Origin of the sequence: Ruminococcus bromii (assembly GCF_928721825.1) — a bacterium.
Lineage (GTDB): Bacteria > Bacillota > Clostridia > Oscillospirales > Acutalibacteraceae > Ruminococcoides > Ruminococcoides bromii.
This window is the reverse complement of the sequence record NZ_CAKMVP010000003.1, coordinates 1,903,158-1,960,828: the sequence shown is the minus strand read 5'-3', so window position 1 is coordinate 1,960,828 and position 57,671 is coordinate 1,903,158. Positions and strand designations below refer to the sequence as shown.

Annotated in this window: 48 protein-coding genes and 1 tRNA gene (1 of these 49 only partly in view); 10 read left to right on the top strand and 39 right to left on the bottom strand. The window is 43.6% G+C overall.

The features are described 5' to 3' along the window. From carB to QDI94_RS09540, 17 genes are all read right to left on the bottom strand, one after another. A protein-coding gene (carB, locus tag QDI94_RS09620) for a carbamoyl-phosphate synthase large subunit (RefSeq protein ID WP_278868617.1) crosses the window boundary here: on the bottom strand, positions 1 to 2,056 show its 5' portion. 1,997 nt of this gene lie to the left of the window's left edge; only the first 2,056 of its 4,053 coding nucleotides appear in the window; the start codon lies at positions 2,054 to 2,056; its stop codon lies beyond the left edge, outside the window. Positions 2,057 to 2,126: 70 nt separating this feature from the next. Next, positions 2,127 to 3,209 (bottom strand): carbamoyl phosphate synthase small subunit, encoded by a 1,083-nt coding sequence (locus tag QDI94_RS09615; protein ID WP_278868616.1) that lies wholly within the window; start codon positions 3,207 to 3,209, stop codon positions 2,127 to 2,129. Between the two features lie 37 nt (positions 3,210 to 3,246). After that, positions 3,247 to 3,816, bottom strand: a complete 570-nt coding sequence (locus tag QDI94_RS09610) for an ANTAR domain-containing response regulator (RefSeq protein WP_169923252.1) — start codon at positions 3,814 to 3,816, stop codon at positions 3,247 to 3,249. A gap of 281 nt (positions 3,817 to 4,097) precedes the next feature. Beyond that, positions 4,098 to 4,559 (bottom strand): ATP synthase subunit B family protein, encoded by a 462-nt coding sequence (locus tag QDI94_RS09605; protein ID WP_101028922.1) that lies wholly within the window; start codon positions 4,557 to 4,559, stop codon positions 4,098 to 4,100. A gap of 59 nt (positions 4,560 to 4,618) precedes the next feature. Then, positions 4,619 to 5,104, bottom strand: coding sequence for a pantetheine-phosphate adenylyltransferase (gene coaD, locus QDI94_RS09600; RefSeq protein WP_278418376.1), 486 nt, complete (start codon positions 5,102 to 5,104; stop codon positions 4,619 to 4,621). Continuing rightward, the gene (gene rsmD, locus QDI94_RS09595; protein ID WP_278474421.1) at positions 5,101 to 5,649 is read right to left on the bottom strand and encodes a 16S rRNA (guanine(966)-N(2))-methyltransferase RsmD; all 549 of its coding nucleotides are present in this window, start codon (positions 5,647 to 5,649) and stop codon (positions 5,101 to 5,103) included. The genes coaD and rsmD overlap by 4 nt, the downstream gene beginning before the upstream one ends. Before the next feature lie 148 nt (positions 5,650 to 5,797). Then, positions 5,798 to 7,642, bottom strand: a complete 1,845-nt coding sequence (uvrC, locus tag QDI94_RS09590; RefSeq protein ID WP_278868614.1) for an excinuclease ABC subunit UvrC — start codon at positions 7,640 to 7,642, stop codon at positions 5,798 to 5,800. A 93-nt stretch (positions 7,643 to 7,735) separates the two neighbouring features. Next, positions 7,736 to 7,999, bottom strand: a complete 264-nt coding sequence (locus tag QDI94_RS09585; RefSeq protein WP_015523358.1) for an HPr family phosphocarrier protein — start codon at positions 7,997 to 7,999, stop codon at positions 7,736 to 7,738. Between the two features lie 263 nt (positions 8,000 to 8,262). Continuing rightward, positions 8,263 to 8,955, bottom strand: a complete 693-nt coding sequence (gene trmD, locus QDI94_RS09580; RefSeq protein ID WP_176790923.1) for a tRNA (guanosine(37)-N1)-methyltransferase TrmD — start codon at positions 8,953 to 8,955, stop codon at positions 8,263 to 8,265. Next, on the bottom strand, positions 8,945 to 9,460 hold the full coding sequence (gene rimM / locus QDI94_RS09575; RefSeq protein ID WP_278418370.1) for a ribosome maturation factor RimM: 516 nt from the start codon (positions 9,458 to 9,460) through the stop codon (positions 8,945 to 8,947). Before rimM ends, trmD begins: the two co-directional genes overlap by 11 nt. A 38-nt stretch (positions 9,461 to 9,498) precedes the next feature. Next, positions 9,499 to 11,862: an endonuclease MutS2 gene (locus QDI94_RS09570; protein WP_278868608.1), complete on the bottom strand. Its 2,364-nt coding sequence runs from the start codon at positions 11,860 to 11,862 to the stop codon at positions 9,499 to 9,501. Between the two features lie 123 nt (positions 11,863 to 11,985). Continuing rightward, a complete protein-coding gene (gene recO / locus QDI94_RS09565) occupies positions 11,986 to 12,732 on the bottom strand; it encodes a DNA repair protein RecO (RefSeq protein WP_278868605.1) in 747 nt (248 codons plus the stop codon). Beyond that, positions 12,683 to 12,856 carry a hypothetical protein gene (locus QDI94_RS09560; protein WP_021882932.1) on the bottom strand — a complete coding sequence of 58 codons (174 nt, stop codon included), beginning with the start codon at positions 12,854 to 12,856 and terminating at the stop codon, positions 12,683 to 12,685. Before QDI94_RS09560 ends, recO begins: the two co-directional genes overlap by 50 nt. 103 nt (positions 12,857 to 12,959) lie before the next feature. Then, a complete protein-coding gene (era, locus tag QDI94_RS09555; RefSeq protein ID WP_021882931.1) occupies positions 12,960 to 13,877 on the bottom strand; it encodes a GTPase Era in 918 nt (305 codons plus the stop codon). Between the two features lie 50 nt (positions 13,878 to 13,927). Beyond that, complete coding sequence (locus tag QDI94_RS09550) at positions 13,928 to 14,422, bottom strand: diacylglycerol kinase family protein (protein ID WP_278868600.1); 495 nt, start codon at positions 14,420 to 14,422, stop codon at positions 13,928 to 13,930. A 28-nt stretch (positions 14,423 to 14,450) separates the two neighbouring features. Further along, on the bottom strand, positions 14,451 to 14,966 hold the full coding sequence (gene ybeY / locus QDI94_RS09545) for an rRNA maturation RNase YbeY (RefSeq protein WP_101028915.1): 516 nt from the start codon (positions 14,964 to 14,966) through the stop codon (positions 14,451 to 14,453). Between the two features lie 55 nt (positions 14,967 to 15,021). Next, on the bottom strand, positions 15,022 to 15,978 hold the full coding sequence (locus QDI94_RS09540; protein WP_101028938.1) for a PhoH family protein: 957 nt from the start codon (positions 15,976 to 15,978) through the stop codon (positions 15,022 to 15,024). Between the two features lie 477 nt (positions 15,979 to 16,455). On the opposite strand from QDI94_RS09540, the gene ylxM reads away from it, so the two are divergent. The 4 genes from ylxM to QDI94_RS09520 all read left to right on the top strand — a co-directional run bounded on the left by ylxM (position 16,456) and on the right by QDI94_RS09520 (position 18,811). Then, a complete protein-coding gene (gene ylxM, locus QDI94_RS09535) occupies positions 16,456 to 16,806 on the top strand; it encodes a YlxM family DNA-binding protein (protein ID WP_101028914.1) in 351 nt (116 codons plus the stop codon). A 10-nt stretch (positions 16,807 to 16,816) separates the two neighbouring features. Next, positions 16,817 to 18,217 carry a signal recognition particle protein gene (gene ffh, locus QDI94_RS09530; RefSeq protein WP_101028913.1) on the top strand — a complete coding sequence of 467 codons (1,401 nt, stop codon included), beginning with the start codon at positions 16,817 to 16,819 and terminating at the stop codon, positions 18,215 to 18,217. Between the two features lie 91 nt (positions 18,218 to 18,308). Beyond that, complete coding sequence (gene rpsP, locus QDI94_RS09525; protein ID WP_178778926.1) at positions 18,309 to 18,554, top strand: 30S ribosomal protein S16; 246 nt, start codon at positions 18,309 to 18,311, stop codon at positions 18,552 to 18,554. A 23-nt stretch (positions 18,555 to 18,577) separates the two neighbouring features. Next, positions 18,578 to 18,811 carry a KH domain-containing protein gene (locus QDI94_RS09520; protein WP_015523346.1) on the top strand — a complete coding sequence of 78 codons (234 nt, stop codon included), beginning with the start codon at positions 18,578 to 18,580 and terminating at the stop codon, positions 18,809 to 18,811. Positions 18,812 to 18,961: 150 nt separating this feature from the next. Here QDI94_RS09520 and QDI94_RS09515 read toward each other — a convergent pair whose 3' ends face one another. Continuing rightward, positions 18,962 to 19,912, bottom strand: a complete 951-nt coding sequence (locus QDI94_RS09515; RefSeq protein ID WP_278418359.1) for a transketolase family protein — start codon at positions 19,910 to 19,912, stop codon at positions 18,962 to 18,964. Beyond that, a complete protein-coding gene (locus QDI94_RS09510; RefSeq protein WP_278474402.1) occupies positions 19,912 to 20,760 on the bottom strand; it encodes a transketolase in 849 nt (282 codons plus the stop codon). The genes QDI94_RS09515 and QDI94_RS09510 overlap by 1 nt, the downstream gene beginning before the upstream one ends. Before the next feature lie 241 nt (positions 20,761 to 21,001). Here QDI94_RS09510 and QDI94_RS09505 point away from each other — a divergent pair, with 241 nt between their 5' ends. The 3 genes from QDI94_RS09505 (at position 21,002) to QDI94_RS09495 (ending at position 23,555) form a co-directional block, all read left to right on the top strand. Next, the gene (locus QDI94_RS09505; RefSeq protein WP_278868593.1) at positions 21,002 to 21,769 is read left to right on the top strand and encodes a type III pantothenate kinase; all 768 of its coding nucleotides are present in this window, start codon (positions 21,002 to 21,004) and stop codon (positions 21,767 to 21,769) included. A gap of 124 nt (positions 21,770 to 21,893) precedes the next feature. Further along, positions 21,894 to 22,511: an ECF transporter S component gene (locus QDI94_RS09500; RefSeq protein WP_015522805.1), complete on the top strand. Its 618-nt coding sequence runs from the start codon at positions 21,894 to 21,896 to the stop codon at positions 22,509 to 22,511. Positions 22,512 to 22,586: 75 nt separating this feature from the next. Beyond that, positions 22,587 to 23,555, top strand: coding sequence for a biotin--[acetyl-CoA-carboxylase] ligase (locus QDI94_RS09495; RefSeq protein WP_278868589.1), 969 nt, complete (start codon positions 22,587 to 22,589; stop codon positions 23,553 to 23,555). A 337-nt stretch (positions 23,556 to 23,892) separates the two neighbouring features. Here the strand turns inward: QDI94_RS09495 and QDI94_RS09490 are convergent, their stop codons facing one another. Then, positions 23,893 to 27,660 carry a phosphoribosylformylglycinamidine synthase gene (locus QDI94_RS09490; protein WP_278868587.1) on the bottom strand — a complete coding sequence of 1,256 codons (3,768 nt, stop codon included), beginning with the start codon at positions 27,658 to 27,660 and terminating at the stop codon, positions 23,893 to 23,895. A gap of 203 nt (positions 27,661 to 27,863) precedes the next feature. Next, positions 27,864 to 28,574: an HAD family hydrolase gene (locus QDI94_RS09485; RefSeq protein WP_169923250.1), complete on the bottom strand. Its 711-nt coding sequence runs from the start codon at positions 28,572 to 28,574 to the stop codon at positions 27,864 to 27,866. Between the two features lie 112 nt (positions 28,575 to 28,686). On the opposite strand from QDI94_RS09485, the gene QDI94_RS09480 reads away from it, so the two are divergent. Continuing rightward, positions 28,687 to 29,634: a D-2-hydroxyacid dehydrogenase gene (locus QDI94_RS09480; protein ID WP_278868583.1), complete on the top strand. Its 948-nt coding sequence runs from the start codon at positions 28,687 to 28,689 to the stop codon at positions 29,632 to 29,634. Positions 29,635 to 29,756: 122 nt separating this feature from the next. On the opposite strand, the gene QDI94_RS09475 is transcribed toward QDI94_RS09480, so the two are convergent. Beyond that, on the bottom strand, positions 29,757 to 30,260 hold the full coding sequence (locus tag QDI94_RS09475) for a hypothetical protein (RefSeq protein ID WP_117949912.1): 504 nt from the start codon (positions 30,258 to 30,260) through the stop codon (positions 29,757 to 29,759). Between the two features lie 249 nt (positions 30,261 to 30,509). Between QDI94_RS09475 and QDI94_RS09470 the strand changes: the two genes are divergently transcribed. After that, a complete protein-coding gene (locus QDI94_RS09470; RefSeq protein WP_278418350.1) occupies positions 30,510 to 31,241 on the top strand; it encodes a LytR/AlgR family response regulator transcription factor in 732 nt (243 codons plus the stop codon). 2 nt (positions 31,242 to 31,243) lie between these two features. Beyond that, positions 31,244 to 32,557 (top strand): ATP-binding protein, encoded by a 1,314-nt coding sequence (locus QDI94_RS09465; RefSeq protein WP_101028894.1) that lies wholly within the window; start codon positions 31,244 to 31,246, stop codon positions 32,555 to 32,557. A gap of 98 nt (positions 32,558 to 32,655) precedes the next feature. Here QDI94_RS09465 and QDI94_RS09460 read toward each other — a convergent pair whose 3' ends face one another. The 17 genes from QDI94_RS09460 to QDI94_RS09380 all read right to left on the bottom strand — a co-directional run bounded on the left by QDI94_RS09460 (position 32,656) and on the right by QDI94_RS09380 (position 57,606). Next, a complete protein-coding gene (locus QDI94_RS09460; RefSeq protein ID WP_278868579.1) occupies positions 32,656 to 33,885 on the bottom strand; it encodes a CHAP domain-containing protein in 1,230 nt (409 codons plus the stop codon). A gap of 221 nt (positions 33,886 to 34,106) precedes the next feature. Beyond that, positions 34,107 to 34,183: transfer RNA gene (locus QDI94_RS09455), tRNA-Pro, on the bottom strand. Between the two features lie 172 nt (positions 34,184 to 34,355). Beyond that, positions 34,356 to 35,522, bottom strand: coding sequence for an LPXTG cell wall anchor domain-containing protein (locus QDI94_RS09450; RefSeq protein ID WP_278868577.1), 1,167 nt, complete (start codon positions 35,520 to 35,522; stop codon positions 34,356 to 34,358). 202 nt (positions 35,523 to 35,724) lie between these two features. Next, positions 35,725 to 38,358, bottom strand: coding sequence for an alanine--tRNA ligase (gene alaS, locus QDI94_RS09445; protein ID WP_278868576.1), 2,634 nt, complete (start codon positions 38,356 to 38,358; stop codon positions 35,725 to 35,727). A 391-nt stretch (positions 38,359 to 38,749) separates the two neighbouring features. Then, positions 38,750 to 39,979, bottom strand: a complete 1,230-nt coding sequence (locus QDI94_RS09440) for a peptidase U32 family protein (RefSeq protein WP_278868573.1) — start codon at positions 39,977 to 39,979, stop codon at positions 38,750 to 38,752. Beyond that, the gene (gene mltG, locus QDI94_RS09435) at positions 39,969 to 41,327 is read right to left on the bottom strand and encodes an endolytic transglycosylase MltG (protein WP_278868570.1); all 1,359 of its coding nucleotides are present in this window, start codon (positions 41,325 to 41,327) and stop codon (positions 39,969 to 39,971) included. Before mltG ends, QDI94_RS09440 begins: the two co-directional genes overlap by 11 nt. Positions 41,328 to 41,333: 6 nt before the next feature. Beyond that, entirely contained in the window at positions 41,334 to 41,936 is a 603-nt protein-coding gene (locus QDI94_RS09430) for a 5-formyltetrahydrofolate cyclo-ligase (RefSeq protein ID WP_278868567.1), read from the bottom strand. Continuing rightward, positions 41,927 to 42,466, bottom strand: coding sequence for a DJ-1 family glyoxalase III (locus QDI94_RS09425; RefSeq protein WP_278868564.1), 540 nt, complete (start codon positions 42,464 to 42,466; stop codon positions 41,927 to 41,929). Before QDI94_RS09425 ends, QDI94_RS09430 begins: the two co-directional genes overlap by 10 nt. A gap of 13 nt (positions 42,467 to 42,479) precedes the next feature. Next, complete coding sequence (locus QDI94_RS09420; protein ID WP_278868562.1) at positions 42,480 to 43,268, bottom strand: GNAT family N-acetyltransferase; 789 nt, start codon at positions 43,266 to 43,268, stop codon at positions 42,480 to 42,482. Continuing rightward, positions 43,265 to 44,155, bottom strand: coding sequence for a DUF2156 domain-containing protein (locus tag QDI94_RS09415; RefSeq protein ID WP_278868560.1), 891 nt, complete (start codon positions 44,153 to 44,155; stop codon positions 43,265 to 43,267). The genes QDI94_RS09420 and QDI94_RS09415 overlap by 4 nt, the downstream gene beginning before the upstream one ends. Beyond that, positions 44,142 to 44,816, bottom strand: a complete 675-nt coding sequence (locus tag QDI94_RS09410) for a dTMP kinase (protein ID WP_278868558.1) — start codon at positions 44,814 to 44,816, stop codon at positions 44,142 to 44,144. Before QDI94_RS09410 ends, QDI94_RS09415 begins: the two co-directional genes overlap by 14 nt. Before the next feature lie 9 nt (positions 44,817 to 44,825). Continuing rightward, on the bottom strand, positions 44,826 to 45,626 hold the full coding sequence (gene thyX / locus QDI94_RS09405; RefSeq protein ID WP_101028904.1) for an FAD-dependent thymidylate synthase: 801 nt from the start codon (positions 45,624 to 45,626) through the stop codon (positions 44,826 to 44,828). Positions 45,627 to 45,780: 154 nt separating this feature from the next. Continuing rightward, positions 45,781 to 47,274: a fibronectin type III domain-containing protein gene (locus tag QDI94_RS09400; protein ID WP_278868556.1), complete on the bottom strand. Its 1,494-nt coding sequence runs from the start codon at positions 47,272 to 47,274 to the stop codon at positions 45,781 to 45,783. Between the two features lie 234 nt (positions 47,275 to 47,508). Beyond that, positions 47,509 to 51,105: a DNA-directed RNA polymerase subunit beta' gene (gene rpoC, locus QDI94_RS09395; RefSeq protein WP_278868554.1), complete on the bottom strand. Its 3,597-nt coding sequence runs from the start codon at positions 51,103 to 51,105 to the stop codon at positions 47,509 to 47,511. Between the two features lie 12 nt (positions 51,106 to 51,117). Next, on the bottom strand, positions 51,118 to 54,843 hold the full coding sequence (rpoB, locus tag QDI94_RS09390; protein WP_101028403.1) for a DNA-directed RNA polymerase subunit beta: 3,726 nt from the start codon (positions 54,841 to 54,843) through the stop codon (positions 51,118 to 51,120). A gap of 523 nt (positions 54,844 to 55,366) precedes the next feature. Beyond that, the gene (gene gltA / locus QDI94_RS09385; protein ID WP_015522882.1) at positions 55,367 to 56,761 is read right to left on the bottom strand and encodes an NADPH-dependent glutamate synthase; all 1,395 of its coding nucleotides are present in this window, start codon (positions 56,759 to 56,761) and stop codon (positions 55,367 to 55,369) included. A 2-nt stretch (positions 56,762 to 56,763) separates the two neighbouring features. Then, the gene (locus QDI94_RS09380; RefSeq protein WP_021883219.1) at positions 56,764 to 57,606 is read right to left on the bottom strand and encodes a sulfide/dihydroorotate dehydrogenase-like FAD/NAD-binding protein; all 843 of its coding nucleotides are present in this window, start codon (positions 57,604 to 57,606) and stop codon (positions 56,764 to 56,766) included. Between the last annotated feature and the right edge of the window lie 65 nt (positions 57,607 to 57,671).

Below are 57,671 nucleotides of genomic sequence, written 5' to 3'. Positions count from 1 at the left end.
TAACCGTTACGCCACGGGGACGCTTGATGTGATACTTTTCAAGAAGCTCATCAAAACGCTCTCTGTCCTCTGCCATATCAATGGCATCGTATGATGTACCGAGAATATTTACACCGTTGTCGCTGAGGAACTTTGTAAGCTTAATTGCTGTCTGTCCGCCGAATGCAACAACTACACCGAACGGATTTTCTGTCTTTATTATGCCCATAACATCTTCGGTTGTGAGCGGTTCAAAATAAAGTCTGTCGGCTGTGTCAAAGTCTGTTGATACTGTTTCAGGGTTGTTGTTTACGATAACAACATCGTAGCCTGCCTTTTTGAGCGCCCATACGCAGTGAACGGAAGCATAGTCAAATTCGATACCCTGACCGATTCTGATAGGACCCGAACCGAATACGATAACTGTTTTCTTATCGCTCTTCTGCTCTCTGATGAATTCCTCAGCTTCATTTTCCTTATCAAATGTTGAATAGAAGTAAGGAGTTTCAGCCTCAAATTCTGCGGCGCAGGTATCAACCATTTTATAAACAGGAACAAGCGGATTTTCAACCTTCCTGCCTGTGATTTTTTCAATTGTTCTGTCAAGGAATCCCTTGTTCTTGGCACGAACATAGAGCTCCTCCGTAAGCTCGCCGTTCTTGAGTTCGTTTTCAACGGCAATAAGATTTTTGAGCTTTTCAAGGAACCACTCGTCAATGAGAGTGATGTTGTGAATCTGTTCTACTGTAATGCCTCTCTTGAGAGCCTCATATACGCAGAAGATTCTTCTGTCATCGCAAACGCTGAGTCTGTCATAAACCGATGCGTTTGAAAGCTCTGCAAATTCCTTGTCGTTGAGAGTATCGTGAGAAATCTCGGCACCTCTTACAGCTTTCATAATAGCCTGTTCAAATGTCGGAGCAATAGCCATAACCTCGCCTGTTGCCTTCATCTGAGTACCGAGTGTTCTCTTTGCATATACAAATTTATCGAAAGGCCATTTTGGGAATTTTACAACAACATAGTCGAGCGCCGGCTCAAAGCAAGCGTATGTTGTACCTGTAACGGCATTTTTGATTTCATTAAGTGTGTAACCGATAGCAATTTTAGCGGCAACCTTTGCAATAGGATAACCTGTTGCCTTTGACGCAAGTGCCGATGAACGGGATACACGGGGATTAACCTCGATAACCGCATATTCAAATGTTTCGGGGTTGAGTGCGAACTGGCAGTTACAACCGCCCTCTACTTTAAGCGCAGAGATAATGTTGAGAGCCGCACTTCTGAGCATCTGATATTCCTTGTCGGCAAGTGTTACCGTAGGAGCGATAACGATTGAGTCGCCTGTGTGAACGCCTACAGGATCGAAGTTTTCCATTGAGCAGACAGTAATAACATTTCCGTCGCTGTCACGCATAACCTCAAACTCGATTTCCTTCCAACCTGAGATACATTTTTCAACAAGCACCTGTGTGATAGGAGAAAGTTCAAGACCGTTTGATGTGATTTCACGAAGCTCTTCCTCGTTATCGACAATACCGCCGCCTGTACCGCCGAGTGTGAATGCAGGACGGATAATTACAGGATAACCGATTTCATCGGCAAACTTAACAGCTGATTCAACATCTGTAACAACAAGTGACGGAATAACAGGCTGACCTATTTCAATCATTGTGTCCTTAAAAAGCTGTCTGTCCTCTGCCTTGTCGATTGTTTCGGGGTTTGCACCGAGAAGCTGAACATTGTATTTATCAAGGAAGCCCTCTTTTGCAAGCTGCATTGAAAGGGTAAGACCCGTCTGACCGCCGAGGGTTGAAAGAAGGCTGTCAGGGCGTTCCTTTTTGATGATTCTCTTAACTGTTTCAAGCGTCAACGGTTCAATATAGATTTTATCAGCCATTGCGTTATCAGTCATAATTGTAGCAGGGTTTGAGTTTACGAGAATAACCTCAAGTCCTTCTTCTTTAAGCGCACGGCAAGCCTGTGTGCCTGCATAGTCAAATTCGGCAGCCTGACCGATTACGATAGGGCCCGAACCGATTACCATAACTCGTTTGATATTCTTTTTGAGTGGCATATAATCATTCCTCGTTCAAGTAATTATTGTATCTGTTCTTATGCTGAATAGTAATCCGAATTTCGGACTCTTATTTTCTGTTGTTCTTCATCAATTCAATAAAACGGTCAAACAAAAATGCTGTATCGTGAGGACCGCCGCAAGCTTCCGGATGGAACTGAACCGAGAAAGCAGGCATATTTGTGTAGTTTACGCCCTCGCAGGTGTTATCATTGCCGTTTACAAAGCTTACTTTGCCGTTCTCGGGCATACTGTCGCTTACAACAGCGTAGCCGTGGTTCTGTGATGTGATGTAAACTCTGCCTGTTTCAACTTCCTTTGCAGGCTGGTTTGCACCTCTGTGACCGTACTTTAGCTTTTCTGTTTTTGCACCCTGTGAAAGCGCAAGGAGCTGGTGACCGAGACAGATACCGAAGATCGGAATCCCGAAGTCACAAAGCTTTTTAAGCTCCGCAATAATCTCTGTGTTGTCCGAAGGATCTCCCGGTCCGTTTGAAAGCATTACGCCGTCGGGATTCATAGCCTTAATTTCATCCGCTGTTGTGTGGGCGGGAACAACTGTAAGGTTACAACCTCTCTTAACAAGCTCTCTGCCAATGTTATGCTTTGCGCCAAAATCCATAAGCACAACATTGAGGTCGCCGTTTTCAGCGTCAAAATGCTCTTTTTCTTTTATGGTAGTGCTTTCAACAGCCTCTGTAATAACATAGTTCTTAATCTCGTCAAGTTCTTCCTTTGTTACATCGGGAGAATAGGAGATTTTGCAGTTCAGAACACCGTATTCACGCACAATTCTTGTGAGCGCACGGGTGTCAATTCCGTAAATGCCGGGAATTCCCGACTCTTTTAAAAAGGTGTCAAGATCACCCTCACAACGGAAGTTTGAAGGAACTTGGCACCATTCTCGTACAATATAACCTTTCAGTGACGGAGAGTCACTTTCAAAATCGGCAGGGATAACACCATAGTTGCCGATTAAAGGGAATGTCTGAATAACCACCTGACCGTAATAGCTGGGGTCGGTGAGTGTTTCAAGATAACCTGTCATTGCTGTAGTAAAAACAAGTTCTCCCGTAGTTTCTTTTTCGGCACCAAACGCCTTGCCCTCAAAAACTGTTCCGTTTTCAAGGATTAAGTATGCCGCACGGCTCATAAAAACACATTCCTTTCAATAAACTAAAAAATTGCAGTCAGTTCTCATATGTTCTGATAACCTGCTTTGCAACCTCAAGCTTGCTTGTTCTGAGATCCATAGCCTGTTTTTCAAGATAGCGATGCGCCTGATCTTCGGACATATTAAGGCAGGTAATAAGCAGAAACTTTGCTCTGTTTATTATCTTCATATCCGCAACCATATGCTTGAGCTTTTCATTTTCCTCAATCACACGGAACATACGCATCTTAAAACATTCCGTAAACTGCAAAAAGTGGTGAAACAGGTGCTTGTTTACGGGCTTTGCAATAACAAGAACACCGTGCTCCGTAAGTGCGTCGTTCACATAATCCGCATTACGCTGCGGAACGATAATCACAACACTTGAACGGGTTGTTCCGGCAAAGTACTTTGAAAGCTCAATGCCGTTTTCCTTTTCAAGCGGCGCATTGACGCAAATAAGGTCAAAAACCTCACCCTTTGCAAGCTCCTTAGCCTCCTGTGAGGTTTGGCAAACGGAAATCTCCGTATAGCCTTCGCTCTCAAGCAATTGTGACAAAGAAACGGCACTCTGTTCAGAGTGTGAAATCAGCAAAGCATTTTTCAAGAACCTCACCACCGCATATTGTTTCATTCATCTTATTATTTTACAAGATTAACCCCTATTGTTATTTACTTAAAGGAATTATGACAATATTTTTTACAATTTTGTAAAAACATTTTCAATGCAATTTTATTTTCTTCTCTTCAACATTTTTCGCGTTTTCCGACAAGTATACCTTTGCGGCAAAAAAACAAGCGGCAGTTTAATTCTCTGCCGCTTGTAATTGTACATTATTTGTTTTTTCGGACTGCCCGACTGTTGATGCAAAGCCGTTTTTGATTAAATCAGCCCTGCTTTTTCTGCGAGCTTACAATGTTGGCATGAGTCTTTCTGAGAGCCTCAAGCTGTGTTGCAACGCCCTCTTCCGTGCGTTTCATAATGCTGTCAACATACACATTAGCAGCCTTTCTGATTTCCGCCGACTTCTGTTTTGCATCGTCAACAATTTCCTTGGCCTTTGCCTGGGCCTCACGAACAAGCTCGTTCTGGTTAAGCATAGCCTTTTTGCGTTCTTCCGCACCCCTGATTATGTTCTCCGATTCACGGTTAGCCTCGGCAAGAATCTGCTTTCTGTCGGCAACAATATTCTTTGCCTGTCTTACCTCTGCCGGCATAGCGTCCTGAATCTGATCGAGAATATCATAAATCTCGTCACTGCTTACCATAACCTTGCCGCCTGAAAAGGGCATTGACTTGGCAGCGCTGATAACATCCTGAAGCTGTAAAATCAAATCCTCAACTTTCATTATCTGTCCACTCCTTATATGTTTGGTTTAATCCATCTTTAATTAAAAAAAACAAACGCTTAATTATTTTTCAGTCTTTCCACAATTCTGTCATGAATGCACGCAGGAACAAAGTTTCTGATGTCGCCGCCCATTGAGGCAATCTCACGAACCATACTCGAGCTGAGATACATCGAATCCGCTTCAGCAGTTAGAAACAGGGTTTCAAGGTTCGGATTCAGCTTTTTGTTGGTAAGCGCCATCTGAAATTCATATTCAAAGTCTGTCACAGCTCTGAGTCCCTTAACAATTGCGTCAACACCGTGTTCCTCACAATATTGTGCGAGCAAGCCGTTAAAGCCTACTACTTCAACATTATCAAGATGCTCGGTAACCTCCTTTAAAAGTTCAATTCTCTCTTCAATTGAGAAAATAGGACTTTTTGAAGAGTTGACAAGCACACCCACGATTACACGGTCAAAAAGCTTTGACGCTCTCGTGACAATATCAAGGTGTCCGAGCGTTACGGGATCGAAGCTTCCCGGACAAATCACTGTTTTGTTCATCTTTGAAAATCCTTATGTCTGAATGTAGTTATTTTTATTTTACCATAGCGATACTGTCTGTCAAGTACAAAATCACCGTAATTCGACAAAATTTCTTCGTCAAGAGGATTTTCCGCAATGATAACACCAGTATCGTTCATCGCATCGACAACAAGCTCAAGGGCATCCTGCAGCATTCCCGTTCTGTAAGGAGGATCGAGAAACGCAATGTCAAAACGCTGTGAGTTCATCGAAAGAAAGCTGTGAAAATCCATTGCAAAAACCTTTGCCGAGTTTTCAAGCCTTACAGCCTTGAGGTTTCTTTTTACCGTTTCAAGCGATTTTTTTGCATTGTCAACAAAGCTTGCCGACTTTGCACCTCTGCTCAAAGCCTCAATACCCATTTGTCCCGAGCCTGCAAAAAGGTCAAGAAAATTTCTGCCCTCGGTTTCAAACTGAATAATCGAAAAAACAGCCTCTTTAATTCTGTCGGTTGTCGGTCTTACATCTTCACCCTCAAGGGTTTCGAGTCGTCTGCCTCTTGCGGAGCCTGTAATAACTCTCATAAAACACACGCAGCCTTTCCGCCTGCAAAATCATAAAACAACACCGCAAGCAGGCATACGGCATTGCCGAAAAAAGTTAAGTTTTGTGCAACCGTCTGCAATTGCAAACTTTAGTATAACACATTAAAAGATAATTTACAACAATATTTTACTCTGTTTTGCTGTCATTCAGCGGATGATAGTATTTAAACACCGCAAGTGCGGCGTCTTTCGTCATTTTAGGAGCGTTTTCAAGCTCTGCAAGATCTGCATTTGAGATATTTTCAACCGTTCTGAAATACTTGAGAAGCGACCTTGCTCTGACTTCGCCTATGCCATCAATGCCTGTAAGCGAGCTTTTGAATGTGTTTTTACTTCGTCTTGAATGGTGATAGCCGATTGCAAAGCGGTGAACCTCGTCCTGCATTTTTGCGAGGAACGCAAACAGCGACCGTCCGGGACTGAGCGCAATTTCTCCGCCCTCGCCCGTTACGGCACGGGTTTTGTGCTTATCGTCCTTTACAAGGCCGAACAGCGGAACATCAATATTCTTACTCTGCAAAACCTCTTTTACAGCCGCAACCTGACCTTTACCGCCGTCAAGCAGGATAAGGTCTGGCAATTTTCCAAAGCCCTCGTCCTCATCGGGATTTTTATAATATTCGTCAAATCGTCTTGCCAAAACTTCCGCCATGGATGCGTAGTCATCCTGTCCTTCAAAGCCTTTGATTTTGAACTTTCTGTAAGCCGATTTGAGCGGTTTGCCGTTTTTATAAACAATCATACCTGCAACATTTTCCGTGCCGGCAAGGTTTGAAATATCGTAGGATTCGATATATTCTGGCAGCTTTTCAAGTCCGAGCAAATCACGCAGTTCTTCAAGCACATTGTACTCACGAACGGTTGCGCCCTTTTTCTGTGCAAGGGTTTCTGCGGCATTTGATTTGCACATTGCCACAAGCTGCGCCCTGTCACCCCTCTGCGGAACCGTTACGGTTACCTTACTGCCGTGCTTTTGCGAGAGCCATTCGGCAATTTCTTCCATACCGTCAAATTCCCTGTCAATTGCAATGCTCTTTGGCACACTGTCACGCAGAGTGTAATATCGCAGTAAAAATTCTTCGGTTTCGGATTCACTTTCACCGCTGTCAAACACAAAGCTTTCACGGTCAAAAAGTCTTCCGCCCTCAAAACGGAACACCTGATAACAGGTTTTGCCGTCATCCGAAAAGCCTGCAATAACATCGCCGTCATCAATTTTTGTTGCAACAACCTTTTGCTTGTCGCTCATTTTACGGACGGATTTGATTATGTCCCTGATTGACGCCGCCCTTTCAAATTCAAGATTTTCTGCGGCTGTTTCCATTTCTTCGGTCAGCTTTTTTATTGAATTTGTTGAACCGCCACGCAAAAATTCGAGAGCACGGTTAAGATTTTCGTTGTAGTCCTTCAGCTTTACTCTGCCTGTGCAGGGAGCCATACATTGCTTTATGTGGTAGTTAAGGCACGGTCTGCCCTTTCTGAAATCTCTCGGAAATTGGCGGTTACAGGTTGGGAGCATAAAGATTTTGTTGGCCTCCTCAACGGCATTTTTTACATAGTAACTGCTCTTGTACGGACCGATATATTCCGCTCCGTCATCCTTTTTCTGCAATGCATATGACAGCTTTTTCCAATCACCCGAGCTGATTCTTATATAGCTGTAGCCCTTGTCGTCTTTAAGCAGAATGTTATACTTCGGGGTGTGCTGTTTGATAAGACTGCATTCAAGGATGAGTGCCTCAAACTCGCTGTCCGTGATAATATATTCAAAATCATCGACATTGTCAACCATTCTGCGAACCTTTTCTGCATGGTTATTCTGCGAACCGAAGTATTGGCTGACTCTGTTTTTAAGAGCCTTTGCCTTGCCGATATATATAATTTTTCCGCTTTTGTCGTGCATGATGTACACACCCGGCAACAGCGGAAGCGCCATTGCTTTTTTACGAAGCTGTGACATTTTCGGATTCACAAAATCACCGCCTTTTCAGATTTCGATTTGTTTGAAAGAAACAAAAAAGAGGCGGAAAACCGCCCCTTGACATTTTGCAAAATTTAAAGCTGATTATTCAGCAAAGCCTGACTCAACGAGAGAAACAAGACCCTCAACTGCTTCAGTTTCGTCAGAACCGTCAGCAATTACCTTAATAGTAGTGCCGCCGATAATACCGAGGGACAATACGCCGAGAAGGCTCTTTGCGTTCACACGGCGCTCCTCCTTCTCAACCCAGATAGTTGACTTATATTCATTAGCCTTCTGAATAAAGAAAGTTGCCGGACGAGCGTGTAAACCGGCTTTATTCTGTACTAATACTTCCTTAACATACATTTTTAAAACCCTCTTTGCCTTTAATTTTTTAACCACCAATGCCTGCAAACTGCGGCTCAATTTAATATGTATTATAATCTTTTTTCCGAACAAGGTCAATACAATAAATTAATTTCGTGTTAATATGCACCTTGAGAGAATTTATCCCCCCGTTTATTGTGCATTTTTACAAAATATTATGTTTTTATCGTAAAGATACGGTATTTCGTATGATTTTCCTTGTCTTATTTTATGTAATTACAGTTAGATTATGTCCGCAAAATTCACTTTCCGTCATATTTTTCAAGCATTTCGGGGCGTTTGAGTCTTGTCACCTCTATGCTCTTTTCTTTTCTCCATTTTTCAATGTTTGCATGATGTCCACTCATCAGCACCTCGGGAACTTCTTTGCCTCTCCAGACTGACGGTTTTGTGTACTGCGGATACTCAAGAAGTCCGTTAAAATGGCTTTCCTCGGTAAAACATTCGTTGTTAGAAAGCACACCCGGAACCATTCTTGAAAGCGCGTCCGCAAATACCATTGCGGGAATTTCTCCGCCCGTGAGAACATAGTCGCCGATTGAAATTTCTTCGTCAATAAACTCGTCAAGAAGTCTTTGGTCAACACCCTCATAGTGACCGCAGAGAATACAGATATTTTCAACATCGGCAAGTTCACGAAGTCTTTGCTGTTTCAATGTTTTGCCCTGCGGTGACATATAGACAAAATGCGGTCTTTTGCCGATTTGTTTGCAGATATCCTCAAAGCAGAGGGCAATGGGTTCGGCTTTCATAAGCATTCCCATTCCGCCGCCGTAGGGAGTGTCGTCAACTCTTTTGTGCTTGTCAAAAGCGTAATCACGCAGTTGGTGACACACGATTTCAAGCACACCGCTTTTCTGTGCTCTGCCGATTATGCTTCCGTTTAAAACAGGCTCAAACATTTCGGGGAAAAGCGTTATAATATCAATCCTCATCGTCGAAAATTCCTTTCATGGGAACAATAAGAACATAGCCGTCATTAACATTGATTTCTTTTACAACATCATCAATTACTGGAGCAAGGTATGTCTTGCCGTCAGCGTCTTTGATTTCGTAAACATCGTTTGCGCCTGTACGCAAAACATCGGAAATTTCGCCGTAGACTCTGCCGCTGCCGGCATCCCTAACCTCAAGACCGATAAGATCCTGAACAAAGTGGACACCCTCCGCAAGATTGATGTCGTCACGGTTAATGTAGACAATCCTGCCTCTGTATTTTTCGGCTGCCTCGATTGTGTCAACACCTTTGATTTTTGCAAGAGCGATATTTTTGTGCGGTCGGGATTTTACCTCGATGAACTCTGTTCCGTTTTCATCAAGCCACAGCTTTTTAAAGGCACAGAGAAATTCGGGAGAGTCGCACCACGGGTCAATTCTGACCTCGCCTTTTATGCCGTGTGTACCCACGATTTTTCCCGAATCAAGAAACTGTTTTTTCATAATTACCTCAAATTCCACAAAATAAATTCAGTCGGATTTTACTTTAATTCAATGATTGTAACACCGTCTTCGCCCTCGCCGAACACACCGAGTCGCTGACTTTTGACGGCTTTGTTTGTTTTAAGATACTTGTTGATTTCACGCTTAAGCACGCCCGTGCCTTTGCCGTGAATAATCGTCATTTTGCTCACACCCGAAAGCACGGCATTGTCAATTGCCTTGTCAACAATATTGATTGCGTCAAAGGCGGTTTCACCACGGACATCAACCTCCGTTTCGGGGCGGACATCCATTCTGCTCGGCACATTTCTTGTGCTTGAAAATCTGTCCTTTGCGGGCTTGTTGTTTGATTTGAGCAAACGAAGATTCTTGATATCAACCCTCGTTTTGATTATGCCTGCCTGAACAAGCACAACACCATCCTTGTTCGGCGGTGCAAGTACAGTTGCGTTTTTGTCGATATCGTAAATGAGAACCGTGTCGCCGACCTTGAGCGGTCTTGGCAGCTTGTACTCCTCATCGGGAGTATTGCGAGCCTTGACAGGATCGGCATGAGCCTCCATCTTGTCAATATTTTTCTTTAGCTGTGTCCTTGCCTGAACGCTCATATCCTTGGCTTTTCTCGCCTTTTCAAGTTCTTCGGCAACTGCGTCGGCCTGCGCTCTTGTGCGTGAAATAATACGCTGAGCCTCCTGCCTTGCCTTTTCAATCTCACGCTCTGCACGCTGTTTTGCCTTCTGCATTTCGTTTTCTGCTTTCTGCTTTTCGGTATTAGCCTTTGCAGTAAGTCTGTTTGCATTCTCAAGCTGTTTTTCAAGGCTTTGACGGCGCTTTTCAAGCTTTTCAACAACATCTTCAAACTGTCTGTTCTCGTTTGAAACAAGTTCGCTTGCTCGGCTGATTATCTCATCATCTATTCCGAGTCTTTTTGAAATTGCAAACGCATTGCTCTTGCCGGGAACACCGATGAGAAGTCGGTAAGTCGGCTTGAGAGTTGCAACATCAAATTCGCAACTGCCGTTTTCAACTCCGGGAGTACGCAGAGCAAATTCCTTTAACTCCGCATAGTGGGTTGTTGAAGCGATTTTTGCGTGCTTGTCACGCAGTCTTTCAAGAATTGCAATTGCAAGAGCCGCACCCTCGACAGGGTCTGTTCCTGCGCCGAGCTCGTCAATAAGGCAGAGTGAGCCTGCGTTTGCAAGCTTTATAATCTGAACGATATTTGTCATATGTCCCGAAAATGTTGACAACGACTGCTCAATGCTCTGTTCGTCGCCAATATCCACAAGCACCCTTCTGAACACGGAAAGCTCGCTGTTGTCGGCACACGGAACGAGAAGTCCGCACATCGCCATAAGCGTGAGCAGACCGATTGTCTTTAAAGTTACGGTTTTACCGCCCGTGTTAGGACCTGTGATTACAAGCGTGTCGAACTCTTTTCCGAGCATAACATCAACGGGAACAACCTTGTTTTTGTCGATAAGAGGATGACGCGCCTGTTTCAGCTCAATCATTCCTCTGTCGTTCATAATCGGCTTTGACGCTTTCATTGAATACGCAAGGTCAGCCTTTGCAAAAATCAAATTAAGCTGTGCAAGGTTCTTGTAGCTGTGGATAATGCTGTCGGCAAACTCGCCTGCATTTGCGGAAAGCTCAAAGAGGATTCTTTCAATCTCCTGCTCTTCCTTTGACTGCAAAAGCTTTATGTCATTGTTTGCCTGAACAACGCCCATAGGCTCAATAAACACGGTTGCACCGCTTGACGAGGTGTCATGTACAAGACCCGGAACATTGCCTCTGCATTCACTTCTTACCGGAACAACATATCTGCCGTCACGCTGTGTGACGATAGTATCCTGAAGATACTTTATGTATGTTGAGCTGTGAATAATTTTATCGAGTACCTCACGAGCCTTTGAGGAGGCTGTGCGGATTTTTCTTCTTATATCCGACAAAACAGGGCTTGCCTTATCGGAAATTTCCTCCTCGCTTATAATAGCCGAGGTGATTTTGTCCTCAAGAAACTTGTTGGAAACAAGTCCGCTGAAATAGCCGTCAAGAGAGCTTGCTCCTCCGCCCGAGCGTGAGTGCCACTCCTTGACCGTGCGGATTGTTCTGAGCGTTGAAGCAACCGACAGAAGTTCGCCTGTGGTAAGGCAACCGCCTGCCTGTGCTCTGCGTAAATGTCCCGAACAATTTCCGGCACCGCCGAATGACGGAGCACCGAATCTTCCGCTTAACGCAACTGCGTCATCGGTTTGCTGTAAAAGCTGTTCAACCTTTTTCAGTTCAAACACGGGTTCAAGATTCAATGCCATTTCACGGGCGTCCTCAATCGAAGTCATCCCCGCAAGCTTTTCGAGAATTTTATCAAGTTCAAGTGTTTTGTAATGTCTGTTCATAATTCTACCAAATTCAATAATTGCAATTTTGTGTCAAATAATATTACAGTAAAACAACCGATTTATCGCATTGTTTGCAAGGGCGAAGCGTGTTCGCCAATCACACAAAACTGCATTGTCTGATTAACTGCTTATTGTTTTGTAAAAAATAAGCGTTTTAAAGTCTTTTTCAAATCTGTATTTAAGATAACTTTCGCTCGCCGCATTCAGCACAACAAGGTCATCCTTCGGCAGTGCAAACGAAAACAGCTTGTCGTCATCGGCATAAACAGTATGCCTAAGCGCCGTGAGCGTTCCCTCGTTTAGAGCGATTGCAGGTTCTGACACATCCGTTCTGCAATCGGCACATTCAAGAGCGCCTATGCGTGGCAGAAAGTACATAAGCGTAGTAATGTATTCTCCGCATTCTCTGCACATTCTCAGGTCGGGCATATAGCCCGCCATACTTGCAAGCCTCATTTCAAGACACGGCTTGATAAGGTCTGCACTGCGTTTGTCCTCCGACAAAAGATAGAGCGAATTAAGCACAAGACTCAGAAATGAGTCTGCCTTTTGCTCACGGGGACAAATTGTCAGAGCAAGTTCGCAAAAATACTGTGCAAGGCACATTTTTGTAACATCACTGCGGAGCTTTGAGAAAATGCGAATCGGCTGTGCCTCGCCGATTATGTAACTTTCCCGACCTTTATAAATTGTAAGTCGGGAATATGAGAGAAGAGATGCCGCCGCACATTTGCCGTTTTTGATGTTTTTTGCACCCTTTACAAATGCACGGATTACACCGTTTGACTTTGTGAGAGCAAAAACGAGCTTGTCCTGCTCACCGATATTCTGTTCCTTTATAATCAGTCCCTCTGTTCGGAATTTCATCGGTTTCCTCCCTGTTCACGGTGATTGCACCCGTGTCTTTGGCATCCTGAATACTTTTGTAGCGAATGTAATCAAGAACACTTCCCGTGGTAAAGAATATTTGCCACGCACTCCAGTTATCCATAAAAACACCTCCGCAGTTAGTGTTTCACGGACGCCGTTTATTATATTATGAAAAATCTGACATTGTGTCAAATCGTGTACCCGAATCGCTTTTAATCGGATTATCAGTCAAAATTCTTTTCGTCATAGCCGAAATTCTGGAGAATCTGGGCACGGTTTCGCCAATCCTCTTTTACCTTTACCCATGTCTGTAGGAATACCCTGCAATCGAAAAATCTTTCGATATCCTGACGGGCAAATGTGCTGATTTTCTTGAGCATTGAGCCGTTTTTGCCGATAATAATACGCTTGTGGGTTTCTTTTTCACAGAAAATAGTAGCGTCAATATCAAGCATACCGTTATCCCTTGTTTTCATTTTTTCGATTACAACAGCCGTGCCGTGCGGAATTTCCCTGTCGCAAAGACGGAGTATTTTTTCACGGATAATTTCGGCAACAATAACTCTTTCAGGCTGGTCTGTAAGAGTATCGTCATCAAAGAAATGACCGCCCTCGCCTGCCTGCTTTTTAAGCTCATCAAGAAGTTCGTTCATACCGTTGCCGTCCTGTGCACTCACGGGAACAACTGCGTCAAAATCGTAGAGCAGACTGTAACGGGCAATCTGTTTCATAAGTTCTTCTTTTTCTTTGAGAGTGTCAATCTTGTTGATTGCAAGGATTGCCGGCATTTCCATTGACTTGAACTTTTCAATAAGGTTAAGTTCTGTGTCACCCGGTTCTTTTCCTGCCTCAACAACGAGCATACAGCAGTCAACACCGCCCACGGATTCATTGACGGAACGCACCATATACTTGCCGAGAGAGGTTTTCGGCTTGTGCATACCCGGTGTATCAAAGAAAACAAGCTGATATTCGCCCTGAGTAAGCACACCTGTGATTCTGTTTCGGGTAGTCTGCGGCTTGCTTGAAACAATTGCAATTTTCTGTCCCATAAGTCTGTTGAGAATTGAACTTTTGCCCACATTAGGTCTGCCGACAATGGCAATAAATGCGGATTTATCTTTATTATCTGTATTTAACATATTACCTCACTATACAAAAATCGGGGGCTGCTAAAATGCCGCCCCTTTTGTTAATGTTTATCTTTTCTTTTGATACTCAAAATTGCATTTTTCACCTTTACGGGACCTGCACATACAAAGACGGCAGAAATCACCGCAGACAAAATAAGCAAACCCAGCATAACGGGATTATTTGCAAAATACAAAAATATTTTTCCTATTACTTCAAAATCAAGGAAGAACAGCACAGCCGTAAACACAGCCGAAAACGACACGGCAAGCACGGCTGCGGCTGCAATATCCTTGATAATCTTAACAGAAAAATCATATCTGTCACAAAGCAAATCGCAGAGCCTTTCAACACAGGTATTGACCAGTTCAAGTGCAATTACAAAGCTGCATAAAACGGCGAGCAACGCCCATTTTGCGGCAGAAAAATCGTAAAAGCAACCGAAAGCGAAAACATAAAATGTCGCAACAAGGTGAAATCTCATATGACTTTCGCTTTTTACGGCTGAACAAAAGCCTTTGAATGCACTTTTAAAACTTTTGATTTGCTTCTTCATATCCCGAAATACAACTGTTTAAACTGCATCAAGCCATATCGTCGTCAACTATGTAGCTTGATGATGCAGGAAGACCGAGCTGTTCCATAACAAGCTCTTCTTTTTCTCTCATTCTTACCCTTTCAAGCTTTTCCATATGGTCATAACCGAGAAGATGAAGGACGCTGTGAGCGGTAAGATAGCCAACCTCTCTCTGGAGGCTGTGACCGAAAAGCTCTGCCTGATCTCTTGCCTTTTCCATTGAAATTACAACATCGCCCAAAATCTGTGCGCCTGTTTCGGGATTGGTGTCATAAACACCGTTTTCGCCCATCGGGAAAGAAAGAACATCGGTTTCAATGTCCTTGTCACGATACTGCTTGTTAAGAGCCTTGATGCCCTCGTTATCCGTGAAAGTAACGCTGATTTCAGCAGAACCTTCAAATTTTTCAAGCTGGAGAACCGCATTGCAGCAGCGGCGGACCAACATTCTTATACCCGTCGGAATTTTAACTGCTTTTTGTTTGTTTGTGATAATTACTCTGATTTTATTGTGTTCTGCCATATGTGATCGTCCTTTCGTTATTTTTAATCCTAAGGTTCGGATTAGTTATACAATATTAGTTTTTGGAATTACTGCCTCGCAAATTGTTATTGCTGCTTTCAAACCTTGCGTACGCCTTGATAATATCCTGAACAAGGCGGTGACGGACAACATCCTTTTCATCAAAGAAACAAGTGCCGATATCGTCAATATTTTTTAGAATTTTTATACAATCCTTAAGACCGCTCTTTGCACCGTTCGGAAGGTCAATCTGCGTAATATCGCCTGTTATTACCATTTTCGAGTTAAAGCCGAGTCGGGTAAGGAACATCTTCATCTGTTCTCTCGTAGTATTCTGAGCCTCGTCAAGAATTATAAAGCTGTCGTCAAGCGTTCTTCCTCGCATATACGCAAGGGGCGCAACCTCAATGTTGCCCCTTTCAACATACTTTTGATATGTTTCTGCACCCAGCATATCGAACAATGCGTCATACAGAGGACGGAGATACGGATCAACCTTACTCTGCAAATCACCGGGAAGAAAGCCAAGCTTTTCACCGGCTTCAACGGCAGGTCTTGTAAGAATAATTCGGTTAATCTGCTTGCTTCTGAAGGCCGTAACAGCCATTGCAACGGCAAGGTAGGTCTTGCCCGTACCGGCGGGACCTACGCCGATTGTTACGGTATTTTTCGCAATCTGCGAGCAATAGCGCTTTTGACCGATGGTTTTCGGCTTAATGGGCTTTCCCTTTGAAGTAATGCAGATGCAGTCGCCCGCAAGCTGTTCTATTTTGTCCTCGCTGCCTTCATTGACAAGCGAAATGCAGTAGCGGATATTTTGCTCGGAAAGTGCCTCACCTCGGTTGATGAACTGCAGCAGGCTCTCAATAACCTTGCAGGCTTTTGCCGTGTTTTCCGCATCGCCCTCAACCTTCAGTTCACTGTCGCGACAGGTGACGCGAACATTAAATTCCTTTTCAATCAGCTTAATATTCTCGTCAAAACTGCCAAAAAGTGCTACAGCATTTTCCATTCTGTCGATATTTATAATCTGTTCCGTAAAGCAAAACTCCTGTTTCTTCAATAATTCAAAACAATTATAACACATTTCACCAAAAAATACACGAGAAAAATAGCCTTTTTTACTAAAAAATTAAATTTTGTTAAAAATGACGAAAACTAAACTGCACATAGCCCCCTCATTTGTAAAGGTTAGAAATATAATCATCAATTATTCGTAATTTTTATCAAAATCACATTGTAACAGGCTCGTTTTAATTATCGGATTTCACCAAAAATTCTACAATATCGTCTTTTTTATGACACAACCGTACAATTTCTGATAGTTTTTTAAAAATTTGTCAAAATTTATTCTGCTTTTGTCATTTCGGTAAACGCATTGCAGAAATCCGCTTTAAAGGCTTGACAAACAGTCGAGCATATATTATAATATCACAGGTGTAAAGAAAATCTCTTTACAGACACAGACCAATCACGGGAGCTGTCAAATATGGAAAAAAACATTGAAGTATCCCTCTTGTTTGATTTTTACGGCGAGCTTTTAAAGCCCTCGGGCAAAAGGGCGGTTGATCTTTATTATAACGAAGATTTGTCGCTTGCGGAGGTTGCCGATGAAATGGGAATAACAAGGCAGGGTGTGCGTGACAGTATCAAGCGCAGTGAGCAGCAGCTTTTTGAGTTTGAAGAAAAGCTCGGTCTGTTCAAACAGTTCAGTAAGCTTGAGCAGGGGCTTGACGAGATTTCGGCTCTTGCACTTGAAATAAAAGAACTTTCACAGGATATGCAAATCACAGAGCTTGCGGATGTTATTATCCGAAAATCAGGCTCGCTGAAGGATTAAAGGAGTTTTTATGGCGTTTGAAGGACTTGCAGATAAGCTTGGCAATGCGTTCAAAAAACTGAAAAACAAAGGCAAGCTTTCTGAAAAAGATGTTAAGGAAGCAATGCGAGAGGTTCGACTCGCACTTCTTGAGGCAGATGTAAACTACAAGGTTGCAAAGGACTTTACAAACAAAGTAACAGAGCGTGCCGTCGGTCAGGATGTTATGCAGAGTCTTACTCCCGCACAGATGGTTGTTAAGATTGTTGACGAGGAGCTTACAAGCCTTATGGGCGGCGAGGACGCACGAATTGAGTTTGCGTCAAAGCCACCGACAGTCATTATGATGTGCGGTCTTCAGGGTTCAGGTAAAACAACCCACACGGCAAAGCTTGCAAAAATGCTCAAAAAACAGGGCAGAAGTCCGCTTCTTGCGGCTTGTGATGTTTACCGTCCCGCCGCTATTGACCAGTTGAAGGTTGTCGGCGAAAAGGCAGGCGTTCCTGTTTTTGAAATGGGAAAAGCAAATCCCGTTAAGATTGCAAAAGAGGCAATTAAGCGCGCAAAAGACTACGGCAACGATGTTGTTATTCTCGATACCGCAGGTCGGCTTCATATTGATGAGGCTCTTATGGATGAGCTTAAAAACATCAAAAAAGAAGTTGAACCAAACGAAATTTTGCTTGTTATCGACTCGATGACAGGTCAGGACGCAGTTAATGTTGCGAAGAGCTTTAACGAACTTCTTGACATTACGGGCGTTATTCTAACAAAGCTTGACGGTGACACTCGAGGCGGTGCGGCACTTTCGGTAAAGGCTGTTACAGGCAGACCTATTAAATTTGCAGGTACAGGCGAAAAGCTTGACGATATTGAAGTTTTCCACCCCGACAGAATGGCAAGCCGTATTCTCGGCATGGGTGATGTGCTTACTCTCATTGAGGACGCACAGAATAAAATGGATGCCGAAAAAGCCGAAGAAATGGCTCAGAAGATGATGAGCAACAAATTCGATTTTAACGATTTGTACGATCAGTTTGAGCAGGTCAAAAAAATGGGACCGCTCAAGGGCATTCTCTCAAAAATTCCGGGTGTTGGAAAACAGCTTGAGGGCGTTGACATTGACGACAGACAGATTGACTGGGTTCAGGCAATCATCCTCTCAATGACACCCGAAGAAAGAAGTCATCCGCACATTATGAACCCGTCAAGAAAGCGCAGAATTGCGGCAGGTTCGGGCAGAAGCATTGAAGAGGTCAACCGACTTATCAAGCAGATTGACCAAATGCAGAAGATGATGCGTCAGATGACAAAGGGCGGAAAAGGCTCTAAGAAACGAAGAAAAATGAAAGGTCTTCCGGGGCTCGGCGGTATGCCGATGAACGGAATGGGCGGCATGGGCGGTCCTGACGGAATGCCTCCGTTCAAATAATTAACATTTATCAAACATTAAACAAAAACAAAGTTTTTCATCCAATTACGGTTGGTGAATATAAATTAACAATTTTTATGAGGTGAACATTATGGCAGTAAAGATCAGACTTAGAAGAATGGGTTCAAAGAAGGCTCCTTTCTACAGAGTAGTAGTTGCAGATTCAAGATATCCGAGAAACGGTCGTTTCATTGAAGAAATCGGCACATATGATATTCTCAAGAAGCCTTCAGAGTTCAAGGTTGATGCTGAAGCAGTTAAGAAATGGATTGCTAACGGCGCTCAGCCAACAGACACAGTAAAGGCTCTTCTCAAGAAGAACGGCGTAATTGAATAATTGCGCTTCGGAAAGGACAAACAATGAAGGATTTACTTGCAGTTATCGCAAAGGGTCTTGTTGACGATCCAGATTCCGTATCAGTTGAAGCAGATGCTCCCAACGAAGAGGGAACAGTTGTTTACCATATTCATGTTGCAGAAAACGACATGGGCAGAATCATCGGTAAGCAGGGCAGAATTGCCAAGGCTATCCGCACAATTGCCCGCAGTGCAGCTATCCGCAGTGAAGAAAAAATTATGGTTGAAATTGACTGATTAACGGTCATAACCGAACAAAAGCCCCCGAAATTTCGGGGGCTTTTAATATTGCTCAAATTTTATTGAGCAGACATCTGACATACAAAAAGCGGTCGGCTTGAACAAACCGACCGCTGATATTTTGCAATTATTAAATAAATTCAGAAATTATTTGTCCTCTTTAACGACATCTCTGACAACCTTTGCGATGTGCGGCTGTGTAAGACCAAACTTGTCAAGAAGCTCAAGAGCCGGACCGCTGTAACCGAAACGATCGTTTACACCAATCTTTGTAACCTTAACAGGGCATTCTGCGCTTACAACATCACAAACAGCGTCGCCAAGACCGCCGATAACATTATGCTCCTCAATTGTGATGATTCTGCCTGTTTCCTTTGCAGCCTTAATAATGATATCTCTGTCAATAGGCTTGATTGTGTGGATATTGATAAGGCGAGCGTTGATACCCTCTGCTTCAAGCTCCTTAACAGCCTTTAAAGCCTCGTTTACAACAAGGCCTGTTGCGATAACAGCCACATCGTTGCCCTCGTGAAGAGTAATGCCCTTGCCGAGTTCAAAAGTATAGGTATCGGGATCGTTAAAGCTGTCGATTGCAAGTCTGCCAAGACGGATATAAACAGGACCCTTGTACTCAATTGCTGCCTTTGTAGCAGCCATCATTTCGTAATGATCGGCAGGGTTAAGAATAACCATACCCGGAATTGTACGCATAATACCGATGTCTTCAAGGCACTGATGAGTAGCACCGTCTTCGCCTGTTGAAATGCCTGCGTGACTGCCGGCAATCTTAACATTGAGGTGAGGATAAGCAACAGAGTTACGAATCTGCTCGAATGCTCTGCCTGTTGCAAACATTGCAAATGATGCTGCAACGGGGATTTTGCCTGCCGCAGCCATACCTGCCGCAACACCTACCATATTGCCCTCGGCAATACCGCAGTCAAAAAATCTGTCGGGAAATTCTTTCTTGAAAATTCCTGTCTTTGTAGCAGCTGCGAGGTCTGCGTCAAAAACGATAATATCCTTATTTGTCTTTGCAAGCTCACAAAGAGCCATACCAAAGCTTTCTCTTGTAGCCTTTTTAATAACCTGTGCCATCAGCAGTTGCCCTCCAATCTGTCAATTTCAGCCTGAAGCTCGGCAGTAGCCTGTTCATACTGTTCCTTGTTTGGAGCAGTGCCGTGCCAGCCAACCTGATTTTCCATAAATGAAACGCCCTTGCCCTTGATTGTCTTGGCAAGAATTGCAGTAGGCTTGCCCTTTACTGTCTTAGCCTTTTCGAGAGCCGATTCAATCTGATTAAAGTCGTGACCGTCAATTTTGATTACTTCAAAGCCGAAGCTTTCAAACTTTTTATCGAGAGGTTCAATGCCTGCAACCTCTTCAACAGTACCGTCAATCTGAAGTCCGTTCTGGTCAACAATTACAACGAGGTTGTCAAGCTTGTTGTGAGCGGCAAACATTGCAGCCTCCCAAACCTGACCTTCTTCAACTTCGCCGTCACCGAGAACCGTATATGTGCGATAGCTCTTGTTATCAAGCTTAGCCGCAAGCGCCATACCGCAGGCAGCCGAAACGCCCTGACCAAGTGAGCCTGTGCTCATATCAATACCGGGAGTACCCTTCATATCGGGATGGCCCTGAAGCATTGCGCCCACATGGCGGAGCTTAGTAAGCTCGTCCCATTCAAAAAAGCCCTTGAGTGCAAGTGTTGCATAAAGAGCCGGACAGCAGTGACCCTTTGAAAGAACAAAACGATCTCTGTCCTGCATATCAGGATTTTTAGGATCAACATTCATTTCCTTAAAGTAGAGATATGTGAAAATATCTGCCGCAGAAAGCGATCCGCCGGGATGACCTGATTTGGCGTGATAAGTGCCGAGAATTGCGCCCATTCTTGACTTTGCAGCAAGGATTTGGAGCTGCTTGATTTCTGAACTATCCATTTAATAAACCATTCCTTTCAGAATTTTGCGCAGTACTTGACCGTGTCTGCGCACCTATTTTAATTATACACAAACCAACGCAAATTTCAACAATTTTTTTGGATTTTCCAAAAATCGGATAAATTCCTTAAATTCACCCTTGAAGAAATAATTTTTTATGATATAATAAGCAAAGTAAAGTACGATTAAATCTAAACTTTTGTAAGAGCTTATTTATGAAAACCGTTTGGAGGGAACAGTAATGCTGCTTGCGGCCGATGTCGGAAACACCAATGTCAAGCTCGGTATTTTTGACGGAGATAATTTAAAATTCAAACTCCGTTTTTCAACCGATGAAAACAAAACAAGCGACGAGCTTGCCGTTGAACTTTACACTTTTTTGCAGATTTACAACATCGACGCAAAAAACATTGACGGCGCTATTATAAGCTCTGTTGTTCCGAAATTTACATATAACCTCAGAAGTGCGATTATGACCGTTACAGACAGAAAAAGTCTGCTCATCGGTCCGGGACTCAAGACAGGTCTTGACATCAAGATAGAACATCCCGAAACCTTGGGTGCAGATATCGTTGCCGGCTGTGTGGGAGCGTGTGAAAAATACGGCGGTCCTCTCATTATGATTTTTATGGGAACTGCAACCGCAATTGTCTATGTTGACGCAAGCAACGCGTATCACGGCGGTGCAATTGCCCCCGGTATGGGAATTTCGCTTGACGCACTCACAAATCACGGTGCATTGCTGTCATCGGTTGATATGAAAGCTCCAAAGAAGGTAATTTCATCAAACACATCCGACTGCATTCGTTCGGGAATTATGTTCGGAACAGCCTGTATGCTTGACGGAATGGTTGATATGTTTACCGAGGAATGCAAGACAGAATGCAAGGTTATTGCCACAGGCGGTCTTGCTCCGCTTGCAATCAAAAACTGCCGTCACGATATTATCTTTGATGAGAATATTATTCTTGACGGACTCAAAATTATTTACGAGAGAAATAAAAAATAAAGACAATTTAATATACAACTTGTTTTTGAATTATTAATTTGATGCAACGGGGTTCTCCCCTTGTAAATATTATTTGCGTTTCACCTGCGTAAAATGAGCAGGGAAACAGCAGGAGGAATTTTTTATGAACAAGACAGGAAACTTTTCAAAGGTGCAAAGAATGGTTATTCTTGCAGTGCTTATCGCATTGACGCTTGTAATGGCGCTCACACCGCTCGGATATCTGAAGATCGGTGCGCTTTCCATTTCATTCCTTTGCATTCCGATTGCAATCGGTGCAACCGTTCTCGGTCCTACAGCAGGATTGATTCTCGGCACACTCTTTGGTATCACAAGCTTTGTACAATGCTTTGGTATGGACGCATTCGGCACGGCAATGCTTTCAATCAACTGGTTTTACACCTTTATAATTTGTGTTGTTGCACGAGCTCTTATGGGTTGGTTCACAGGACTTATCGCAAAAGGTCTGGGCAAGGTATTTGAAGGTAAAACTGTAGGCAAGTTCAATCTTAACGACCTTATTGCTACTATACTCTGCCCTGTTATGAACACAGCCTTCTTCCTTGGCTTTATGGCAATCCTTTTCGGCAGTATCGAAGTTATGGGACTTAATGTAATCACAGCCGTGGTTATCCCTGCTCTTTCAATCAACTGCATTCTTGAAATCATTGCTTGCTTTGTTGTCGGTTCGGCAGTAAGCATTGCAGTCAAGAAAATTGTTGCGGCAAACAAAAGTAAATAATTAACATTCAAAAACGGGCGATTTTGTTTAGAATCGTCCGTAATTTTTTCATTAAATTTTAAAATCGGTGATGTTATGCAAAAGAAAATTATTGAACTTTTAACAAAAACAGACGGCTATGTTTCGGGCAGTGAAATTTCCGAACAGCTTGGTGTGTCAAGACAGGCAGTGTGGAAAGCGATTAACAGTCTCAAGGAACAGGGCTACAAGATTGACTCTGTAACAAACCGTGGATACCGCCTTGTTGCCTATCCGCCACACCTCAACGAGCCTGCAATCGAAAAATACCTGAAAACCTCCGTAATCGGTAAAAACCTCATCGTCCTTGACGAGGTGGGTTCAACAAACGATTACCTCAAAAAGCTGGGTGCAGACGGTTGCGAAAACGGCACGGTTGCCGTTGCCAGAGAACAAACTCAGGGCAAGGGCAGACTCGGCAGAGTTTGGAAAGCAAAAAAGGATGACAGCATCACCTTTTCATTCTTGTTAAGACCAAAGATTGCCCCGTCCGAGGTATCATCAATCACTCCGCTTGCAGGTCTTGCAGTCTGCAAGGCTGTCAGAGAGTTCACAGGACTTGACTGCCGTATCAAATGGCCGAACGATATCATCATCGGCAAGAAAAAGCTTGTCGGTATTCTAACCGAAATGAGTGCCGAATTTGACGCCGTTGAATATGTAATTACAGGCATCGGAATCAATGCCGATACTCAGGATTTTCCCGATGACATCAAAGAAAAGGCAACTTCAATTTATCTTGCAACAGGCGGTCATTTTGACAAGAACAAATTCTTTGCCAGTGTACTTAATCACATTGAGGAAGAATTTATCAAAAACGGTTTAAAACTCTCCGACACTGCGTTAAAAGAATACACAAGCCTTTGCGCAACAATCGGCAGAACCATAACATTCAGCCGCAACGGCAGATCCGTAAAAGCCAAAGCCGTAGGAATTAACCGTAACGGCGAGCTTATTGCAGAGCTTCCCGACAAAACCACCAAACTTATCAATTCAGGCGAAGTCACCGTTCAAGGCATCTATTAACGGCGTGTCGCCGTCCCCCGTTCGTGCAGACAGTTTTTTAAATGCAAAGCTATAAATGCCCGAGCGTAACATTTCCGATTACGGTAAGTCATCTATTGTCTGCGTGTCGCCGTCCCCCGTTCGTGCAGACAGTTTTACAAATGCAAAGCTATAAATGCCCGAGCGTAACATTGCCAATTATATTTCAATGTCACAAAGCTACTGCCATACAGTAGTGGCGAACCTCGTTCGCCGCTACAATAACAATACAATATTATTGCGTACTATACCGCACAAACAACAAGGACATCCGAAAAACGGATGTCCTTAGTTTTTATATAAAAGATTCGGTTATAAATTACTTGAAGTATTTTACGCCGCTTTCAAAAATCTGCTGGTCTTTTGCGAACGGAACATTTTTGTAAAGGTTTTCGCCCTTTCTCTCGCTGTGTCCCATTTTACCGAGAACTCTGCCGTCAGGTGATGTGATACCCTCAATTGCACAAACAGAACCGTTGAGGTTGAACTCAATGTCGCTGCTTGGGTTGCCGGCAAGGTCAACATACTGTGTTGCAATCTGACCGTTCTTTGCAAGTTCTTTTACAGTTTCAACATCAGCCATAAATCTGCCCTCACCGTGTGACACGGGAACAGCAAACACATCGCCTGCGTTGACATTTGCAAACCACGGTGACTTAACGGAAGTAACTCTTGTATAAGCCATATGTGAAATATGTCTGCCGATTGTGTTGAATGTGAGCGTCGGATCATTTGCCTTAAGCTCTCTGATTTCGCCGTAAGGAACAAGTCCGAGCTTGATAAGAGCCTGGAATCCGTTACAGATACCGAGCATAAGACCGTCACGATTCTTGAGAAGGTTGTTAACCTGCTCTGCAATTCTCGGGTTGCGGAATGTTGTTGCAATGAACTTACCTGAACCGTCAGGCTCGTCACCGCCTGAGAAACCGCCCGGAAGCATAATCATCTGTGACTTTGCAATGAGCTTTTCCATTTCGTCAATTGTTTCCTCAATGTCATTTGAAGAAAGGTTCTTGACGATGAGCATTTCAACATTTGCTCCTGCTTTTTCAAATGCTCTTGCCGTATCAACCTCGCAGTTTGTACCCGGAAATACAGGGATAAATACAGTAGGCTTTGCAGTTTTGATTGCAGGTGAAGATGTATTTCTCTCGCTGTAAAGCGGAACATCAACTTCGATTTCAGGCACTTCAGCCTTTGTCGGGAATACCTTTTCAAGCGGAGCAGTCCACTTTTCGAGGAGTGCGGAAAGTTCGATTCCCTTGCCGTTTACAGTAATCTTTGCATCGTTCGTAACAGTACCGAGGTCATAGTGAAGAACATCATCTGAAAGCTCTGCACCGTCTGCAAGTTCGATAACAAGCGAACCCGAAAGCGGAGCAAAAAGCTCGTCATTTGTAAGTTCGTTTGCAAACTTAAAGCCAAAGCCGTTACCGAAGCAAGCCTTACATACGCTTGCGGCAGTACCGCCCTCTTTAACAACCGACGCAGAAAGCACCTTGCCGTCCTCGCAGAGAGCATAAACAGCGTTGTACATTTCGATAAGCTTATCCCATACAGGCATAAGTGTTTCTTTATTTTCGGGAACGGGAACAAAGATAACCTTTGAACCTGCGTTCTTAAATTCTGTTGAAATTGTCTTTGATGCCTTTGTCATTGCAACGGCAAAGCTTACGAGTGTAGGCGGAACATCAATATCCTCAAATGTACCCGACATACTGTCCTTACCGCCGATTGACGGAAGTCCGAGCTTGAGCTGAGCCTGCATAGCACCGAGGAGTGCTGCGGCAGGTTTGCCCCAACGGGAAGGAACATCTTTAAGTCTTTCAAAATATTCCTGGAATGTAAGTCTTGCTGTCATCGGGTTTGCACCGATTGCAAGCAGCTTTGAAAGCGACTCAACAACTGCATAAGCAGAGCCGTGGAACGGACTCCAGCGTGAAACACCGGGGATATAGCCGTAACTCATTGCTGTTGCATCGTCTGTTTCGCCCTTCTCAAGCGGAATCTTTGCAGCCATAGCCTCCTGAGGAGTGAGCTGATTCTTACCGCCGAACGGCATAATTACCGTAGCCGCACCGATTGATGCGTCAAATCTTTCTGCAAGACCAATCTGTGAGCAAACTTCAAGTCTTGACATATTTTCAAGGAATGCCTCATCAGCAGGCATATCTTTAAGCTTTGTGGGAGCAACCTTACGGTAGCAGCCTTCCCACTTCGGAGCCTCGATATAAGCCTTGGCAACCTGAGTAACACCGTTTGTGTTGAGGAATTCACGGCTGAGGTCAACGATTGTGTCGCCTCTCCAGTTCATTGTAAGACGAGGACTTTCGGTTACAACCGCAACGGCTGTAGCCTCAAGGTTTTCTTTTGATGCAAGTGAAATAAACTTGTCAACATCTTTTTTATCGAGAACAACAGCCATTCTTTCCTGACTTTCGGATATAGCAAGCTCCGTACCGTCAAGGCCGTCATATTTCTTTGTTACCTTGTCGAGGTCAACCGTAAGACCGTCGGCAAGTTCACCGATAGCAACGCAAACACCGCCTGCACCGAAGTCGTTGCATCTCTTGATGAGCTTTGCAACTTCGGGATTGCGGAACAAACGCTGAATTTTTCTTTCTGTAGGAGGATTACCCTTCTGAACCTCTGCACCGCAGGTTTCGATTGAGCTTTCATCGTGAGCCTTTGAAGAGCCTGTTGCACCGCCGCAGCCGTCACGGCCTGTTCTTCCGCCGAGAAGCACGATTACATCATCGGGAAGAGGAGTTTCACGGATAACATTTTCCTTTGGAGATGCGCCGATAACAGCACCGATTTCCATTCTCTTTGCAACATAGCCCTGATCGTAAAGCTCGGTTACCTGACCTGTTGCAAGACCGATCTGGTTACCGTATGAGCTGTAACCCTGAGCGGCACCTGTTGTAATTTTGCGTGAAGGGAGCTTGCCGTGCATTGTATCCTTGAAAGGAATTGTCGGATCGCCCGAGCCTGTAACACGCATAGCCTGATATACATATGAACGGCCTGAAAGCGGATCACGGATTGCACCGCCAAGACAGGTTGCGGCACCGCCGAAAGGCTCGATTTCTGTCGGGTGGTTGTGAGTTTCGTTCTTAAACTGAACGAGCCACTGTTCTGTTTTTCCATCTATAGTAACGGGAACCTGAATTGAGCAGGCATTGATTTCTTCACTTTCGTCAAGGTCGGGAATGAGTCCCTTCTTCTTGAGTGACTTCATACCGATGAGAGCCATATCCATAAGTGAAACGATTCTCTTTGTATCCTTGCCGTAAACCTCGTCACGGGTTGCATAATACTCGCTGAGTGCGTCCTCGATAACCTTGCCGAGAGCAGACTTTTCAATCTCAATCTCTTCAAGTCTTGTGAGGAATGTTGTGTGACGGCAATGGTCCGACCAGTATGTGTCAATTACACGAAGTTCTGTAACCGACGGATCACGGTGTTCTGTATCTCTGAAGTAATCACGGCAGAACTTGAGGTCTGCAAGTGTCATTGCAAAGCCCATTGAATCGTAATACTTCTGCATCTCATCGTCATTCCAACCGATGAAGCCCTCTACCCTCTTAACATTTTCGGGAACGGGAATTTCCATATCAAGAGTCTTTGGCTTTTCAAGAGATGCAAGACGGCTTTCAACAGGGTTGATGAGGTACTCCTCAACCTTTACAAGCTCTTCATCTGTAATATTGCCCTTGAGAGCAATTACTCTTGCTGTAAGAACCTTACAGCGCTCACCCTGAGTAAGAAGCTGAACGCACTGCTCGGCAGAGTCACCGCGCTGATCGTACTGACCGGGGAGATACTCCATTGCGAATACCTTCCAGCCGTCCTCAACGGGGAGAGTTTCTTCATAGATTACATCGGCGTTAGGCTCTGACAAAACAATGGTTTTCGCCTTGTCATATTCTTCCTTAGTAAGTCCCTCAAGATCGTAACGCACAATGTAACGAAGATCTTCGACAGACTTCATACCGAGGTTGTGGCGGATGTCCCAAAGCGTCTGCTTTGCAAGAACATTGAAGCCATCCTTTTTTTCAACAAAAATTCTGATTACTTCTGACATAATTCATTCACCTGCTTAATTAAGATATAAAACAAAATAAATCCCGTCTGATAACCTGTATCACATCACATAATACCACATTCGACTATTTTTTTATTTCATTTAAGGCATTAAAAGGTATTCTGTAAAAGTAAAATTAAATGCACACAGAAAAAGCGGTCAGACAAAGCAAAATGCCGTCTGACCGCACAATATAATCATATTTAATCGCCTTTGAGAAAATCTTTGTAAAATTCCTCAAAACTGCCGTTTTTGTAGTCTGAATAATCCTTATTATCTCTGTTCACAATTGTGTCGGTAATAAGGTATGTATCAAAGCCGAGTTTTGCGCTGCACAAATCCTCGTCAACATCGTTGCCGATCATAATGCTGTCTTCGGGCTTGATATCCTGCTTTTTGCAGATTTCTTCAAAATATTTGAGATTCGGCTTGCAGCAGCCAAAGTTTTCGTATGTTGTAACAAGTTCAAAATCATCGGGAGAAACTCCTGCCCATTCAAGTCTGCGTTTTGTTGCAACAAACGGAAAAATCGGATTTGTTGCGGCAATAAGTCTGCCGCCGTTTTTCTTTATGAAATCAATGCTTTTCTTTGCATAAGGAGTAAAGCTTGTAGCATCTTTCGGAACGATAAACTCGTTTTCGTAATAATCGGTAAAAAGGTCATCAAACTTTTCAAGGTCGGCACCGCTGACTTTGCCTGCTGTTTCCCAGAAAACTTCACGGTTTGTACGGCTGTTATCGTTCTTTGTCATAGCGTCAGTACCTGCCCACATCGCCTTTATAAGGGCGTCAGGTTCGATTTTTATAACAGGAGTGCAACGCTTGCAGAGCGATGAAAAATACAGCTTTACGAATTTTTCCATATCCATGGGAAGCAAAGTTCCGTCCAAATCAAAAAGATAATTTTTATACATTAACATACCGTTCCTTTCAATTTATGCACAAATATTATACAAAATTTCGATTTGGATTGCAAGGAAAAAATTTTCGGTATATACTATAGTCAGTAAAAAACGAGGTGATAAGATGAAAATAGTTTTAACAGACGCACAGACTGTTCTTGACGATATTGTAAATGCCGATGTGCTTAATCGGTTCGGCGAGGTTGAGTCGTTCGGTCTTTTGAAATATGAAGAAGTTGCGGAGAAAATTGCAGATGCAGATATCGTTGTGTGCAACAAAACTCTGCTTGATTCGCACACAATGCGACTTGCAAAAAATCTGAAATATATAGGACTTTTTGCAACAGGCTACAACAACATTGACCTTGACTACTGCACCAAAAACGGCATAACCGTCTGCAACGCAGGTTCATATTCAACAAATGCGGTTGCACAGCACACATTTGCACTCATTCTTGAACATTTCAATCACACTGCGGAATATAATCGGTTTGTTCAGGACGGCAAGTGGAAAAGAAGCAAAACTTTTTCACCGTTTGTATATCCGCTGAATGAACTTGCAGGCAAAACACTCGGCATTGTCGGACTCGGAAACATCGGAAAGGCTGTTGCAAAAATTGCAAATGCTTTTGATATGAATGTAATCGCATCGAGCAGAACTCCGAAAAATATTGACGGAATCAAAGATGTTTCGTTTGACGAACTTCTTGAAACAAGCGACATTGTAAGCGTTCATTGTCCGCTAAATCCACAGTCAGAAAATATGTTTGACAAAAATGCCTTTGCCAAAATGAAACAGGGTGCATTGTTCGTAAACACGGCAAGAGGCGGTGTTATGGTTGAAATAGATTTGCTTGAGGCACTCGAAAGCGGTCACCTCGGCGGTGCGGCAATCGACACCCTCAAGGTTGAGCCTATGGTTGAGGACTGTATTCTTATGGGCGCAAAAAATTGCATCATCACCCCCCACATTGCATGGGCGCTCGTTGAAACCAGAGAACGCCTTATGGGCATAGTTTCGGACAACATCAAAAATTTTCTGAACGGAACTCCGACAAATAAAGTAAATTAACGGCGAGTAAGTAATGACACAAAAGAATAACAATCATGTCATCAAACAGAAATAACCGCCCACCTTTCGGTGAGCGGTTGTTTTGTGTAGTGTAGTATTAGGAAATTAGGATTAGATTACAATTACTGCTGTCTTTCGCAATAGCTTGAAAGGCCTGTGTTAGGATCTGTGTATTTGAGCATATCATTGTCAGCGTCATATGTGTAGTTAAACTGCTGTTCGCCTACTGTCATAACGAGATCTGTACCCTCAAATGTGTAATTGCCCGAAACAGTCACACCGCTCATTTCGCCTGAGAATGTGCCATCCTCTGCAAATGTGTATGTACATTTCAAAGTTTCGGGATCAACACCGTTTGCTGTTGCGTAGTCATCAATTGAAACCGCTTTACCGTCTGTACCCTCAAGTGCGGTAACGGTCCAAGTACCTACCACGCTTGCCGATGAATCGCCGTCCTTTGAATCAGCGGCGCTGTCATCTGCGCTGTTTGCATTGTCGTCAGCAGTTTGTGATGCCGAACTTTCGTTTTTGCTTGATGAGCCACCGTCATTACCGCAGCCTACAAGACCTACTGTACCTACCATACAAATTGCAAGCAATAAAGCTAACTTCTTGATTTTTTTCATAGTTGATTACCTCTTTCCGATATTTTTTACTTTCCGATTTTGATTTACGGAAACACCGCAATTTTCGTGTTTCGCTTTCATCACCTCAATAATAGCCAATTTAATGCAACATTTCAACAAGTTGGCACAAACATCAATATTTTGGCAAAAACATATGACAATCGGATATAATATTTTTCAAATTTATGGTATAATCTAAGTGCAGTTAATCATTGCTCCGAATTAAATTATTTCAAAGGAGGCGATATCTTGAAAATTGCAGTTATTGACGACGAAAAGCCTCAGGCAGACATTCTCTACTCAATCTGCAACGCATATTTTGGCGGACACAAGCAAAATGTGCAGATTGATTGTTTTCCTGACGGAATAGCTTTTTTCAATTCATTCAAGGAAAACACCTACAAAATAGCCTTTGTAGATATTTTTATGGAGAAGATGAACGGCATTACCGTGGCTGAAAAGCTTCGTGAAAAAGACCGTGATATTCTTATTGTATTTGTCACAACAAGCCCCGATTTTATGATGCAGGCATTTTCCGTTCACGCCTTTCATTACATAACAAAACCCTACAAAGCTGAGCAGATTTACAAGGTACTTGATGATGCCTCGTCATATGTATCGGATAATTCAAAATACATTGAAGTTATGTGTGACCGTCGAAACACGCTGATTTCGCTTAAGGAAATTGTTTCTGTTGAATCCGATGCACATTATATCAACATAGGTGTTGTTTCGGGACTTAGATATCGCACACGAATGACCATTGCAGAGTTTCTCAAGCTTGCAGACAACGACAACCGTTTCATACCCGTAAACAGGGGAATCGTGCTGAATGCCAATTACATAAAGGACATTGAGGGCTCTGTATGTGTTACAGGCAACGGCGAAAGATTCCCGATTAAAATTCGTGAAAAAACTCGGATTGAACAGAGCATCCGTGAATATATGTTCAAAAAAATCAGAGAAAACCAGCGGAGGTGAACATGGACGCATTCATAAAATTTCTTCAGGCATTTTTCAGCTTTGTCATAATAATACCGTTAAGTTTATTCTGCCTTTTACCATTAAAAAATCAATTAAAATACCCGATTTCAAAGATAGTAACGCCCTTTTTGTGTTCATTTATCATACTCGGTTCTCTCTCGTCAATTGTGATGACGGCTTTTGACATTCAGAATTTAAACTTTGTTCTCTTCCCCGACCTTGTAATATTTTTCTTCCTTATTAAAAGCGTTACAAAGGCCGGAACAGCACGCTGTTTGTTTGTTTTTATAAGTGTGTGCTGTTTGATTTCATTCTTTTCGCTGTATTCATATTTTATCAACTCATTTTTTCAGGAAGAAATCTCACGAGGAGTTAACACCTCATATAGCCTGATTCAAATGGGGCTTTCGGTTGCGGCAATGGGAGCGCTTGTTCCGCTCACAAAATATTACGCATGGATGATTGACAACATAAATATCGGCAAGGTGTGGTATTTGTTTTCAATTTTGCCCATTGCACTTATGGTGTCAAACATCTATATCATACCGATTTCCTACGCAAATATTCGTGTTGGAAAGGTTTATGCAAAAGGATTCATCATTACAATATTTGAGCTTGCATTGTATCTTATAGTATTCATATTATTCTACATTTTCAGCAAGACTACTATTGAAAAAACAAAGCTTACAGAACGAAACAACATTCTTGAAATTCAGAAAAGTTACACAGAATCGTTGCAGTCGTACATAAAATACACCTCAAAAGCAAGACATGATTTTAAACATTCAGTTCATGTTATGAGCCGACTTGCAGATGAAGGAAATCTTTCGGCACTGAAAGACTACATTGCACAGTATGAAAATTCGCTGACTGTAACAGCACCTGTGCGAATCTGCAAGAGTGAGGCGCTGAACGCATTGTTCAATCACTATCGTCAACAGGCGATTGAGAACAATGTTGACATTAACTGGCGGATTGATTTGCCCGACAAATCGAGAATTCTTGATGTTGACCTCTGCAGTATTTTCGGCAACATACTCGAAAACGCAATTGACGGTTGCTGTACAGTTGAAGAAGGCAAAAGATATTTTAATCTGACTTCAGAAATAAAAGGCGACTGTCTGTACATTGTATCAACCAACAACTTTGGCAAGCCCTTGAGAATGGACGGCGAGGAATTTTCTTCAACAAAACATCAGGGCAAAGGAATCGGACTTTACTCAATGAAAAGCATAACAGATGTTTATGACGGTATTTTTGAAGCAGGCAACAATGACGGCGAATTTTTCGTAAATATCGTAATGAAATACTAAATATTAAAGGGTATGCACAAGCGGCATACCCTTTTTGTATTCGGACAATTGCAAAAAAACACGCCTTGCAGACACAAGGCGTGTTTTTGTTTTCATCGTCAACTGATTATAAGAGTTTTCTGAATTTCTGTTGCGTCAAGAACATTGACCACACCGTCCCGATTGAAATCCGCAAGCTTCATCTGAACATCGGAAAGTGCCGCAGTGGAAATGGCAAACTTGCTGATTTCGGTTGCGTCAAGAATATCAACACTTCCGTCAAGATTTACATCACCGATTGCAAACGACACTTCACCGTTTGATGCAGGAGCTGTTGTTGGCTGAACAGCTGCGGCAGGAACAGTTGCTGCCGGCTGTGTGGCCTTAGCCGTTGTCGGCTGTACTGTTGCAGCAGGAACAGTTGTTGCAGGCTGTGTGGCCTTGGCTGTTGTCGGCTGAACAGTTGGCTTTGCAGTAGTCGGCTGAACCGTAGCTTTGGCTGTGGTAGGCTGTACAGTAGGTTTTGCTGTCGTAGGCTGTACCGTTGATGAAGAAACAAAAGTACAAAAATCAAGAGCAACCCAACCTGTCTTGCCGTTGTACGAGGTGTAACCCCATGTGTGACCGCCGGAAGCCGAAACCTTTGTTACATTAAGAGTAACATTGCTCGGAACAGATGCTACAGATGTATAGCTTGTACCCGCACCGCTTCTCATATTGAGATAATCGTCAACATCTGTTTTATATGTACCTGTTGTGTAAGTTACCTTTTTGGTTGTAGCCTGAGTAGTGCTTGTACTGCTGCTGAAATTGCCAAGGTAAATGTAGCCCTGAAAATTCCACCCTTTGTTACCGCCAACCTTCGGGTCGGAGATACTCGCTGTGGAAATGTAAAAATTAGCACCGCTGTATGCAGAGTTTGAAAGTGTAATCACACCGTTTTCAACCTTTTCCACAACAGCAACATGACCGCCGCCATAGCTATATGACCAACAGGCAATTGCGCCGACCTTCGGGGTCTGGCCGTACTTATAGTAGCCGTTAGCCTTGTTGTAGCCGTACCACTGCTCTGCATTGTTCCACGAAAGCTTCGGCTCAGAGCCGAGAATCTCATAAGCTCTGCCGTAAGCATATGCTGTGCAGTTCGGCATACCGTAATTGTACCTATAAAAAACATTTAAATTACTGTAATAATACTTGTTACTTGAACTCGGGGCAGAAAGTCTCGGTGAGAACGATGCCGCACTCGCAATCATCGACATTGAGAAGACCGACACAAACAGCATTACAGCCGTGAGAACTGCCGCAGAAACCTTTTTGTTAAAAATTCTTTTTAAAACATTTTGCAAAGAAACACTCCTTTTTTAAATTTCAAAGCGGTTGTTACCAATTTGTAACCACTTTCTTATATTTTATCATAAAATGCTTTGAAATCAAAGAGCAGAAATGCCGAATTTAGAAATTATAATCCGCATTTTTAAGCCAATCTATACAATGAATTACATTTTCTGTTCCAACCGTTGACACAAAACGGCAAAAAATAAAAGGCGGTTAAAAAACCACCTTTATTTGGTCGGGATGACAAGACTTGAACTTGCGACTCCACGCCCCCCAGACGTGTGCGCTACCAAACTGCGCTACATCCCGATGCAACATTATTATTTTAGCAAAACAGCAGGCTGTTGTCAAGGCATTTCTAAAATTTTTTCTGCTGATCAACAGAAATTGCAATTAAGACGAACACAAACAGCAAAGCAAAACGGACACTGCCATTCGACAGTGTCCGAAAAATGCTTAGATTAAAGAAAAATCTTTTAAATTATTCTTCTCTCTTCTTTCTTGCAAGGAACATAACGCCTGCTGCTGAAACCATAAGACCTGCCATTACGAACACGATTGTTGTTTCAACGCCTGACTTAACTGCACCTGTGCTTGAAGAACCTGAGCCTGATGAGCCTGAACCGCTGCTGCTTGAGCCGCCGTTTGAACCGTTACTGCTTGAGCCTGAAGCTGAACCTGAGCCTGAGCCAGAACCAGAACCTGAACCGTTGCTTGAGCTGCCGCCTGCTGCCTTGTTACCTGTCTTCTTAGCGTTGTCGAGCTGATCCTTGTCAACCTTTTTACCACCTTTTGTAGGATCTGTGCAAGTTGAGAGAATCTTCTCAACTGCAGCAGCAATCTTATCCTTATCAGGGCTGTTTGTAGCGTTGAGCCTATCTGTCACAGCACCCATAACCTGTGTTGGGCTAACCTTGAGTTCGTTAATAAGGTCCTGTGTATGACTTGTCTTAGCGTCATCGTCGTAGTAAGCAACGAGGTATGTAGCCAGCAATGTTACATCTGATTCGCCCTCAGGGAAAGCAGAACCGATGATTTTACCTGTTGAAGTAATCTTCTTTTCAGGACCGCAGTCTGAATTTTTTTCCCATTTAGCTTCGTTTGCCTTCTTTTCTGAATCCTCAGGGTTTTCAAGCTGATTACCTGTGCAATAAAGTGTGTCGCCGATGCACTTGCCGCTCATGATAGCGTTGTATGACTGCATACCTGTGTTAGCACTGAAGATTACACAGTATACTCTTCCGTCTGACTTAGAGATTGTGTTGCCTGTCTTTGAAAGATCATAAGTTGCGATACCTGTTGAAGCGTCGTACTTACATCTTTCTTTCTTTGTCTGCCAATCCGGCCAATCGCCTGAACCATCAGCCTTCCAAATGTGACAGAATACTGTCTTAACATTATTCCAGCCTGACTTCTTAACATCAAACTTAATAACATTACCTGCTTCAACCTCTGAAGAACCGTTAGCTGAAACATCTGAAGAACCGTCAGCTGAAACTTCTGAAGAACCGTCAGCTGAAACTTCGCCTGACTGATCTGCTGCTGCAACAGCAGCATCATCCTCTGCTTCTGCAGCGCTTGCTGTGATGGCAGCTGAGCTGCACATTACTGCGGCTGCAAGAAAAAGACCTGCAATTTTCTTGAACATTTTTAATCTCCTCCTAAAATTGTTCATAAATATCCAAGATAGATTTTCATATCTTAGTACTGCTTATTATACTATAAAAATAACAAAACTGCAATAGTTTTGGTTTAAAACCGTTTTTGTTATTTGCACAAGGTTTTATGTGACAGTTTGGCTATTTTCCACAATTTTACTTTTTAACACGCCATAAATGCACATTAAATGATTATTTCAACATTGCGTAAACGGTTTCTTTTACGCTGTCAAGAGCCTCTTCAATCTTTTCGGGCTGCTTAGCGCCTGCCATAGCCATATCCGGCTTACCGCCGCCGTTACCGCCGGCTTTCTGAGCAACAGCCTTGACTATTTTGCCTGCGTTAGCACCGAGAGCAAGAGCCTCCTTACCGCAGGCTGCGGCAAATGTTACCTTACCGTCATTTTGCGTTGCAAGAACGCATACGCACTTTGGAGCAAAATCTCTTGCCTTTTCACACATTGTGCGAAGAATGTCGGCATTAGCCTTGTCAACCTTGCCTGTTACCACTCTTACACCGTGCTCCTCTGTTGTGCCTGCAAAAAGCTGTCCAATCTGAGCAACGGCAAGCTTAGAGTTAAGCTCGTTGATTTCTCTCTGCTGTTCCTTGATAATCTGTTCAGCCTTTTGAACGCCCTCAACAACCGCCTTTGGGTTCGCAATCTTGAGCAATGAGCAGACATCCATAATAACAGCGCTCATACCGTTAATATATTTGAGAACGCCCATACCTGTGAGAGCCTCGATTCTTCTTACGCCTGCGGCAACCGAACCCTCCTGTCTGATTCTGAAAAGACCGAGGTTTGCTGTATTCTTAACATGAGTACCGCCGCAAAATTCAACAGAGAAGTCGCCTGCACTTACAACACGGACAACATCACCGTACTTTTCGCCGAAAAGTGCCATTGCGCCGAGCTTTTTAGCCTCTTCAATAGGCATTTCCTGTGTTGTAACGGGGATTGCCTCGAGAATCTTTTTATTCACAAGATCCTGAACCTCAATGAGTTCCTTTGCCGTGAGAGCCTCAAAGTGAGTGAAGTCAAAACGGAAGTAGTCGTCCGAAACAAGCTGACCTGCCTGCTGAACATGGTTGCCGAGAACCTCACGGAGAGCCGACTGAAGAAGGTGAGCCGCTGTGTGGTTTCTTGTAATATCCGCACGGCGCTCTTCATCAACGGCAGTTGAAACCTCTGCACCTACATTGATGCTGCCGCTCTTTACTGTACAAGCGTGAAGGTAAATTGTGCCTGACGGATTCTTTGTTGTGTTGTCAACATCAGCTGAAAAACTGCCCGACTCCATAACGCCTGTGTCGCCAACCTGACCGCCGCCTTCTCCGTAGAACGGAGTTTTGTCGAGAACGATAATAGCATTTTCGCCCTCACCGATACTGTCAACTCTCACACCGTCCTTAACGATTGCAAGAACCTTTGAAGTTGACTTGAGGTCTGTATAACCGACAAACTCTGTATTTGCAACATCGGAAAGGTCTGTTGTGTCAGAAATCCAAGCGTCTGCACCTGCGTTCTTTCTTGCGTCACGGGAACGCTTTTTCTGCTCCTTCATAAGCTCACGGAAACGCTCAACATCAACCTTGATGCCTTTTTCCGAAAGAATTTCTTTTGTAAGGTCAATCGGGAAACCGTAGGTATCGTTAAGCTTGAACGCATCCTCACCGCTGAGAACATTTACATCTTCGTTGTCCATAATGCCGTTGAGCATCTTAAAGCCCTGATCAATTGTCTTGGCAAAGCTTTCTTCCTCAACCTTGATAACCTTTGTGATAAACTCCTGCTTTTCCTTGAGTTCGGGATAAGCTGTGAGATTTTCCTTGATAACCGTATCGCAAACCTTATAGAGGAAGGGCTCGTTGTAGCCGAGAAGTCTGCCGTGACGAGCGGCTCTTCTGAGCAAACGGCGGAGCACATAACCCTTGCCCTCGTTTGACGGAAGAACACCGTCACCTATCATAAATGTTGTACTGCGGATATGGTCTGTGATAACACGGAGTGAAACATCGCTCTTTTCATCTCTGCCGTACTCAACACCTGTAATCTGTGAGATGTGCTTCATAATATTCTGAATTGTATCAACGAGGAAAAGGTTGTCAACACCCTGCATAACACAGGCAAGTCTTTCAAGTCCCATACCTGTATCAATGTTCGGATGTTCAAGAGGAGTGTAGTTACCTTTGCCGTCACTCTCAAACTGAGTAAATACAAGGTTCCAAACCTCAACAAAACGGTCACATTCACAGCCTACATGACAGTCGGGTCTGCCGCAGCCTTTTTCGTCGCCACGGTCAAAATAGATTTCGGAGCACGGACCGCAGGGACCTGAACCGTGTTCCCAGAAGTTATCTTCCTTGCCGAGTCTTACCATATGTGACGGATCAACGCCGACTTCCTTTGTCCAGATGTCAAAAGCCTCGTCATCGTCCTCATAGATTGAAACATAGAGCTTTTCGGGCGGCATCTCAAGAACCTTTGTGAAAAATTCCCATGCCCATGCTGTAGCCTCGTGCTTAAAATAGTCACCGAACGAGAAGTTACCGAGCATCTCAAAAAATGTACCGTGACGGGCTGTGATGCCGACACGCTCAATGTCGGGAGTACGGATACATTTCTGACAGGTTGTAACACGCTTGCGGGGAGGTGTTACCTCGCCGGTAAAATATTTTTTCATAGGAGCCATACCGCTGTTGATGAGCAGAAGGCTGTTGTCGTCCTTTGGAACAAGCGAAAAGCTGGGGAGTCTTAAGCAACCCTTTGATTCAAAAAATTCAAGAAACTTTTCTCTTAATTCGTTAAGTCCTGTCCACTTCATAAAAAATCTCTCCTTATACAAATTCACAGGGGAATACAATATTCGTTCAAATTTGTTTAAAGTATGCAACCGAGCAAAATAAAAAATCCCATTGTATAAAAATACAATGGGACAGGAATATCCTGCGGTACCACCCAAATTGACGCCAAGCGTCCGCTTTGAGTAATCGTCATATAGATTACATTTCCTTAACGCAGAAATACGCTGTGCTTAATCACACAGAGCTCAGGGGCAGCGTACCGAAGCCTTACATAAAAGCCTTGCACCAAACGGCTTTCTCTCTGAAATGCTGACGCCTCGGTTAATCCCGTCACAGCCGAATATTGTAATTCAATTGCAATACATAGATTATAAAACTGTTTCTTTGTGTTGTCAATAGCAAAATTTGGGATTAGTCACGCTTTTTTCTGATAACCGAGCCTGACGGAACGGGGGCACTGCACTTCATTGTGAGTCTTTGCATCGGGTGCGGCGCACTTTCAACGGGCATACCATCGTCAGTTGTAAGCGACTCACACTTGATTTCAAACGGCACTCCGCTTGGCGGAAGCACATCGAGTGTGTCGCCCACATAGAATTTGTTGCGTTGAGTGATTACTGCGGTTGTGTCGTCAATAAGCTCTTCGCACAACGCAACATTGTCATAATGACGGATATATCCTCCGTTGCCCGTAACCTGACCGGGTTCTCTGCCAAAATAGAAACCCGTGTTGTACTCACGGTGGCTGATTTTTTCAAGCTCTTCCCTTATCCACGGTTTGAGAACATAACCGTCACCCTCTGCAAAATAATCGTCAACAGCGTGGCGGTAAGCGTTTGTTGTAACAGCGACATAGTAAGCCGACTTTGCTCTGCCCTCAATTTTAAAGCTTGAAACACCTGCCTTTACAAGCTCAGGGATATGCTCAATCATACAGAGATCTCTGGAATTATAAAGATATGTGCCGTCGCCTGTTTCTTCAACGGGGAAATACTGTCCCTGACGGTTTTCTTCATAAAGATGATACTTCCATCGGCACGGCTGAGCACAGTCGCCGTGGTTCGCATCTCTGCCTGTCATATAGCTTGAAATAAGGCACCTGCCCGAGAATGAAACGCACATTGCACCGTGTACAAAGCATTCGATTTCAAGCTCTTTCGGAACTTTTGCACGCATTTCGGCAATTTCATCAAGCGGAATTTCCCTTGCAAGCACAACCCTTGACGCACCCATATTGTAAAGCACATTTGCCGCCGCATAGTTTGTTACTCCTGCCTGAGTCGAAATGTGGCGCTGAACCTTTGGCGCATACTTTTTAGCCGCCTCAAAAACACCGAGGTCGGCAATTATGAACGCATCAACTCCGCAAGCCTGAGCATTCTCCATAAATTCCTGAAGATGAGGAATTTCATTATTGCGTGGAAGTGTGTTGCAGGTTACATGGATTCTTGCCCCCTTTTTATGTGCAAGGTCACAGGCAGTTTTCAGCTGATCGTTATCAAAATTCTGCGGTGCGGAACGCATTCCGAACATTTTTCCCGCAAGAAAAACTGCGTCTGCGCCAAAATTTAATGCAGATTTAAGGCAATCCATATCACCTGCCGGCGATAAAATTTCGGGTTTTTCAAAATTAGTTATCATAGCTTTTAATATACTCCATATTTGCATTTTGCTGTTCAAGTGTTGATGCGTAATAAGCCTGTCCCTTGCTGTCGTGACAGAAGAAGTAATAATCCGAGCTGTTCGGATTGAGTGCGGCAATTATTGCGTCCATACCCGGATTGCAGATTGGACCGTATGGGAGTCCCTTTTTGTCATATGTGTCGTATCTGCTCTTGTATGTACTTCTGTCATTTTCGGGAACATCTTCAAGGCTTCTGTACGGATAGAACTTTGTTGAATCAAGACCGAGGTTTGACACACCGGCACTGCTGTCAGCTGTAAGACGGTTGTGAAGAATTGATGAGATGTAGTACATATCCTCTTTGTCAGCCGCCTCTGCCTGAATGATTGACGCAATTGTCATAACCTGATCAAGCGAATACTTTGTATCGCTCTCCTCAACCATTTTCAAAACTGTTGTTTTCTTTGAATAGCCATCAACAGTCTGCTTTTCGTTTATCTTTGTTTCGTAGTTATTAAGAAGCTTGTAGATTACGGACTCTGCATTTTCGTTTCTGTAGAATTCGTAGGTATCGGGATAGAGATAACCCTCAAGCTTGTAGTAACGCTTGTCCGCATTTGTTTCAGCCTTGATAAAATCAAAATCGCCGTCAAATTTGTCGGAATTGCACAATGAAAGGAACTCATCCCTGTCACCCAAAGCACCGTTCTTTTTAAGAGTGTCGGCAATTTCAAGAACGCTCTCACCCTCGGTAATTGTAACAGAAACCGTGTCGGTTCTGTTGTTGTTGCTTGAAAGAAAATTGACGATTGCCTCATAGTCCATATTCTTGCGGATTTCATATGTACCCTGAGTAAAATCATCGGATGACTTTGTGACATTGACAAAGAGCTTAAAGTATGACGGTTCGCCTATTATCTTGTTGTCGGCAAGCACCTTTGCAACATCGTCAACCGTTGGATTTTCGGGAATCTCAATTTTGACTGTTGAAGAATCGGTTCTGTTCACGGCAAGCAAATCGTTCATACCTGTTATCATATATACAGCCGCCATTGCTCCGACAATTAGAATTGAGATTATCCACATAACACGGAAAATTCTGCGGTTATGCTTATTTTTCGCTTTAAGAGTCTTTTTTTCTTCCCTTTTCTTCTGCTTAAGAACATGCTTTGACTCTCTTGCCATCTGCTTTCGAACATCCTGACCGCTGTATGAATTGAGGTTTGACGGCTCGCCTTCTGTTTCACCGTACATATTTTCGTCCTCATACTCGGTTTCGTCAATGTTGAGCTTAAAGTTTTCGGCTCTTCTTCGGCGCTGAGCGTTAAGCTCCTGTTCGCTCATATTAAAATTATCAGGGTTCATAATGTATCATTCCTTTACAAACTCGTTATTTGTTCGGTTAGTATATTTTTCGGTAATCACGGCGTCAACGGGGCGGTCAAACACTCCCGAGGGCAGAGTATGCTCCATACATTTGGAGTAGCAAAGACCAACGCTCGTTCCCGAAAAGCTCTGCAAAAATCTGTCATAGTAACCCTTGCCGAATCCAAGGCGGAATCCCTGCGTATCAAAGCAAAGTCCCGGAACAAGGCAGAGTCCGTGTGAGAAATCCTCGTACTTTTCGCAAACCTCGGGGTTTGGTTCCATAATTGAAAACGCACCCTTTTCAAGCTGAGAAAGTGAGGTCACAAGGTAAAAATCCATTTCGCCGAAATTATTCCTGCACCTTGGCAGAGCAAGTTTTTTGCCGTCTTTCAGCGTTGTTTCAAGGATAAGCGAGGTGTCAACCTCAATCGGTGATGAAACAAAGGCAAAAAGCACATCGCAGCTTTTGTATTCCTTACTTGCCAGAAAAGCGTTCTGCAAGGCAAGGTCAAGCTGCTGTTTCTTTTCGGGAGGACAGCTTTTGCGGATTTTTTTATATTTTGCACGGAGCTGACTTTTCAGCTCACGAACATTTTTTACAGGCATTGCATATCACCGATAACCTTGTCGGCGGCATCCTTTGATACTGCGAGAGAAACAATTGCGTGACCAAATTCAATTGCACAGCCTGCGCCCTTTGCGGTAATAATATTGCCGTCCGTTACGGTGTGAGTGCCTGTATAGTATGCACCCTTCAGCTCCTTTTCAAAGCCGGGGAAACAGGTTGCCTTTTTGCCGTCAAGGATTCCGAGATGACCGAGAATTGACGGAGCGGCACAGATTGCGGCAACAATTTTGCCATTCTCACAGCTATACTTAACAGCCTCAAGAACCTTTTCGTTTGCCTCAAGATTGAGAGTTCCGGGCATACCGCCGGGGAGTACAACACCCTGAACACCGTCAAGGTCAATACTGTCAATTGTGATATCGGCTTTTACAGGCACACCGTGTGAGCTTGTAACACATTCGCCTGTTACACCGACTGTTTTAACATCAAGCTTTGCCCTGCGCATTACATCAACGGGGGCAAGCGCCTCTGTTTCTTCAAAGCCTTCTGCAAGAAATACATAGAACATAGTAAACTTCCTTTCAGGAAAGAGTAATCCCGATATAGACATCGTCGGGAATTTTATGGTTTTTGTCGAGTGATTTAATCATTCCGCATTTTTGTGATTTGCAGTTTTCAAAAAGAGCGTTGTCGGATTTGCCCGTAAACACAAATCTTTCTGATTTTGTATTTTCAAGCAAAAGTGCGGAAAGTTCGTTTATATTTTTATAAGCCGAGTAAAAAACATCGGCAGTATTTTCGTTTTCATCAAATACGGCAAAGCAGTCATTCTTATTGATTACCTTTGAGCCGTAAATCTCATAATAGGACTTTGCAAATTCAAAAAAATTCTCACCGTATATGAAAGAATTTTCTTTTGAACAGCCGATATTCAAGCCCTTCTCTGCAAAATTTTCAAGCGTTTGCCTTGAAAGTTCACGGCTTTTTACGGTGCAGCTCGGAGCATATCCGAGTTTTGTATAAAAGCCATACAAGCCGTCATTTGCAGGAAAAAGCAGGGAATAGACATCACCGTTATTCTTTGCGTCATCAAGTGCAAAATCAATCAGCCTTGACATTATTCCTTTACCACGGAAAGATTTATCGGTTGACGCACCGCAAAGATAATGCGATTTTTCGCCGTTGAGCGTACCTTTTACAAGGTAAAGAGCCGAAACGATTCTATCGTCAACAACGGCACAGCAGCCGTCAAAAAGGTCGCTGTCAAAAATCAGGTTGACGGCAGTTACATCCTCATCAAAACACGAGAGCCACAGCTTTTTTAGGCTTTCGGTATCGGATTTTTCGGTTTTGCGAAATATCGTTTTCATCGTTTTTTCGGTATTGCATTCCAGCGGTCGAGGATAATAACGGGATTGTATGAAAGTTTAGACTTTTTGAGTCCCTCAAGTCCCATATCTTCCTCACGGTTTATATACTCATACTGCGTAAGAGTTTTGGCAAATTCGTTGTTGATTACGGCATAAACACCGTCATATTCACGAAGTGCCTTTTCAAAGTTGATGTCATACACCTTGGGTGAAATTTCACTTCCGAGAGTCATGGCAACAGGCTTTGAGTCAACATACAGTACAGCGCCCTTGACATTATATTCGTCTTTGAGGTCGCACATTTCCCTGATTGCCATAATTTCGCTTGAAGCTTCGGGATCGGTGTCATTTTCCGCACACCACAGTTTTGCAACCGTTAATGCATCGGTAATGTTTGAATCCGACAAAGTTTCAAAACGGGTATCGGTGTAGGTTCTGTAAAATTTTGAAATGTGGTTACGCTTTGCGTGAAACCTTTTGCCCGCAAGGGTTGCAAGGTCACGGGAAGTGTAGATGTAATCCTGATTTTCGGGTGAACGGACATAATCAAATTTGTTGGGAAACATTGTTTCAAGCATTGCACGATTGCCGTTTGTCAGCATAACAATTTGCAAATTGCCGTTTCTCTCCTCGGCATCTTTGAAAACCTCTTCAAGTGCACCCTTTATATTTTTGCCTGTAGGCATACAGTAACCCCAGACGGACTCGTCGGGATTACAATACACCTTGACAATTGTATCATCATAAAAAGCAAATTTAATATTGTATTCGTTTCGCCAAAGATAAGCGTTCAAAAGGTTGGTATCGCAACCCATGCACTCATCATAATCGTAGTATTTTTTAAGTTCGTTTATGTCACTTTGCTCAATTTTTTTAAAGCTCAGCATAAATTTCAGCCGCTACCCTCTCTATCTCTTCCGATATTTTTTCTATACTCTTAATCTCTCCGTTTTCACAGCAATTAATAACCTTCCAGCCGCATTTTTTAGCGGCATAAACTGCACTTTTTCGACAGTCAAGAAGGAAACGGAGGTTTTTCTCATGCAAATCTTTCTTGCTGTTGTCACCGCCGTAGCGTTTTTCTATAAGCTTCTGCGAAACCTCGGGTTCAACATCAAGGTAGATTACAAGGTTGGGTTTCGGAATCCCGAGTTTTTCGTATTCAAAATCGTTCAGCCAATCAATAAAGCTGTTCCACTCCTCTTTCGGGAGTTTGGACATCTGATAAATTATATTTGAAGTCACATAGCGGTCGCTTAAAATCACACCGCCGTTGTCACATTCCTTTTTCCAAAACTGAAGATAGCTTGCAACACGGTCAACCGCATAAAATGCACTCGCCGCATAGGCATTGACATCATCGGGCTTGTCGCCGAATTTGCCGTCAAGATACATCTTCACGGGAGCGGCGGCAGGGCTTTCATAATTCGGAAATTCAAGCTTTGTGACCTTTTTGCCGAGAGCGGAAAATTTTTCGCACAAAATCTTTGTCTGCGTAGCTTTTCCGCTGCCGTCAAGTCCCTCAATAACAATAATTTTGCTTTTCATATATATACCTTACTTTTCTCTGCCGTATTTCTGACGCATTTCCTTTTGCTTTCCGCAACACATATTGCCCTCGGGGCATGGTCCGAACAGGCATGACGGGCCGCAGTTTTTGAAAAGATGCGGAGCAACCTCAAGACATTGCAAAAGCATCTGTTCGGCAACCTCACGAATTTCCCACTGCGCTCTGTTGCAGCAACGGTGTGCAAAAAAGTTCTGCAAGCTTCTTGCATTGAAAGTGCAGACAATTTTTGTTGTCGATGCATTCGGAAGAATAAATCTTGCGTCCTCATTGGCTTTCTTGATGAAAGCATTGCAGGATTTTTTATCGTCAGCCTTGTAAGCATTGATAATTTCTTCATCAGTTCCGCTGTATTTATCGGGACATTTCTCGTTGATGTAACCGACAGCAAGTGCATCTCTGATTTCCTTGTAAGCGTCAGCCTCAACCTTGAGAGCCTTTTCATAGGCGGCAAGAGCCTTTTCGTTCTTTGCAATCTCGGGCGGAGTTACAAAGTCAAACCTTGTGCCGTCAACATAGCGCTGTGACTGCTGACTGTAGGATGCAATTCTGTGGCGGACAAGCTGGTGTGAGCAGGCTCTTGAAATGCCCTCAATGCCGAATGTAAAATATGCGTGTTCGGTCGGACTTGCATGGCCGAGGCTTGCAAGCATATCAATAAATGAGGAAGTTTTTTCCTCATCAAGACCTTCTCTTATATCTTCAATCCCTGACGGCGAGTAGCAAAGCTTTGCCGCCATTGCAACCGTCTGTTCAGGGTTAGGTGTGTGTGTAAGGAGCGTTACCTTTATTGCCATTTTTCGTTTTCATCTCCCATTTTCGATAAAGTTATTCACAATTTCCGATATTCGGATTTATTATAACATTATTATTCAGTCTTTTCAATGGTAAAAACGAGCAAAAATCCCGACAGCACAAAACCTGTCGGGATTTCTGATTAAAATACTATTTTCTTGTAATTGACCAACCCTTTGAGTTGAAACCGCTTACCGTTTTGCCTTTTCTGTCAATACAACGGACTGTGTAGGTTACCTTCTTACCCTTTTTAGCACCTGAATCTGTGAAAGAGGTTGAAGTTGTATCTTTTACCTTTGTCCAGCTTCCTCCGTCATATTTTCTGTAAAGACGGTAGCCATAAACTCCGGCAATCTTATTCCATGTCACACTTACACCCTTTGATCTGTTTGTAAGTTTTGTTATTTTCGGTGTTGCGGCTGTGTATTTTTTTGACCAACCCTTTGAGTTAAAGCCACTGACGGTTTTGCCGTTCTTATCAATACAACGGATTGTATATGTTTCGGTTCTGTTAGGGCTTACTCCCGAATCGGTGAACGATGTGGCAGTTGTGTCCTTAAATCTCTTCCAACCGCCTGATGATGTTTTATAGTAAAGTCTGTAACCGTAAACACCTGCGATTTTGTTCCAACTAAGCTTGATGCCGCCTGTTGTGTTTTCTAGCTTGCTGATTGTCGGTGCTACGGGTGTATATTTCTTTGACCACCCCTTTGAGTTGTAACCACTGATAGTTTTGCCTTTTTGGTCAATGCAACGGATTGTGTAAGTCTTTGTCTGATTTACACTTACCGCTGAATCCGTAAAGCTTGTTGCGGTTGTGTCCTTAATTCGTTTCCAACTGTTTGAAGTTTTCTGATAAATTCTGTAACCGTAAACACCTGTAATTTTGTTCCAGTTAAGCTTGATACCGCCTGTTGTGTTTTCAAGCTTGCTGATTGTCGGTGCTACGGGTGTATATTTCTTTGACCACCCCTTTGAGTTGTAACCACTGATAGTTTTACCGCTTTTGTTAATACAGCGAATTGTGTAAGTCTCTGTTCTGCCTGCGATCACCTGTGTATCAAGGTAAGTTGTAGATGTTGTATCTGTAAGTTTTTTCCAATCTTCCGAAGAATACTTATAATATATTCTGTAACCATACGCATCCGATACCCTATCCCAACTAATTTTTATTCCACTTGCAGTGTTTGTAAGGCTTGTGATTGTCGGAACAGTAGTTTTACTACTCTTAAATATAATGTTTCCGTTTTTATCAACGACATTAAGATTACTATCAATAATCTTCAATGCCTTATCTGTCATAACAGGATAATTCTCTATAAACTTTTCCCATTTTCCATTTTCGTTAATATAATATTGATCACAATTTTTAAATTTGCTATGATCCTTTAAAGTTAAATTACCGTCCCACACGATAACTTTATTACTTTCCTTACAGGTCGCATCAATATCAAATACAGACATTTCTGTTCTGCCATATCTGAAACCTTCGCTAAATATTACATAATACTTTTGTGGTATATTACTCGGTATCGCAGGATAGCCTTTAACATTCGATGTAGCAAAAGCACTTACTGTGGTAAGCAAAGTTGCTATTACAACCGCAAGAATAACCGATGTTAATTTTTTGACTTTAGTTCTCATAATCGACCTCCTAATAAGATATAACTATAACAGCAAGAATAATTATCTTGACAAGACAATTATATATTTTTATTTTGTGATTGTCAACATATTTTCATCTTATTCAGCAGATATTTTTATGATTTGTGAGAAGAACGGTATAATATAAGTGTAAATATTACTGCAAAACGAACAAAAAACACGGTACGCACAAATGGCACATACCGTGTTTTTATATAGTTTGATTCAGTTAAATCAGAAGTCCATAATTTCGTCATCTTCAAGAGCAACGATAACATCCTCTGTTTCGTCGTTCTCAACGATTTCAGCCTCAGAATTGCTCTCAAGCTTAACATCGGCATATCTCTGCATACCTGTACCTGCAGGGATAATCTTACCGAGGATAACATTCTCTTTAAGACCAACGAGCGGATCAACCTTACCCTTGATAGCGGCATCTGTAAGAACTCTTGTTGTTTCCTGGAATGATGCGGCTGAAAGGAAGCTGTCTGTTGCAAGAGCCGCCTTTGTAATACCGAGGAGGAGCTGTGTGAATGTTGCCTCACGAAGACCCTCTTCGCCGTTGGCAATACGCTTTTTAATCTGCTCATTCTCGTAAAGAACTTCGTTCTTGTCGTAGGTCTGACCTGACATAAAGCCTGTGTCGCCTGCGTCCTCAACCTTAACCTTACGCATCATCTGACGAACGATAACCTCAATGTGCTTATCGTTGATTTCAACGCCCTGCAAGCGGTAGGTACTCTGTACCTCCGAAATAAGGTAGTTCATGACTGCCTCGGGTCCGAGAATATCGAGTATATCGTGCGGATTAACAGCACCGTCGGTAATCTTGTCACCCTTCTTGATATGGTCACCTTCAAATACCTTTACACGGAAGCCGAAAGGAATGAGGTAAGCTCTTTCTTCGCCTGTTTCTTTGTTAAAGATAACAGCGTGCTTTGCGTTTTTGATTTCTTCAAAACGAACATCACCGTCGATTTCACTGATGATTGCGAGGCTCTTTGGCTTACGAGCCTCGAAAAGCTCTTCAACTCTCGGAAGACCCTGTGTGATATCTTCGGCAGATGCAACACCGCCGGTATGGAATGTTCTCATTGTAAGCTGTGTACCCGGCTCACCGATTGACTGAGCGGCAATAATACCGACAGCCTCACCGACAGTAACAGGCTGTCGGTTGGCAAGGTTAGAACCGTAGCACTTACGGCAAGCGCCGTGTTTTGCACGACATTCAAGTACCGAACGAATCTTGATGTGGTCAACACCCGAATTAACGATGATGTCAGCCTCTTTGTCGCCCATCATAATATCCTTTGAAACAAGAACATTACCGTTAGAATCGCAGAAGTCATCAAGGAGATATCTTCCGATAAGACGCTCGTGGAGTCCCTCGATAACATTTGATTCGCCTGCTTTGATGTCAAAAATTTCAAGACCTTCTGTAGTACCGCAGTCCTCTTCACGGATAATAACTTCCTGTGATACATCAACAAGACGGCGGGTAAGGTAACCTGAGTCGGCTGTACGAAGAGCTGTATCGGCAAGACCTTTACGAGCACCACGAGATGAAATAAAGTACTCCAAGATGTTAAGGCCTTCACGGTAGTTAGCTCTGATAGGAATTTCGATTGTTTTACCTGATGTATTGGCGATAAGACCACGCATACCTGCAAGCTGTCTGATCTGGCTCATACTACCACGGGCACCTGAGTCAGCCATCATGAAGATTGGGTTGTAGCGGTCAAGGTTTTTCTGGAGGGCGTCGGTTACATCGTTAGTAGCCTTTTCCCAGATACGAAGAACCTCTTCGTAACGCTCTTCGTTTGAACGAAGACCCATCATAAACTCATCACGGATAACATCAACTTCCTTCTCTGCCTCGGCAATGATATCCTTTTTCTGAGGAGGAATAACTGCGTCACAAACGGCTACTGTGATAGCACCCTTTGTAGAGTACTTATAGCCCTGCGCCTTAATGTGGTCAAGAACAACGCTTGTTCTTACCGGACCGTGAATTTTAATACATTTATCAATAATCTTCTTAAGACCCGACTTGCCAACAAGGAAGTCAACCTCAAACTTGAATCTGTTTTCGGGGATACTTCTGTCGATAAAGCCGAGATCCTGAGGAATAGGATTGTTAAAGATAATCTTACCGATTGTTGTGTCTACAATACCGGATTCGATTTTTCCGTCAATTTCAAGCTCACGGCGAACCTTGATTTTTGAGTGAAGCTCAATGACGCCTGTCTGATAAGCCATCATAACTTCATCAACATCACGGAATACCTTTCCTTCGCCTCTCTCACCGTCCTTATCAAGTGTAAGGTAGTAAGAACCGAGGATCATATCCTGTGTAGGAACTGTAACAGGCTGACCGTCAGATGGTTTGAGAAGGTTGCCTGCTGCGAGCATAAGGAATCTTGCCTCTGCCTGAGCCTCTGCCGAAAGAGGTACATGGACAGCCATCTGGTCACCGTCAAAGTCAGCGTTGTAAGCTGTACAAGCGAGCGGATGAAGTTTAAGAGCACGACCCTCAACAAGAACAGGCTCAAATGCCTGAATACCAAGACGATGAAGTGTTGGAGCACGGTTGAGGAGAACGGGGTGTCCCTTGATTACAACTTCAAGTGCATCCCAAACATTGTCCTTTGCACGCTCAACAGCTTTTCTTGCTGATTTGATATTCTGCTCTGCTTTAGTTTCAACAAGGCGTTTCATAACGAACGGCTTGAAGAGTTCAAGTGCCATTTCCTTAGGAAGACCGCACTGATACATTTTGAGTTCAGGTCCTACAACGATAACCGAACGGCCTGAGTAGTCAACACGCTTACCGAGAAGGTTCTGACGGAAACGGCCCTGCTTACCTTTAAGCATATCCGAAAGTGACTTGAGGGCACGGTTGTTAGGTCCTGTAACGGGTCTGCCTCTTCTGCCGTTGTCGATAAGTGCGTCAACGGATTCTTGAAGCATTCTCTTCTCGTTGCGGATGATGATTTCAGGTGCGTTAAGCTCAAGGAGCTTTTTAAGTCTGTTGTTACGGTTGATAACTCGGCGATAGAGGTCGTTAAGGTCACTTGTTGCAAAACGACCGCCGTCAAGCTGAACCATAGGACGGATATCCGGCGGAATAACCGGAACAACATCGAGAATCATCCACTCGGGACGGTTGCCCGACATTCTGAAGCTTTCAACAACATCAAGTCTTTTAAGGAGTCTAACTCTCTTCTGTCCCGATGCAGTTTCGAGCTCTGCTTTAAGTGAAGCGGAAAGAGCCTCAAGGTCAATCTCGGCAAGGAGCTTTTTGATTGCCTCGGCACCCATACCTGCTTCAAAGTCATTCTCATACTTCTCACGCATATCATTGTACTCACCCTCGGTAAGGCACTGATACTTTGCAAGGTCACGGCAGTCGCCGGGATCTGTTACGATGTACTGTGAGAAATAGAGTACATTCTCCAAAAGCTTGGGAGAAATATCAAGCATAAGGGCAATTCTTGAAGGAATTCCCTTGAAATACCAAATGTGCGACACGGGAGCGGCAAGCTCAATGTGTCCCATACGCTCTCTTCTGACCTTTGAACGGGTTACTTCAACACCGCAACGGTCACAGATTTTACCCTTAAAACGGATTCTCTTGTATTTACCGCAGTGACATTCCCAGTCCTTTGTAGGTCCGAAAATGCGTTCACAGAACAAGCCGTCTCTTTCAGGCTTGAGAGTACGATAGTTAATTGTCTCGGGCTTTTTAACTTCGCCGTAAGACCATTCTCTCATCTGCTCAGGAGAAGCAAGTCCGATTTTAATTGAGTCAAAAACATTATTATCTATCATTGCATTTCCTCCTTACATATCGTCACTGCCAAAGTCATCGCTGTAATCGTCCGATGTATAGCTGTCCTCTTCAACATCGGCAAGTGAATCGTCAAACATATTGCCTTCTTTGCCGCCCTCGTCAAGAGTGTAGCCGTCCATTGATGTCATTACATGGTCTTCTTCAAATTCCGGATTTGTTGCGTCAACAATATCCTCGTCCTCATCAAACTTCTGCTTAATGTCAATTTCTTCACCGTCAGAGTTAAGAACACGAACATCAAGTGAAAGTGACTGGAGTTCCTTAATAAGAACTCTGAATGACTCAGGAATACCCGGAGCAGGAATATTCTGACCTTTAACGATAGCCTCGTAGGTCTTAACACGGCCGACAACATCGTCCGACTTAACTGTAAGAATTTCCTGAAGTGTATAAGCAGCGCCGTAAGCCTCAAGCGCCCAAACTTCCATCTCACCGAAACGCTGACCGCCGAACTGGGCTTTACCGCCGAGCGGCTGCTGTGTAACGAGAGAGTAAGGACCTGTGCTTCTTGCGTGGATTTTTTCATCAACGAGGTGATGGAGCTTGAGGTAGTACATATAGCCTACTGTTACAGGGTTATCGAAACGCTCGCCTGTACGGCCGTCAACAAGCCATGTCTTACCGTCCTCGCTGTAACCTGCGTCTTTAAGACACTGGAAAATGTCCTGCTCATGAGCGCCGTCAAATACAGGAGTCATAATCTTCCAGCCAAGTGCCTTTGCGGCATAACCGAGGTGAACCTCAAGAACCTGACCGATGTTCATACGAGAAGGTACGCCCAACGGATTAAGTACGATATCAAGCGGAGTACCGTCCGGAAGGAACGGCATATCTTCCATTGGAAGGATTCTTGAAATAACACCCTTGTTACCGTGACGACCTGCCATCTTATCGCCTACGCTGATTTTTCTCTTGAGTGCAAGGTAAACTCTTACAACCTTGTTTACACCGGGCTGGAGCTCGTTTCTGCTGTCTGCACGGGTAAACACCTTAACATCAACAACAGTACCGCATTCACCGTGAGGCACACGGAGAGATGTATCTCTGACTTCTCTTGCCTTTTCACCGAAGATTGCACGAAGGAGTCTTTCCTCGGCTGTAAGCTCTGTTTCACCCTTTGGAGTTACTTTACCGACAAGGATATCGCCTGCTTTAACCTCAGAACCGATCTGAATGATACCGTCTTCGTCAAGATACTTAAGAACATCTTCACCGACATTCGGGATATCTCTTGTAATCTCTTCGGGACCGAGCTTTGTATCTCTTGCCTCTGTGTCATATTCTTCAATGTGAATTGATGTATAAACATCATCACGAACGATTTTTTCATTGATAAGAACAGCGTCCTCGTAGTTGTAACCTTCCCATGTCATAAAGCCGATGAGAGCGTTCTTACCGAGAGCAATCTCACCGTTCTCGGTAGCGGGACCGTCTGCGAGAACCTCGCCCTTCTTAACTCTTTGACCTCTTGACACAATAGGACGCTGGTTGATACATGTACCCTGGTTAGAACGGAGGAACTTGACAACTTCAAAATCCTGAACTCTACCGGAATCATACTGTACGCGAATGTTACGGGCATCAACGCTCATAACAATGCCGTCTTCCTCGGCAAGAATACAAACGCCCGAGTCTGTGCCGGCCTTGTACTCCATACCTGTACCGACAATAGGAGCCTCACTGCGGAGGAGCGGAACTGCCTGACGCTGCATGTTCGCACCCATGAGAGCACGGTTTGCGTCATCGTTTTCAAGGAACGGAATCATAGCCGTAGCAACAGACACAACCATCTTAGGAGATACATCCATAAAGTCAAATCTGTCGGGGGAATACTCTACAAATTCGTCACGGTAACGGCCTACGACTCTTGAATGAACAAATCTGCCGTTTTCATCAAGCGGTTCGTTAGCCTGTGCAACAGCGTAGTTATCCTCAACATCGGCTGTCATATAAACAACCTCGTCGGTTACAACGCCTGTTTCCTTGTCAATTTTACGATAAGGAGCTTCAATAAATCCGTATTTGTTAATACGGGCAAATGAAGCAAGATATGAGATAAGACCGATGTTAGGACCTTCAGGAGTTTCGATAGGACACATTCGGCCATAGTGTGTGTAGTGTACGTCACGAACCTCAAATCCTGCACGGTCTCTTGAAAGACCGCCCGGACCGAGGGCTGAAAGACGACGCTTGTGGGTAAGCTCTGCAAGCGGGTTACCCTGATCCATAAACTGTGAAAGCGGTGAAGAACCGAAGAATTCTTTAATTGCCGCTGTTACGGGACGGATATTGATGAGTGAGTTAGGTGAAAGCGACTCCATATCCTGTGACTGAGTTGTCATTCTTTCTCTTACAACTCTTTCAAGACGGGAGAAACCGATTCTGAACTGGTTCTGAAGAAGTTCGCCCACACAGCGGATTCTTCTGTTGCCGAGGTGGTCGATATCATCTGTATTACCGACACCGTGAGCAACACAGTTAAGGTAGTTGATTGTTGCAAAGATATCATCAACCGTGATGTGGTTAGGAACAAGCTCATCTGCACGGCTTCTGAGCATTTCCTTGAGGTCGTCCTCATTCTCGCAGGAATCAAGAATTTCGCAAAGAACATCAAAACGAACATGTTCCTTGATGTCGCACTCTGCTTCTGCGTCAAAATCAACATAGCAGGCGATGTCAACCATACCGTTAGAAATAACCTTAACGATTGTTTCATCGGCAGCCTTTACATAGGCAATCTTAACACCTGCGTTTTCGATTTCAAAAGCCTTTTCCTTTGTGATTTTCTCATCACGAAGAGCCATAACCTCACCGGTACGCGGGTTGGCAATCGGCTCTGCAAGAACCTGACCTTCAAGACGGTTTGCAATGCCGAGCTTTTTGTTATATTTATATCTGCCTACTCTTGACATATCATAACGATTAGGGTCAAAGAACAGGTTGTTTATGTGTGTCTGTGCACTGTCAACTGTCGGAGGCTCAGACGGACGGAGCTTTTTGTAAACCTCGATAAGACCTTCTTCAACATTTGAAGCGGCATCCTTTTCGATAGTGGCTCTCATTCTTTCATCGTCACCGAAATAGTCGAGAATTTCGGCATCCGAGCCAAGACCGAGTGCTCTGATGAACGATGTAACGGGAAGCTTACGGTTCTTATCAATACGAACATAGAAAACATCGTTTACATCGGTTTCATACTCAAGCCATGCACCACGGTTCGGAATAACTGTTGTTGAATACAGCTCCTTACCTGTTTTATCGTGATCCATTTTATAGTAAACGCCCGGGCTTCTTACAAGCTGTGAAACGATAACACGCTCAGCACCGTTGATAACAAATGTGCCGCTTGCGGTCATCAGCGGAAAATCGCCCATAAATACATTGCTCTCTTTGATTTCACCTGTTGACCTGTTCAAAAGTCTTGCGGTTACTCTGAGGGCGGCTGAATATGTTGCGTCACGAACCTTACACTCGATTACGCTGTAGTTCGGGTGATCAACATCAAGTGTGTAGTCGATAAAATCAAGAACAAGGTTGTCCTGATAATCGGTAATGCCCGAAACATCTTTAAATACTTCTTTAAGACCTTCGTCAAGCAACCATTTATATGACGCTTTCTGAATATCAATAAGATTAGGCATATCAATTACTTCATCGATTTTACCAAAACTCATTCTTTCGGTGTTGCCAAGCTTTACGGGTTTGACATTAACCATAGGCGTATCACTCCTTAAAAAATCTATGAAACGGGGCAAGCGGTACTGAAAACCTGCTCATAAAAAGCTCTTGACACAAAAGGATTTTTGTGATAATATCCCCTTGTCAGATAAAGTTTTTTGCGGATTTTCCCGACCTCTTCGGTACATATCCCCATTATGGTACATTTTATTATTCTATATTGAAATAATCAATAAGTCAAGAGAATTTTCGGATTTTTTTCGGATTTTCCTGACTTTTTTTTATTTTTCACAGGTTTTTTACAGATTTTATTTCCTGAATAGAATTATTCTTCTTTTCGGGCTGTTTTTCACATTTTAACGCAACACCCGACACGGTGTATGGTTTTAAGCTATAGAAGTGCCCGATAAACGCCCCTACTGACGAATCTTGATACAAACAAAAATCGCATCAGAGCATTTTCGGGCATCTGATGCGATTTCTATATTATACTATCTTCTCAAATTGACAGCGGTGGCACACCGCCGACAATAACTTTTCATTTTCAATTCAGAACAAAAATTACTTATTTTTATTCTGGATGTATTCGTCAATAGCGGCTGCGGCTGTTTTGCCTGCACCCATTGCGAGGATAACCGTTGCGGCGCCTGTTACAGCGTCACCGCCTGCATATACGCCCTCACGGGATGTAAGACCGTTTTCGTCAGCGATGATACCGCCCCACTTCTGAGTGTCAAGTCCCTTTGTTGTAGCCTTGATAAGCGGGTTAGGTGATGTACCGATTGAAATAACAACAGCGTCAACATCAAGAACGAACTCACTGCCGGGGATTTCAACAGGTCTTCTTCTGCCGCTTGCGTCAGGCTCGCCGAGTTCCATCTTAATGCACTTCATACCCGTTACGAACTCATCTTCGTTGCCGAGAATTTCAACAGGGTTATTGAGGAGCTTGAAGATAATTCCCTCTTCCTTCGCATGCTCAACTTCTTCCTTACGGGCAGGAAGCTCTTCTTCGCTTCTTCTGTAAACAATATAAACCTCTTCTGCGCCAAGACGCTTTGCACAACGAGCGGCATCCATTGCAACATTACCGCCGCCGACAACTGCAACCTTCTTTGCGTGCATAATCGGAGTTGTGCTGTCGTCCTTATAAGCCTTCATAAGGTTTGTTCTTGTGAGGAACTCATTTGCCGAGTAAACACCGCAAAGGTTCTCACCGGGGATATTCATAAATCTCGGAAGACCTGCGCCCGAACCGATAAATACTGACTCAAAGCCGTAATCGTCCATAAGCTCGTCAATTGAGAGAACTCTGCCGATAACCATATTTGTTTCAACCTTAACACCGAGCTCTTTGAGTGTGTCAACTTCCTTCTGAACGATTGACTTTGGAAGTCTGAACTCAGGGATACCGTAAACGAGAACACCGCCTGCAAGGTGAAGAGCCTCAAATACTGTTACATCGTAACCCTTCTTTGCAAGGTCGCCTGCACAGGTAAGACCTGCAGGACCTGAACCGACGATAGCAACCTTGTGACCGTTTGACTCAGGCTTATTTACCTTAACATCTGTCTGAGCGTTGTGCCAGTCGGCAACAAATCTCTCAAGTCTGCCGATTCCGACAGGCTCAGTCTTGATGCCTCTTACGCACTTTGACTCACACTGTGACTCCTGCGGACAAACACGACCGCAAACAGCAGGAAGTGAGCTTGACTGCGAAATTACATCATAAGCGCCTGCAAAGTTGCCCTGGGCAACCTCTTTGATAAAATCAGGGATTGCGATATGTACCGGACAACCGTTTACGCAAGGTCTGTGTTTACAGTTAAGGCAACGCTGTGCCTCCTCAATTGCAACTTCTTCTGTGTAGCCTGTTGCTACCTCAAGAAAGTTTTTATTTCTTACATTAGGATCCTGTGATGGCATAGGAGCCTTTTTTGGTGACATATTTGGCATGATTACTCAACCTCCTTCTTGAACAGATTACATGTTTCCTCGTATGCATGACGCTCAAACGGCTTGTACATTGCGCCACGCTTCATAGCCTCGTCAAAATCAACCTTAAAGCCGTCAAAGTCGGGGCCGTCAACACAAGCAAACTTTGTCTGTCCGTCAACTGTAAGACGACAGCCGCCGCACATACCTGTGCCGTCAATCATAATCGGGTTCATGGAAACTGTTGTGGGAATATTGTAAGGCTTTGTTGTTTTAACAACAAACTTCATCATAATAAGCGGACCGATTGTAATAACGAGGTCATAGTCCTCGCCTGCCTTAATCATCTCTTCGAGAGGAGCTGTAACAACGCCCTTTTGACCGTATGAACCGTCATCTGTCATAAGAATAAACTTGTCTGAGCAAGCCTTGAATTCATCTTCAAGAATAACAAGATCCTTGTTTCTGAAGCCGACAATTGAGTGAACCTCACAGCCGATTTCGTGGAGCTTTTCGGCAACCGGAAGTGCAATTGCACAGCCAACGCCGCCGCCTACAACGCAAACCTTTTTAAGACCGTCTGTATGTGTGGGAACACCGAGAGGGCCTACAAAATCGTGAATATAATCGCCTTCGTTAAGGTGATTGAGCTTTTCTGTTGTTGCACCGACAATCTGGAAGATAATACGAACTGTGCCGGCCTCTCTGTCATAGCCTGCAACCGTAAGCGGAATACGCTCACCGTTCTCGTCAACACGGAGAATGATGAACTGTCCGGGCTCTGCCTTTTTGGCAATAAGCGGAGCGTCAATTTCCATAAGTGTAACGGTTGGATTCAGAGATTTTTTCTTAACTATCTTGTACATTCTCTTTTACCTCTTTTCCTTTCTGCGAGTGCCTCGCACCCTATTCGTGCAGACAGTCTTGCTTT

Excerpts from the sequence above, each read along its gene's own strand:
- ylxM (WP_101028914.1), top strand. The coding sequence starts at position 16,456 with ATGGAAAAAAACATTGAAGTATCCCTCTTGTTTGATTTTTACGGCGAG.
- QDI94_RS09485 (WP_169923250.1), bottom strand. The coding sequence starts at position 28,574 with ATGTATAAAAATTATCTTTTTGATTTGGACGGAACTTTGCTTCCCATG.
- QDI94_RS09490 (WP_278868587.1), bottom strand. The coding sequence starts at position 27,660 with ATGTCAGAAGTAATCAGAATTTTTGTTGAAAAAAAGGATGGCTTCAAT.
- alaS (WP_278868576.1), bottom strand. The coding sequence starts at position 38,358 with ATGAAGTGGACAGGACTTAACGAATTAAGAGAAAAGTTTCTTGAATTT.
- QDI94_RS09400 (WP_278868556.1), bottom strand. The coding sequence starts at position 47,274 with ATGAGAACTAAAGTCAAAAAATTAACATCGGTTATTCTTGCGGTTGTA.
- QDI94_RS09410 (WP_278868558.1), bottom strand. The coding sequence starts at position 44,816 with ATGAAAAGCAAAATTATTGTTATTGAGGGACTTGACGGCAGCGGAAAA.
- QDI94_RS09465 (WP_101028894.1), top strand. The coding sequence starts at position 31,244 with ATGGACGCATTCATAAAATTTCTTCAGGCATTTTTCAGCTTTGTCATA.
- QDI94_RS09380 (WP_021883219.1), bottom strand. The coding sequence starts at position 57,606 with ATGTACAAGATAGTTAAGAAAAAATCTCTGAATCCAACCGTTACACTT.
- era (WP_021882931.1), bottom strand. The coding sequence starts at position 13,877 with ATGTTAAATACAGATAATAAAGATAAATCCGCATTTATTGCCATTGTC.
- rsmD (WP_278474421.1), bottom strand. The coding sequence starts at position 5,649 with ATGAGAGTTATTACAGGCTCCGCAAGAGGCAGACGACTCGAAACCCTT.
- QDI94_RS09515 (WP_278418359.1), bottom strand. The coding sequence starts at position 19,912 with ATGGCACAGGTTATTAAAAAGGCTACAAGAGAAAGCTTTGGTATGGCT.
- QDI94_RS09510 (WP_278474402.1), bottom strand. The coding sequence starts at position 20,760 with ATGGATAGTTCAGAAATCAAGCAGCTCCAAATCCTTGCTGCAAAGTCA.
- QDI94_RS09540 (WP_101028938.1), bottom strand. The coding sequence starts at position 15,978 with ATGGAAAATGCTGTAGCACTTTTTGGCAGTTTTGACGAGAATATTAAG.
- QDI94_RS09605 (WP_101028922.1), bottom strand. The coding sequence starts at position 4,559 with ATGAAAGTTGAGGATTTGATTTTACAGCTTCAGGATGTTATCAGCGCT.
- QDI94_RS09495 (WP_278868589.1), top strand. The coding sequence starts at position 22,587 with ATGCAAAAGAAAATTATTGAACTTTTAACAAAAACAGACGGCTATGTT.
- rpoB (WP_101028403.1), bottom strand. The coding sequence starts at position 54,843 with ATGGTTAATGTCAAACCCGTAAAGCTTGGCAACACCGAAAGAATGAGT.
- rpsP (WP_178778926.1), top strand. The coding sequence starts at position 18,309 with ATGGCAGTAAAGATCAGACTTAGAAGAATGGGTTCAAAGAAGGCTCCT.
- mltG (WP_278868570.1), bottom strand. The coding sequence starts at position 41,327 with ATGAACCCTGATAATTTTAATATGAGCGAACAGGAGCTTAACGCTCAG.
- QDI94_RS09500 (WP_015522805.1), top strand. The coding sequence starts at position 21,894 with ATGAACAAGACAGGAAACTTTTCAAAGGTGCAAAGAATGGTTATTCTT.
- QDI94_RS09420 (WP_278868562.1), bottom strand. The coding sequence starts at position 43,268 with ATGAAAACGATATTTCGCAAAACCGAAAAATCCGATACCGAAAGCCTA.
- QDI94_RS09475 (WP_117949912.1), bottom strand. The coding sequence starts at position 30,260 with ATGAAAAAAATCAAGAAGTTAGCTTTATTGCTTGCAATTTGTATGGTA.
- rimM (WP_278418370.1), bottom strand. The coding sequence starts at position 9,460 with ATGAAAAAACAGTTTCTTGATTCGGGAAAAATCGTGGGTACACACGGC.
- rpoC (WP_278868554.1), bottom strand. The coding sequence starts at position 51,105 with ATGATAGATAATAATGTTTTTGACTCAATTAAAATCGGACTTGCTTCT.
- QDI94_RS09505 (WP_278868593.1), top strand. The coding sequence starts at position 21,002 with ATGCTGCTTGCGGCCGATGTCGGAAACACCAATGTCAAGCTCGGTATT.
- QDI94_RS09615 (WP_278868616.1), bottom strand. The coding sequence starts at position 3,209 with ATGAGCCGTGCGGCATACTTAATCCTTGAAAACGGAACAGTTTTTGAG.
- ybeY (WP_101028915.1), bottom strand. The coding sequence starts at position 14,966 with ATGGCAGAACACAATAAAATCAGAGTAATTATCACAAACAAACAAAAA.
- QDI94_RS09560 (WP_021882932.1), bottom strand. The coding sequence starts at position 12,856 with ATGGATAACTGGAGTGCGTGGCAAATATTCTTTACCACGGGAAGTGTT.
- QDI94_RS09415 (WP_278868560.1), bottom strand. The coding sequence starts at position 44,155 with ATGCTGAGCTTTAAAAAAATTGAGCAAAGTGACATAAACGAACTTAAA.
- ffh (WP_101028913.1), top strand. The coding sequence starts at position 16,817 with ATGGCGTTTGAAGGACTTGCAGATAAGCTTGGCAATGCGTTCAAAAAA.
- trmD (WP_176790923.1), bottom strand. The coding sequence starts at position 8,955 with ATGAGGATTGATATTATAACGCTTTTCCCCGAAATGTTTGAGCCTGTT.
- QDI94_RS09430 (WP_278868567.1), bottom strand. The coding sequence starts at position 41,936 with ATGCCTGTAAAAAATGTTCGTGAGCTGAAAAGTCAGCTCCGTGCAAAA.
- QDI94_RS09440 (WP_278868573.1), bottom strand. The coding sequence starts at position 39,979 with ATGATAACTAATTTTGAAAAACCCGAAATTTTATCGCCGGCAGGTGAT.
- gltA (WP_015522882.1), bottom strand. The coding sequence starts at position 56,761 with ATGCCAAATATGTCACCAAAAAAGGCTCCTATGCCATCACAGGATCCT.
- QDI94_RS09570 (WP_278868608.1), bottom strand. The coding sequence starts at position 11,862 with ATGAACAGACATTACAAAACACTTGAACTTGATAAAATTCTCGAAAAG.
- QDI94_RS09425 (WP_278868564.1), bottom strand. The coding sequence starts at position 42,466 with ATGTTCTATGTATTTCTTGCAGAAGGCTTTGAAGAAACAGAGGCGCTT.
- QDI94_RS09480 (WP_278868583.1), top strand. The coding sequence starts at position 28,687 with ATGAAAATAGTTTTAACAGACGCACAGACTGTTCTTGACGATATTGTA.
- recO (WP_278868605.1), bottom strand. The coding sequence starts at position 12,732 with ATGAAATTCCGAACAGAGGGACTGATTATAAAGGAACAGAATATCGGT.
- QDI94_RS09585 (WP_015523358.1), bottom strand. The coding sequence starts at position 7,999 with ATGTATGTTAAGGAAGTATTAGTACAGAATAAAGCCGGTTTACACGCT.
- QDI94_RS09550 (WP_278868600.1), bottom strand. The coding sequence starts at position 14,422 with ATGAAGAAGCAAATCAAAAGTTTTAAAAGTGCATTCAAAGGCTTTTGT.
- coaD (WP_278418376.1), bottom strand. The coding sequence starts at position 5,104 with ATGAACAAAACAGTGATTTGTCCGGGAAGCTTCGATCCCGTAACGCTC.
- QDI94_RS09450 (WP_278868577.1), bottom strand. The coding sequence starts at position 35,522 with ATGTTCAAGAAAATTGCAGGTCTTTTTCTTGCAGCCGCAGTAATGTGC.
- QDI94_RS09520 (WP_015523346.1), top strand. The coding sequence starts at position 18,578 with ATGAAGGATTTACTTGCAGTTATCGCAAAGGGTCTTGTTGACGATCCA.